48 protein-coding genes (2 of these 48 cut by a window edge) are annotated in these 57,671 nt (G+C 34.5%); 8 read left to right on the plus strand and 40 right to left on the minus strand.

Annotated features, from left to right (window positions below; translation table 11 throughout):
* The 4 genes in view from BW731_RS04930 to BW731_RS04945 are tightly spaced (at most 21 nt apart) and all read right to left on the minus strand, a layout consistent with a single transcriptional unit that may run on beyond the window.
* Positions 1-290, minus strand: the beginning of a protein-coding gene (locus BW731_RS04930; protein ID WP_079346256.1) for a hexose kinase. Its footprint begins 646 nt before the window's first position; 290 of the gene's 936 nt are visible here — the first part of the coding sequence; its start codon is at positions 288-290; the stop codon falls past the left edge of the window.
* A gap of 11 nt (positions 291-301) precedes the next feature.
* A complete protein-coding gene (gene lacD / locus BW731_RS04935; protein WP_079346258.1) occupies positions 302-1,294 on the minus strand; it encodes a tagatose-bisphosphate aldolase in 993 nt (330 codons plus the stop codon).
* 21 nt (positions 1,295-1,315) lie between these two features.
* The gene (locus tag BW731_RS04940; RefSeq protein ID WP_079346260.1) at positions 1,316-2,476 is read right to left on the minus strand and encodes an SIS domain-containing protein; all 1,161 of its coding nucleotides are present in this window, start codon (positions 2,474-2,476) and stop codon (positions 1,316-1,318) included.
* Between the two features lie 19 nt (positions 2,477-2,495).
* On the minus strand, positions 2,496-3,218 hold the full coding sequence (locus BW731_RS04945; RefSeq protein WP_079346262.1) for a GntR family transcriptional regulator: 723 nt from the start codon (positions 3,216-3,218) through the stop codon (positions 2,496-2,498).
* A gap of 172 nt (positions 3,219-3,390) precedes the next feature.
* Here BW731_RS04945 and BW731_RS04950 point away from each other — a divergent pair, with 172 nt between their 5' ends.
* Both BW731_RS04950 and BW731_RS04955 read left to right on the plus strand, forming a co-directional pair.
* On the plus strand, positions 3,391-4,545 hold the full coding sequence (locus tag BW731_RS04950) for a glycoside hydrolase family 88 protein (RefSeq protein ID WP_079346264.1): 1,155 nt from the start codon (positions 3,391-3,393) through the stop codon (positions 4,543-4,545).
* A 13-nt stretch (positions 4,546-4,558) separates the two neighbouring features.
* A complete protein-coding gene (locus BW731_RS04955; protein WP_079346266.1) occupies positions 4,559-6,337 on the plus strand; it encodes a glycoside hydrolase family 35 protein in 1,779 nt (592 codons plus the stop codon).
* 19 nt (positions 6,338-6,356) lie between these two features.
* Here BW731_RS04955 and BW731_RS04960 read toward each other — a convergent pair whose 3' ends face one another.
* Complete coding sequence (locus BW731_RS04960) at positions 6,357-7,064, minus strand: GntR family transcriptional regulator (RefSeq protein WP_079346268.1); 708 nt, start codon at positions 7,062-7,064, stop codon at positions 6,357-6,359.
* Between the two features lie 182 nt (positions 7,065-7,246).
* Between BW731_RS04960 and BW731_RS04965 the strand changes: the two genes are divergently transcribed.
* The 3 genes from BW731_RS04965 to BW731_RS04975 are packed head-to-tail and all read left to right on the plus strand — an operon-like array spanning position 7,247 to position 9,796.
* Entirely contained in the window at positions 7,247-8,167 is a 921-nt protein-coding gene (locus BW731_RS04965) for a PTS mannose/fructose/sorbose transporter subunit IIAB (RefSeq protein WP_079346270.1), read from the plus strand.
* Positions 8,168-8,196: 29 nt separating this feature from the next.
* The gene (locus tag BW731_RS04970; protein ID WP_079346272.1) at positions 8,197-9,000 is read left to right on the plus strand and encodes a PTS mannose/fructose/sorbose/N-acetylgalactosamine transporter subunit IIC; all 804 of its coding nucleotides are present in this window, start codon (positions 8,197-8,199) and stop codon (positions 8,998-9,000) included.
* Positions 8,987-9,796 carry a PTS system mannose/fructose/sorbose family transporter subunit IID gene (locus BW731_RS04975; protein WP_079346274.1) on the plus strand — a complete coding sequence of 270 codons (810 nt, stop codon included), beginning with the start codon at positions 8,987-8,989 and terminating at the stop codon, positions 9,794-9,796. The genes BW731_RS04970 and BW731_RS04975 overlap by 14 nt, the downstream gene beginning before the upstream one ends.
* Positions 9,797-10,124: 328 nt before the next feature.
* Here BW731_RS04975 and BW731_RS04980 read toward each other — a convergent pair whose 3' ends face one another.
* From BW731_RS04980 to BW731_RS05140, 33 genes are all read right to left on the minus strand, one after another.
* Positions 10,125-12,050: a heparinase II/III domain-containing protein gene (locus tag BW731_RS04980; protein WP_079346276.1), complete on the minus strand. Its 1,926-nt coding sequence runs from the start codon at positions 12,048-12,050 to the stop codon at positions 10,125-10,127.
* A gap of 72 nt (positions 12,051-12,122) precedes the next feature.
* Positions 12,123-12,398: a preprotein translocase subunit YajC gene (yajC, locus tag BW731_RS04985; RefSeq protein WP_071456087.1), complete on the minus strand. Its 276-nt coding sequence runs from the start codon at positions 12,396-12,398 to the stop codon at positions 12,123-12,125.
* A 3-nt stretch (positions 12,399-12,401) separates the two neighbouring features.
* Positions 12,402-12,854, minus strand: a complete 453-nt coding sequence (locus BW731_RS04990) for a PTS sugar transporter subunit IIA (protein ID WP_079346278.1) — start codon at positions 12,852-12,854, stop codon at positions 12,402-12,404.
* A gap of 15 nt (positions 12,855-12,869) precedes the next feature.
* Positions 12,870-13,685 (minus strand): PTS system mannose/fructose/sorbose family transporter subunit IID, encoded by an 816-nt coding sequence (locus BW731_RS04995; RefSeq protein WP_079346280.1) that lies wholly within the window; start codon positions 13,683-13,685, stop codon positions 12,870-12,872.
* Positions 13,675-14,454: a PTS mannose/fructose/sorbose/N-acetylgalactosamine transporter subunit IIC gene (locus BW731_RS05000; RefSeq protein WP_079346282.1), complete on the minus strand. Its 780-nt coding sequence runs from the start codon at positions 14,452-14,454 to the stop codon at positions 13,675-13,677. Before BW731_RS05000 ends, BW731_RS04995 begins: the two co-directional genes overlap by 11 nt.
* Before the next feature lie 18 nt (positions 14,455-14,472).
* Complete coding sequence (locus BW731_RS05005) at positions 14,473-14,973, minus strand: PTS sugar transporter subunit IIB (RefSeq protein ID WP_079346284.1); 501 nt, start codon at positions 14,971-14,973, stop codon at positions 14,473-14,475.
* 12 nt (positions 14,974-14,985) lie between these two features.
* On the minus strand, positions 14,986-16,164 hold the full coding sequence (locus tag BW731_RS05010) for a glycoside hydrolase family 88 protein (RefSeq protein ID WP_079346286.1): 1,179 nt from the start codon (positions 16,162-16,164) through the stop codon (positions 14,986-14,988).
* A gap of 131 nt (positions 16,165-16,295) precedes the next feature.
* On the minus strand, positions 16,296-19,052 hold the full coding sequence (locus BW731_RS05015; RefSeq protein WP_079346288.1) for a sigma 54-interacting transcriptional regulator: 2,757 nt from the start codon (positions 19,050-19,052) through the stop codon (positions 16,296-16,298).
* Between the two features lie 108 nt (positions 19,053-19,160).
* Entirely contained in the window at positions 19,161-19,967 is an 807-nt protein-coding gene (locus BW731_RS05020) for a hypothetical protein (RefSeq protein WP_079346290.1), read from the minus strand.
* Between the two features lie 16 nt (positions 19,968-19,983).
* A complete protein-coding gene (locus BW731_RS05025) occupies positions 19,984-20,997 on the minus strand; it encodes a sugar kinase (protein ID WP_079346292.1) in 1,014 nt (337 codons plus the stop codon).
* Between the two features lies 1 nt (position 20,998).
* On the minus strand, positions 20,999-21,646 hold the full coding sequence (locus BW731_RS05030; RefSeq protein WP_079346294.1) for a bifunctional 4-hydroxy-2-oxoglutarate aldolase/2-dehydro-3-deoxy-phosphogluconate aldolase: 648 nt from the start codon (positions 21,644-21,646) through the stop codon (positions 20,999-21,001).
* Positions 21,646-22,833 carry an MFS transporter gene (locus BW731_RS05035; RefSeq protein WP_079346296.1) on the minus strand — a complete coding sequence of 396 codons (1,188 nt, stop codon included), beginning with the start codon at positions 22,831-22,833 and terminating at the stop codon, positions 21,646-21,648. Before BW731_RS05035 ends, BW731_RS05030 begins: the two co-directional genes overlap by 1 nt.
* Positions 22,834-22,902: 69 nt before the next feature.
* Complete coding sequence (locus tag BW731_RS05040) at positions 22,903-23,694, minus strand: gluconate 5-dehydrogenase (protein WP_079346298.1); 792 nt, start codon at positions 23,692-23,694, stop codon at positions 22,903-22,905.
* A 14-nt stretch (positions 23,695-23,708) separates the two neighbouring features.
* Positions 23,709-24,539 carry a 5-dehydro-4-deoxy-D-glucuronate isomerase gene (gene kduI / locus BW731_RS05045; protein WP_079348566.1) on the minus strand — a complete coding sequence of 277 codons (831 nt, stop codon included), beginning with the start codon at positions 24,537-24,539 and terminating at the stop codon, positions 23,709-23,711.
* Positions 24,540-24,700: 161 nt separating this feature from the next.
* Positions 24,701-24,922: a hypothetical protein gene (locus tag BW731_RS05050; protein WP_079346300.1), complete on the minus strand. Its 222-nt coding sequence runs from the start codon at positions 24,920-24,922 to the stop codon at positions 24,701-24,703.
* An 11-nt stretch (positions 24,923-24,933) separates the two neighbouring features.
* Positions 24,934-25,278, minus strand: a complete 345-nt coding sequence (locus tag BW731_RS05055; RefSeq protein ID WP_079346301.1) for an LPXTG cell wall anchor domain-containing protein — start codon at positions 25,276-25,278, stop codon at positions 24,934-24,936.
* A gap of 12 nt (positions 25,279-25,290) precedes the next feature.
* Positions 25,291-26,382, minus strand: a complete 1,092-nt coding sequence (locus BW731_RS05060) for a DUF916 and DUF3324 domain-containing protein (RefSeq protein WP_079346303.1) — start codon at positions 26,380-26,382, stop codon at positions 25,291-25,293.
* A gap of 82 nt (positions 26,383-26,464) precedes the next feature.
* Positions 26,465-31,018, minus strand: coding sequence for a BspA family leucine-rich repeat surface protein (locus tag BW731_RS05065; RefSeq protein ID WP_079346305.1), 4,554 nt, complete (start codon positions 31,016-31,018; stop codon positions 26,465-26,467).
* Between the two features lie 145 nt (positions 31,019-31,163).
* Entirely contained in the window at positions 31,164-31,853 is a 690-nt protein-coding gene (locus tag BW731_RS05070) for a WxL domain-containing protein (protein WP_079346307.1), read from the minus strand.
* Positions 31,854-32,181: 328 nt separating this feature from the next.
* The gene (locus BW731_RS05075) at positions 32,182-32,952 is read right to left on the minus strand and encodes an IclR family transcriptional regulator (RefSeq protein ID WP_079346308.1); all 771 of its coding nucleotides are present in this window, start codon (positions 32,950-32,952) and stop codon (positions 32,182-32,184) included.
* A gap of 96 nt (positions 32,953-33,048) precedes the next feature.
* Positions 33,049-33,921, minus strand: a complete 873-nt coding sequence (pepI, locus tag BW731_RS05080; RefSeq protein WP_079346310.1) for a proline iminopeptidase — start codon at positions 33,919-33,921, stop codon at positions 33,049-33,051.
* Positions 33,922-34,014: 93 nt separating this feature from the next.
* Positions 34,015-35,127, minus strand: a complete 1,113-nt coding sequence (locus BW731_RS05085) for a VanZ family protein (protein ID WP_079346312.1) — start codon at positions 35,125-35,127, stop codon at positions 34,015-34,017.
* Between the two features lie 94 nt (positions 35,128-35,221).
* Positions 35,222-35,548 (minus strand): PTS lactose/cellobiose transporter subunit IIA, encoded by a 327-nt coding sequence (locus tag BW731_RS05090; protein WP_198931929.1) that lies wholly within the window; start codon positions 35,546-35,548, stop codon positions 35,222-35,224.
* A 151-nt stretch (positions 35,549-35,699) separates the two neighbouring features.
* On the minus strand, positions 35,700-37,397 hold the full coding sequence (locus tag BW731_RS05095) for an APC family permease (protein ID WP_079346314.1): 1,698 nt from the start codon (positions 37,395-37,397) through the stop codon (positions 35,700-35,702).
* Positions 37,398-37,502: 105 nt separating this feature from the next.
* On the minus strand, positions 37,503-38,843 hold the full coding sequence (locus BW731_RS05100; protein WP_079346316.1) for a C1 family peptidase: 1,341 nt from the start codon (positions 38,841-38,843) through the stop codon (positions 37,503-37,505).
* 177 nt (positions 38,844-39,020) lie between these two features.
* Positions 39,021-40,544: an amino acid permease gene (locus BW731_RS05105; protein WP_079346318.1), complete on the minus strand. Its 1,524-nt coding sequence runs from the start codon at positions 40,542-40,544 to the stop codon at positions 39,021-39,023.
* 22 nt (positions 40,545-40,566) lie between these two features.
* Positions 40,567-41,967, minus strand: a complete 1,401-nt coding sequence (locus BW731_RS05110; RefSeq protein WP_079346320.1) for a C69 family dipeptidase — start codon at positions 41,965-41,967, stop codon at positions 40,567-40,569.
* Positions 41,968-42,047: 80 nt separating this feature from the next.
* Complete coding sequence (locus BW731_RS05115) at positions 42,048-43,451, minus strand: C69 family dipeptidase (RefSeq protein WP_079346322.1); 1,404 nt, start codon at positions 43,449-43,451, stop codon at positions 42,048-42,050.
* 29 nt (positions 43,452-43,480) lie between these two features.
* Positions 43,481-44,812 carry a C1 family peptidase gene (locus BW731_RS05120; RefSeq protein ID WP_079346324.1) on the minus strand — a complete coding sequence of 444 codons (1,332 nt, stop codon included), beginning with the start codon at positions 44,810-44,812 and terminating at the stop codon, positions 43,481-43,483.
* Between the two features lie 25 nt (positions 44,813-44,837).
* Positions 44,838-46,256, minus strand: coding sequence for an APC family permease (locus tag BW731_RS05125; RefSeq protein WP_079346326.1), 1,419 nt, complete (start codon positions 46,254-46,256; stop codon positions 44,838-44,840).
* Between the two features lie 468 nt (positions 46,257-46,724).
* Positions 46,725-48,350 (minus strand): amino acid ABC transporter ATP-binding/permease protein, encoded by a 1,626-nt coding sequence (locus BW731_RS05130; RefSeq protein WP_158080164.1) that lies wholly within the window; start codon positions 48,348-48,350, stop codon positions 46,725-46,727.
* On the minus strand, positions 48,343-50,094 hold the full coding sequence (locus BW731_RS05135; RefSeq protein ID WP_079346330.1) for an ABC transporter ATP-binding protein/permease: 1,752 nt from the start codon (positions 50,092-50,094) through the stop codon (positions 48,343-48,345). Before BW731_RS05135 ends, BW731_RS05130 begins: the two co-directional genes overlap by 8 nt.
* Entirely contained in the window at positions 50,091-50,489 is a 399-nt protein-coding gene (locus BW731_RS05140; RefSeq protein ID WP_079346332.1) for a YbaN family protein, read from the minus strand. Before BW731_RS05140 ends, BW731_RS05135 begins: the two co-directional genes overlap by 4 nt.
* A gap of 175 nt (positions 50,490-50,664) precedes the next feature.
* Between BW731_RS05140 and BW731_RS05145 the strand changes: the two genes are divergently transcribed.
* The 3 genes from BW731_RS05145 (at position 50,665) to BW731_RS05155 (ending at position 55,003) form a co-directional block, all read left to right on the plus strand.
* Complete coding sequence (locus tag BW731_RS05145) at positions 50,665-52,236, plus strand: Nramp family divalent metal transporter (protein WP_079346334.1); 1,572 nt, start codon at positions 50,665-50,667, stop codon at positions 52,234-52,236.
* 138 nt (positions 52,237-52,374) lie between these two features.
* Positions 52,375-53,568, plus strand: coding sequence for an MFS transporter (locus BW731_RS05150; protein WP_079346336.1), 1,194 nt, complete (start codon positions 52,375-52,377; stop codon positions 53,566-53,568).
* A 1-nt stretch (position 53,569) separates the two neighbouring features.
* Positions 53,570-55,003, plus strand: coding sequence for a M20 family metallopeptidase (locus tag BW731_RS05155; protein ID WP_079346338.1), 1,434 nt, complete (start codon positions 53,570-53,572; stop codon positions 55,001-55,003).
* Positions 55,004-55,043: 40 nt separating this feature from the next.
* On the opposite strand, the gene BW731_RS05160 is transcribed toward BW731_RS05155, so the two are convergent.
* The gene (locus BW731_RS05160) at positions 55,044-55,907 is read right to left on the minus strand and encodes an SDR family oxidoreductase (RefSeq protein ID WP_079346340.1); all 864 of its coding nucleotides are present in this window, start codon (positions 55,905-55,907) and stop codon (positions 55,044-55,046) included.
* Between the two features lie 155 nt (positions 55,908-56,062).
* Positions 56,063-57,671, minus strand: the 3' portion of a protein-coding gene (locus tag BW731_RS05165; RefSeq protein WP_079346342.1) for a sigma 54-interacting transcriptional regulator. Its footprint extends 899 nt past the window's final position; 1,609 of the gene's 2,508 nt are visible here — the last part of the coding sequence; its start codon lies beyond the right edge, outside the window — the gene reads right to left on this strand; it ends in the stop codon at positions 56,063-56,065.

Below are 57,671 nucleotides of genomic sequence, written 5' to 3' on the forward strand. Positions count from 1 at the left end.
TTATCATGCAATATCGCAATACAATTTCGTGTGTCACCTTGTATATTGGAAAAGTCATGCTTAATCCCTTCACTCGATAGATTTTCTCGAATAAACTCACCCAACACACCACCTAACAGTCCAGTACTAATAACTTCTTCTTCCATTTGATGAATCACTCGCGTCACATTTAATCCTTTACCACCCGCTGTTTTTCTCACCTTATCGCAACGATTGACATCGTCAAGTATCAATGTACTTAGTGGATACGAAATGTCGACTGATGGGTTCATCGTAACTGATACAATCATTTTTTCACCCACTATGATAATTTATTATGCCAAGATGAAGCTGTCGCATTTAGAGCATCATTTAGCTCATCCATATTTTGTTTACCTTGTGTGTTTAACCACTCAATAGCGGATTCTCTTCCTTCTTTGACAAATACTTCGACACTATCTTTCCATGTTGCACGGCCACACAGTACCCCATTAAATGTTGACTCTGCCTCTTTTGCAAAATACAACGTGTCTTGGAATAATTTCGCACTCACGCCTGCACTTAAAAAGATAAACGGCAAGTGTGTGCTGTCACTTTGTTCTTTGAAATAGTTTAGTGCTTCTTCTTTTGTGTAAACCACATCAGTTGCCTCTTTAGCGAATCCTTCCACATAATTCATGTTCACTGGCACTTCTACTTTTAATACATCCACTTGATAACGATCTTTTGAGAATTCTTTCATCATCTCATTGACTTTATGCGGTTTAACTTTTGCGTAATCTTTTCCTTTTGCGTCATCTATTAGAGCATCATAAGTTAATAATTCAAGATAAAACGGCATATCTTCAGCCACGCATTCTGACCCGATACGTTCAACAAATGCTTGCTTACGCTCATTAATCTCATCTGACTCATCGACATCATAGTAAAGTAAGAATTTTACTGCATCCGCTCCTGCTTCTTTTAATCTAAGTGCTGACCATTCAGGTAATAAATCAGGGAAACGTCCTGGTTCAGTCGCATCATATCCTGTTTTTTCGTAAGCTAATAACAATCCTGCATCGTCTTCTTTTACTTTAGAAGCAGGCAAACCATATTCTGGATCTAATAAAATAGAAGAAGAATAAGGCGTTAAATATTCAGAAATAAGTTCTTTAAATTCGACAATCGCCTTTTCAACATCTCCATTAAATCCTTGTTCTGACAGCATACGTTTCAATGCACCACGTTGGTCAATGGCAAGAGCCGCGATGATGCCGTCTTTTGTCGATAAATGAGTCATACGTACTAATTTTTTTTCACTGATTTTTTTCATGATGATAATCCCTCTTTCGTATTAGTTAAATGGATGAATCGTAACACCTTGAACAACGCGATTAACTGTCCCTGTAGGTGATGGTGTATCTGGTTTATTCTTAACCTTAACTGATGTTAATAAGGCAATGATTTGTGCAATCATCACTAAAGGCAACGCTAAAAATCCGTCCGCCAATTGATAATCATTTGTGAGCGAGATATTTTTTCCGCTATATTGTGTGTTATTTTGTGATAAAGCAATGGTTTCCACTGCTATAGCGTTTCCATTAATTTCTTCCAAAATATCCACATCATACTGACTAGTGTATGTGTCATTGCTAATGAACCCAAATACTAATGTTTTATCATCCACAAATGATTTAGGGCCATGTCTAAACCCTAATGAAGAATCAAAGACTGTCGCGATTTTTCCTGCTGTTAATTCTAGTAATTTCAACTGAGCTTCTCTTGTTAATCCTGATAGACTCTCAGATCCTAAATAAACAACTCGATTGAAATCTTGTGCTACAACATTAGACAGCGTATCTTCCATTGTAACTACTTGTTTTCCCATATTTACCATCGTTGATACAATCGTTTCGTGATCAGTGTGAACCAAATCAAAGATTAATAAAGCAGCCAAGGTCATACAAGAAAAACTTCCTGTCATAGCAAACCCTTGGTCATTCGAACGAGTTGGCATTAACATAACAAAAGAATGTTTATCATCTTTAGCATTCACTGCAAGTTTTCCCTCAGGAGCACAACTAATAATCAAATGCTTCACATTTTTTACAACTTGATTGGCTAAATCTATCGTCGCGACACTTTCAGGACTATTTCCACTTCTTGCAAAAGACACAAGTAACGTTGGAGAATCTTCTTTAAAATAATTTAAAGGTGCTGACACGATATCAGTTGTTGGGATGGCTTCAAAAATAAAATCAGATGTATTTCCATAACGTGTTAAATGTGGTTTAACGACATCTCCCACGTATGCAGACGTTCCTGCTCCTGTAAAAATCACACGAATTTTTTCAGTTGTTTCTTTTTTAAACCCTTCTAAAAAAGCCATTAAATTTTCTTTATGGGAATTAAAAATTTCAAGTGTTTCATTCCATAATTCTGGCTGTTGCTTAATTTCATTTGTAGTAATCACTGCACCTATCTCTTCTAACTGTTGGTTGGTCCAATCTAACATGTAAAGCACTCCTTCTCATTTAATTTTTATGGTGTAATACTTTGTATCTAAATTGATCGGCTCTTGCCACACTTAATGTGTATTCAATGATTTCATTTTCTTGATTCACTGTTTTTCTGACTAAGTTTAAGGCCGCTGAACCTATTGGGACTTCAATGTATTCGGCATCTTTATCACTCACAAAGCTGGCATAAAATTCTTCTTCTGCATATTTTATTCGTTGATTATATGTGTCATAAAACACATCATACATTGGCTTGTCTTCCAACATCTCACTTGTTAACCCTTCAAAACGTTTGTATGGTAAATACGTTCTTTCTAACATCATTGGCTCCCCATCGGCTAATCTTAATCGTTTCATTTTAATTAACTGACTTCCCTTATGTACTCCCAGTTGTTCACTTAAATAATTATTACTTTCAACAACTAAAAATTCTAAAATTTTGGTTGAGGGTTCTTTTCCTAAAGACTTCATTTGTTCTGTAAAACTGTAGGCTCCTGTTAGGTTTAAAATGCTATTTGATACACCAGAAACAAACGTTCCTTTACCATGTTTTTTATAGATAAACCCTAAATTTTCCAATTCTTGTAAAGCTAATCTAACGGTTGTTCGACTAACACCGTGAATCTCTGCTAACTCTCTTTCTGATGGTAATAAATCATGCGCTTGATGTTCTTTTTCAATAGATTCTTTTAATTCATCGACTAGTTGACCATATAATGGTTGCTTCTTATTTTCCATGTTCCCCTCCTAATACCACTTTTAATACCAACTGGTAGTAACCACTTATATTATCAATTATTTGTTATTAAATGTCAAGGGTAGATAACTTAGTTCAGAAAACGCTTTATTTTCATTATTATTTATTGTACAATGGCAGTGACTTAACATGTTAACATATAGGGGTGATTTAATGGATAACAAACAAGCGTTGATGTCACTAGGTAAAAATGTGACAAACGAATGGCTTACAGAACAAATTAACTGGTGTGTAAAAAAAATTGGGCAAAATATGGTACGATATGGCGAGAAATTCCCATCAGCCTGTGCAACAAATGGCGTTTATCGAATTAAAGAAAATGACGATTGGACGAATGGTTTTTGGACAGGCATGTTGTGGATGACTTACGAATGGACACATGATGACAAATACAAAAACTTGGCACAAAAAAATATCGATAATTTTCAAAAAAGACTAGATGGCCATTTTATTTTGGACCACCATGACATTGGATTTTTATACAGTTTATCGACTGGTGCTGGATACAAAATAACTCAGAATGAACATTACAAAAAACAGTTACTTCAAGCTGCTGATGTGTTATCTGCTCGCTATCACGAAAAAGGTGGCTTTATACAAGCTTGGGGTAAATATGGAGACCCTGGTGAATATCGACTCATTATCGACTCACTACTAAACCTACCTCTCCTCATTGAAGCTTATCGTTTATCAGGGAACACCACGTATAAACAAATTGCTGAAGCTCATTATAAGACACTGTTGAACACTGTGGTACGACCAAGTTATTCTACTTATCATACATTTTATTTTGATACAGAAACAGGCTTGCCAACATACGGTGCCACTAGACAAGGAAATGCAGATGACTCTATCTGGGCTCGTGGACAAAGTTGGGCAATTTTAGGGATTCCTTTATTCGAAAGACTAAACCCTTCTCAAGAATTCCCTTCGATTTATCAACCTATTGTGGATGTGTTTATTGATGGGTTACCAAAAGATTTGGTACCTTATTGGGACTATGATTTTACAGACGACAAACCTTCTGACAAAGATAGCTCTTCTCTTGCGATTACTGCAACCGGACTACTTGAAGCCGACAAACAAAACGCCTACCCTCATGCTAAAGAATTAGCTAAAGGAATGGTTTACAAATTAGGAGAAGACTATACATCAAAAAACGAGCCTGATAATGAAGGACTATTACTCCATGGTGTTTATTCTCATAAAGAAGGAAAAGGTGTCGATGAACCAAACTTGTGGGGAGATTATTTTTACTTAGAAGCACTCATGAGCTTAGCAAACCCTAACTGGGAGAAATACTGGTAAAGGAGGAAATATAATGCAAACTTTTGAAATCAAAGAAGATTTTTTATTAGATGGAAAGCCTATAAAGATTATTAGTGGGGCTATTCATTATTTTCGTATGACACAAAATCAATGGGAAGATAGCTTATACAACCTAAAAGCCCTTGGTGCAAATACTGTTGAAACTTATATTCCTTGGAACATTCACGAACCTATAGAAGGAACATTTGACTTTAGCGGTATGAAAGATGTCGTCGCATTTGTTGAATTGGCTCAAGAAATGGGGCTATATGTGATATTACGTCCGTCTGTCTATATTTGTGCTGAATGGGAATTTGGTGGATTACCAGCTTGGCTATTAAAAGATGGGTTAATTCGATTACGTTCGACTGACAAAATTTTCATGGAAAAAGTAGAAAATTATTATCATGAATTATTACCAAAACTTCGACCACTACAAGTTACTCAAGGTGGCCCTGTCATTATGATGCAAATTGAAAACGAATATGGATCTTACGGCATGGAAAAAGAATACTTATTAGCTACAAAAAAAATAGTGGAAAGTTATGGAATTGATGTGCCTTTATTTACTTCTGATGGATCATGGAAAGAGGTTTTAGATGCTGGTTCATTAATTGATGAAGATGTCTTTGTCGCAGGAAATTTTGGTAGTCAATCATTAAAGAATGCTGCTATTTTAAAAGATTTTATAACTGAGCACAATAAAAAATGGCCCATTATTTCTATGGAGTATTGGGATGGTTGGTTCAATCGTTGGGGAAATGACATTATTAAACGTGACCCACAAGACTTAGCTGATGAGGTTGAAGACATGCTGAGCGTGGGGTCTATTAATCTTTATATGTTTCATGGTGGCACTAACTTTGGCTTTTACAATGGTTGTTCTGCTCGCGGAAATACTGATTTACCACAAGTGACTAGCTATGATTATGATGCACTACTTAACGAAAGTGGTCAACCAACTGAAAAGTATTACCTTGTACAAAAAGCAATCAAAAAAGTCTGTCCTGACGTTTGGCAAGCTGAACCTCGTGTAAAAGAGTTAGATAATGTAGGTTCTTTCCCTATTGATAAAAGCGTATCACTTTTCCATACAAAAGACGACATCGTCAAATCAACTTACTCTTCATATCCTTTAACGATGGAACAAGCTAGCTCAGGGTACGGGTACTTGCTTTATGATTTCGAGTTAAAGAATTATCATCATGAAAATAAATTTAAAGTTATCGAAGCTAGTGATCGTCTTAAAATATATGCTGACGAATCACTCATAGCCACTCAATATCAGGAAACAAACGGAGAAGAACTCATGCTACAAGGCAATCCTGATTCAGATACCATTCATATGGATGTGTTAGTTGAAAATCTAGGTCGTGTTAATTATGGTTACAAGCTAAATAACACAACACAAATGAAAGGAATTCGTGGTGGTGTGATGTATGATATCCACTTCCATCAAGGATTTAAGCACTACCCGTTGACTTTATCTAAAGAACAACTAGCTGCGATTGATTTTGACAAAGAATCAAACCCTTCTCATCCTTCATTTTATCAATCAACCTTTAATTTAGAAAATGTAAAGGATACTTATATCGATTGTTCCGCGTATGGAAAAGGAGTTGTTGTTGTGAATGGCATCAATTTAGGTCGTTACTGGGATAAAGGACCTCATCTTTCACTGTATTGTCCGAAAGAATTTCTTAATGTTGGAGAAAATGAAATTATTATTTTCGAAACAGAAGGTAAACACATCACTAATGTGACATTTTCAGATACACCAGTGTATGTATAAAAAATAGAAGTCAAAGCAGTTATTCTGCCTCGACTTCTATTTTTGTTTTAAACGACTTCCAATGTTTGTAACTAACGATATACTCTGCCACACTATTATCTGGTAAAAATGTTTGTTTTTCTTGAAGAACAGCCGGTTCTCTAAAGCTTAGTTCTAATGCATTAGTAATAAACGCATCTTCAGGAAATACAATCTCATTTGTTTCAACCGATGATTGTGTAAATAAGTCTATCCCAAAATCTTTTCGCACTCGATCATAAATACTTTGATACTCGGATAAATTTGTACTGATAGGCTCTTTCATTAATTTTTTTGGTAAATGTGTGATATTTAAAATAAATGGAATTCCTTCAGATGAACGCACTCGTACAATTTTATAGTAACTATCATTTTTAGATAGTTTGAGTTTTTGCAATACATCTGGTTGATTCTCTTTTGTTACAGATAAAACATCTATTTTTTCAGTATCTAATGAATGGTTTTCAATATCAGAAAAACGAACTGTTTTAGATATCTTAGCTTTCGACACAAATGTCCCCTTACCTTGTATCCGGTATAAATACCCCATAGATGTCAGCTCATTCAATGCTTTGACTGCTGTAATCGAACTAACTGAGTAACGTTTTTTAATATCCGCCTCGGAATAAAACTTATCCCCTGGCACAAACACATGATTTCTTATTTCTTCTAATAAATCATTTTTAATTTGTTGATACTTTGGAATCATCATTTCAACCCCTTTCTATAAACGATTCCATAACATGTTAAGTTATTAATAATAATATACATCATTTTTTCTATAAAATAAAGAAAGAAAGTGTTTACATATTGTTTAACTAATGATATATTTATTTTGTAAAAACCTAACATGTTAAGTTGTTAACTTGAAGTTAAATAGGAGGGATTCAATTGAAAGATATCATTTTAGTCAGTCATGGTGATATGGCCAAAGGAGTCAAACATAGTTTAGAAATGATTACGGGAAAACAAAAATCGGTCCATGTTGTCTCATTAAAAGATGATGGTGATGACAAACAATTTGAAAGCGATTTATTAAAAATCATGTCCAAAATAAATGGTAAAAAACTAATTATCGCAGATTTACTTGGTGGAACACCTTGTAATGTTGCTCTGACTCAATATTCGGAAGATGAAGATGTTGATATCATCGCAGGTATGTCGCTTCCTTTAGTTGTAGAAGCCACACTCAATACGCAAGCGACAACGAAGAATTTAATTGGAAGTGCTAAACAAATTGTCGTAAATGTTAAAAACCAACTTGAACAAAGCACTCATATCGGTGAGGGAAATGACATTGATTTAGACAAATATGCTGAGTTCAAAGGAAAGGAAAATATTGTCAACATTCGTATTGATGAGCGATTGATTCACGGACAAGTTGCAGGAATTTGGTCAACTAGCTTAAATACACAACGAATCATTGTTATTAACGATGAGGCGGCAACAGACCCGTTACAAAAATCATCTCTTCGTATGGCCGCTCCAACATCTATGCGTTTATCTGTTTTAACCATTAAGAATGCCGTAAAAAATATCAATTCTGGAAAATATGGTAAACAACGTTTGTTCATATTGTTCAAAAACCCTACTGACGTCTTAAGATTTATTGAAGAAGGCGGCAACATTAATCGCATTAATGTTGGTAATATGAGTCATAAAAACGGGGCACGTGAAGTCACTAAAAGTATTAAAGTCACTATAGATGAAGAAGTAGTATTTCACAAAATTGCTGAACACGGAGTTGACATCACTGCTCAATTAGTACCAAATGATCCAATCATTAATTTTATGGAAAAATTAGATCGTTAAAAAAATAATGCTTTACAAGGAGGATAATTATGCACAGTTTAGGAACATTTCAAATTATATTAATTACGATTTATGCATTTATTGCTATTAATGACTCTCTTATTTCAAACACATTAACTCAACCTGCAATTGCTGGTATGATTTCTGGTCTTATTATGGGAGATTTAACAACTGGTTTAATGGTTGGCGGGACACTTCAATTGATGCGTTTAGGGATTGCCGCTTTTGGCGGGGCATCTGTTCCCGATTATTTCACTGGTGCTGTACTGGGTACTGCATTTGCGATTATTTCAGGTAAAGGTGCCGAATATGGCATCGGACTTGCAGTTCCCGTGTCACTGTTGATGTTACAACTAGATGTTATCGCTCGTTTTTGTAACGTGTTCTTACTACATAAAATTGATAACGCGATTGATAACTTACAAGTGAAAAAAATCTCTCGTTTAGTTCTTTCCGGATCATTCTTATGGGGATTCTCACGTGCGATCCCAATTTTACTAATGCTTTTAATCGGTGATAATGCCGTTATTGCTATCACAAATGCGATTCCTGAATGGTTAATGAATGGACTTAAAACTGCCGGTGGCGTATTACCTGTAGTCGGGGTTGCGATTCTTTTACGATACTTACCAACAAAACAATACATTCCTTTCTTATTATTAGGTTTCTTCTTTGTAGCATACTTGCAAGTACCTATGTTAGGAGTAACTATCATCGGACTTGTTGCAGCTATTTTAGTTTTCAAACGTGATTCAACTAAAGGGTCTGTTGGAGAAGCCGCTGTGGCAAACAACTCTACTAGTTTAGAAGGAGGATTTGATGGAGATGAGTAATAGCAAACAATTAACTAAAAAAGATTTAACAACAATGAGCTGGCGCTATATTTTAGGAAGTCAGTTAAACTGGAACTACGAACGTATGATGAGTTCTGGATATTTATACGGAATCATGCCAGCACTTCAAAAATTCTATGGTGATGATGAAGAACAATTTAAAGATATGATGAAAACTCACAACCAATTCTTCAATACTAATGCAATTTTCGGTAACTTAATCATGGGGATTGATGTTGCGATTGAAGAACAAGATGGCTATGCTGCTAAAGATACTATCGTTGGTCTTAAAACGGCCTTAATGGGCTCATTAGCCGGTGTTGGGGATTCACTCTTCCACGTAATCTGGGGAACAGTATTTGGTTCTATCGCTGGAACGCTTGCACAAAATGGATCAGTCGTTGGCTGTCTTATCTGGATAGTTGCAAATATTGCTTTATTATTTGGTCGTGCTGCACTACTTCCAATGGGATACAAACAAGGGGTTAAATTAGTTACAACATTAAAAGACAAATTAGCTGCTTTTACAAATGCTGCGACTATCCTAGGGGTAACAGTTATTGGTGCCTTGATTCCTTCAGTTATCAAAGCTAGTGTGCCTATGGTTTATAAGAAAAATGGTGTTGAATTAGTTATCCAAGATACACTTGATTCTATCTTACCTGCCTTAGTTCCAGTTTTACTAGTTATGTTAACTTACTGGATGCTTGGTCAAAAGAAACTAAATTCTACACGCGTTATCTGGATTATCTTAATCCTTTCAATTGCGCTTAGTGCATTTGGTATTTTAGCTTAATTATTAAAATCTAACCATCAAGCTATTTTTAAAATAGCTTGATGGTTTTTTGTCTTCTTTAACAATATCTTCTACACATAAACTGAAAATTATTCTGCTATAATATAACCATGAAAAGGAGTGTTTTAATGACGTACTTTAAACATCTATTTACCACAAGAAAAACAAATGATTCCTTTCTCCGTCCTTTAGGAGCTGGATTGACTATGTTTATCACACTGTGTTAATACTCATGTATTTATTTGATTACGGGCTATCTATTTCAAAAAAACAATACTAAAAACCACCACTTTACGGCTTAAAGCATAGTAAAGTGGTGACTTGATTTTTAAAACAATCTCATATAATTCTCTTCATTGTTTCTATCTATTTTCACAACACCAAATTGTCCATATACTGGATACCCATCGATTTTATATAATTTGTGTCCTGAATACGTGTCTTCAACCATCGAATAAATCAACCACTCTTGTCCATCTATTGTGATTGCCATTCCGTAACATTTTTCCTCTGAGAATAACTTATTATCAGTTTTTTGTACTAGATTTTCCTTAACTACAGCATTACTGTATTTAGTCAGAACAGTATATTGGGTTGGTTGACTACTTGTTGCCACAATTTTTTCATTAACAACTAAATCGTTATATGTTGGGGCAAAAAGACTTTCTTCTACATGTATTGATTCTTCACTGAAGTGGGCATAGTATCGCTTATTTTTTATATCCAAGCTAACTTGATCCTGTTCTTTTCGTGCTTTTATCTTTGGATTTAAATTAAAATAGCGCGTCATATTAGAAAATGCATTATCTCCTATATCAACAACCTGATCTAAAATGATAAAACTATCTAATTCTTTTATGTATAATACTGTCCGCACGACTTTAAACTCTCCATTAACTTGAGTGTCAATATACGCACTTCTTACGGCCCAAAAACCATCATCTTCATAGACACGGTTAGATAAACTTGTTGGAACACCTTCAAATCCCCATGAATCCACGACCTCCCCAAATGGATGACTATTTATCGCAACGGTATTGTGTTGCGGTGCTTCTTTTAATAAATATCTAAGCGGTGACTCAACGTAAGTTAAACGTCCGCTATCTACCAAGATATTATCACCACCAAGTGTGACATCAATGTGACCTAAACTAAGATGCCCATGTCCGCTACCTAATGGGCCATTGTATAAATGGGCGTACGATGACGTAAAATCCCAATCATCATGGTAATAATAATTTCCTGTAAAATGATCCGTTATTGTCTTAGGAAATTCACTATCTACACACTGAGTTTTATTTTTTTCCCATGTTGAATAATCTATCTCACGGTGACTAAAGTAAAGAAGTAAATAATCAACCGTTACATGATTGTAAAAAAGCGGCGGCAAAGATTGTTGGTAGAGTAGCGATAGAGTTTGTATCACATCATCTATTCTCATCTCATCTGTGTCCCCTTGTAAAATAGTCGTGCCTTCTGGTGTCACAAAATGTGGCATAAAATAATACATAGACAATATCTTTTCTTCTAATAATGTTTGTATGGGATGATCTTTTATTACGTCACTTTGGTGGATACATACAATACTTCGCAGCACTTCCATAAAATATAGTGGCGACTGTTCCCAGTGATTACCAGATGGTTGGATTTGTAGGTGTAATTGATGTGTTAAACGACTTAGCATGCGTTGGTATGCACTTGACTCACACATGTCACTCGCACGATGAGAGACGATAAAAAATCCAGTTACAATCAATATCCCCCAATTACTCAAATCATATTTCTCGATATAACCATCATCCAAATAGTTTAATTGTTGATAGATACTCTGTTTTATTTTTTCATTATCAGACACACTCAGTATCGATTCTTGTTCCAAATAGTGAATCATAATCTCCCAATACATCAAACGAATTCCTGTATCTATAGTTCGCCAATTTTCGGTCGTTTGATTTTTAGTAATCCAGTCTAACACTAAGTCTTTTCCTTTTTGTAGATAACAAATATCGCCAGAAATATCAAAACTCATACACAAATCGAGTAAATATTCTTGACGATTAAGCATATAATTCCACTCTTCATCTTCAAATGGAACACAGTACCAATCTATTGTTGACCCAAAGTCTACGATTTCCTGACATGGTTCCATATCATATGGGTGAATAAATTGAAATTTGTTTTCTAATAATAACTGACTATTCGCATGCATCAACATGATATTTGGCTCTTGTTTATCAAAAAATGTCCTCTTCATTCTCTCGTCTCCTCTAACAAAAAGAAGCCACGTTCATCTATATAATAGAGTTATCGTGACTTCTTTGCTTGATTATTTTTCTTCGTTGTATCGACCAATGAGTGAGTGTTTATCTACTCGAATAATGGTATCTTTAGCTATTTTTAGATGAACAATATGTTCGTCAATTCGACTAATTTTTCCAATAATCCCACTATTCATCATGACTTGGTCACCAACTGATAATTCATTTAAAAAAGATTGCATATCAACTAATTGCTTTTGTTGATATTTTTTCTTTGCAAGGGGTAAAACAACGACATAAAGTATGACAAGCAGTATGAGTAAGATAATCCCGACTGTTTTCATGTTTTAGATACCTTCTTCTTCAGTAACCGATACATCTTCCACTTTTTCTTCAGAAACATCAGGCATTACCATCAACATTTCTTTGCTTTCAGCCATACTATTTGACAACTCAACAGAAACATTATCTGTCGTTAAAATACCCATGCTGTTTTTCATGTATAAATCTAAAATGAGATTTAATGACACACTAGATAAGATAAATTGATTTTTTTTGCCTAGTTCTAATAACAAACGTGTCGCGATTTGATGAGGTGCGCCCCCTGTCATATCAGCAAAAATCAAGACATTGTCATTTTCTGTTAAAAAGGCTGTTAATTGTTGTTCGTACTCTCCATGAGTTAAATTGTGATCTAAATCAAAATAGTGTAACTGTTCATTACTTCCTGATAATAATTTTAAGGCTGAACAAACACCTGACGGGAAATTCCCATGACCGACTATGCATACTTTAAACATTTTTATTCCACCCTACTATTTTAAGATTCCTAGCATTGATAAAGCGATACCTAACACAATAAGCAATGCAATCAAACGGTATGTTGACCATTTGTATTTTCTGATTAATACATATACTCCTGCTGTAACTAAAACTGGTAAAAGATTTGGTGCGATTTTATCAAACACTGTTTGAAGTGCCACAACTTGATCTTTTCCTTCAACTTTTGTCACATATTCAAGTGCCAAATTGGCTTTAACAAATGATACGGATAATCCTGAGATAACCGTTACACCAATTGTTGTCGCAATTTTTGCGATACTTGCCATTTTTTCACTCAATGTATCAATAACATTTGTTCCTAGTTTATAACCTAAGTAACCCATCAACATACGTAAACCAAATGTGATACCAAACATACATACGATAAAGAAGATAGGACCAGCTATTAAGCCATCTAATGCCATACCTGCTGCAATTGTTGAGAATAATGGTGCTAACCCAAATTGAGATAATGAATCCCCAATCCCTGATAAAGGTCCCATCAACGCAAATTTAATGGCACGTGTGTCTTCTTCATTTTGACCACTATCATACATGGCTAATTGCATGCTTGTAATAAATGGAACTAACTGAGGGTTTGTGTTATAAAACTCTAAGTTAGAAATGGTAACGTCTTTTAATTTTTCTTCGTCATCTTTGTAAATTTTTCTAAGAGAAGGAAAAAGAATATTCGCATATCCTGTTCCTTGATAATTTCCATAGTTAAATCCATTTTGTAACACGTATGAACGTAAACTTGCTTTAAAATAATCTTTTTTTGTTAATACTGGTTGTTGGTTAGATGCCATCTTCGATTACCTCCTCTTGTTCGTCTGCTTGCCCATTGCCTTTGTTATAGAAGTTGTTTAATGCTAAGATTGCGCCGGCAAAGGCTAACCCAATAACTGGCATTGCTAAGTAAGAAATACACACATAACCTAATAAAATAGCTGGAATGAATTCTTTTTTCACCATAACGTTTAAAATCATCGCAAAACCAATAGCTGGTAACAAGCCACCTGCAACAGATAATCCTGAAATAAGTGCTTGAGGAATAATATTAACAAAAGCACGTAATACTTCAATACTCATTGTCGCAACTAAACCAATGATAAAACCAAATACTCCAAAACCGATAAATGTTAAGTTTGATGTTAATTTAAATGATTTGTAGTTTCCTTCTTGGATAGATTTTGTTGCCCAAGAAAGTGATCCGGCATTTAATGAATAGATAAATGTAATCACAAATTGAATCATCACAGCAAATGGGAATGATAAAGACAATGCTGTTGGCACGTCCATTCCTGTATCTTTTAAAGCAATTGCCATAATAGTCCCAACAACACCTGGTCCGATTGGGTTAGGTGGAACAGTTCCTCCAGCCCCAACACCAAATCCCATAAAGGCTAATTCAGCTGTCGCTCCCATTAATAACCCCGTTTGAACATCTCCTAAAATAAGTCCGACACCAAATGATAAAAAGATTGCACGGTTAGTGTAAATACCAATTAACTGACCGATTAAACAAAATGAAACAAATAACCCTACTAATAATGCCTGTACGAATGTTGCATCCATTTATTTTACCTCCAACGATTAATTTTCTTCGACGTATTTGTTTAAATCTAACCCACCACCAGCGTCGCCGCCCATTGGTGTTGTTTGTGTATTGAAATGTACCCCGTGTTCATTGTGTAATGTTTTCAAGGCAGCTAAATCCTCTTCACCAAGTGAAATGTAATTAGTTAATTGTTTTTTACCTTCTGCAAAGTGAATGTTCCCAACGTTTAATTCTTTGATTGGCACGCCTCCTTCAACTAAACGTAAAACATCTTTAGGATTTTTAGCTACTAGGAAAATCGATTGTTTAGGTGATGCTTTATGAATCTTGTCGCATGTTTCTTCAATACTGAAAAAACGCATTCCGATTGATTTAGAAATCAATGATTTCATCAATGTTTGTTGGATACTACTTGTAGATACCTCGTCATTAGCCACGATGACTAAATTTGCCCCTAATGAATTAATCCATAATTGTCCTTGTCCATGAATCAAGCGTTCGTCGATTCGCACCATTTTAATGTTTGGTTCTGTCATTGTTTTTTCCTCCTACCAGTATAATGTCCAATCTTTATAAAAACGAAGTAAAGCTTCCATGTAGAAATAGTCTCCCCAGATATTTGCTTCATCCACACCTTTTCCTGAATGCCATGAGTAAACTCCATGAGTTAATAAGCCGTTTTCTTTTTCTAAGTCTGTGTACGTATAGTTTTTAATCAAGCTACCAAGCATTGCATGAGAAGCGTAACGATACGTCATTGCCAATTCATCTGATTCCGGCAAGTATTTCAACATTTCATTCATGCCACATACCGCAATCGCTCCAGATGAAGAATCTCTTGATTGACCACTACCATCAGTAAAGATTAAATCCCAATATGGAACTAAATCCTCTGGTAAACGATTTAATAAATAGTTTGTAACAGCTTTGAAGTCCTCTACAATGTAATCATTGTGTGTTTGATAATATTGAAGTGCCATACCATAAACAATCCATGCTTGTCCTCGTGCCCAACTTGAATCGTCTGAATACCCTTGACGAGTCACGCCTTTTAATGGTTCACCTGTTTTAGGGTCAAAATAGAATGTATGGAAACTTGAAGCATTTTCTCGAATCGCTGTTTTTAATGTTGTTTGATAGTGCTTGTCCGCAATATCTGAATACGTCATATCTCCCGTTTCTTCTGATGCCCAGTAAAGAAGTGGGATGTTTAACATGCAATCAACAATTAAACGATAATTATCTTCTGCACCTAACTCGCCCCATGCTTGAATGAATTCACCTTTTTCTTGGTATCTAGAAATCAGTTGGTCTGCTGCTAAAATGCTAGCTTTTTTAGCTTCTTCATTTCCTGTTAATTTGTATGCGCTCACACAAGACGGGATGTAAAGAAACCCTAAATCATGATGGTCAACTTCTATTTTTTCTTCAATACGATGTAAAAAATCTGTGACATGTTTGTCAGCTAATTGACGATATTTTTCGTCACCAGTGTATTCATAAGCTAGCCATAACATCCCCGTCCAAAAACCATTTGTCCACTCGATATTTTTCATTTTCTCATAAAAACCATTTTTAGTAGCAGGACTTGGATAGGTTTCACCAAATTTTTTAATGTTCTCATCTACTAAAGCCACTGCATGATCTAATGCACCTGTGATGTCTTTTTTAGATAATAATCCTGATCCATAATAACGTTGTGCATTTAATAAATCTTCTTTTATCATCGCCACTTCTCTCCTTTATTAGTCTCACTTTATATATAGCAAGTAGCGTGCCAACTTTTTAAAACGCTTTATTGATAACGTTTTAAAAACGAGACATTGGATGTGTAACCAAAAAAATTGGATTTACTTTATTAAAAAGTAAATCCAATTAGATTTGCTTGAAACAATTGATGCAAGTATGATATTTCCCCTAAATCAACCGAGACATGATAGACTGACTCGAACTTTTCTAGTCCTTGTTTAATAACATTTATAAAATAGGAGTGATTTTTACTAAACTCTTCTTCATCCATTAAAGTGTTTTGAACATACTCTCTAGTAATCACACGCTCAATCATACAACTGATATGAATATATAACGCTGTCTTCAAATTATTCGGAATTTTTATATCAAAAGCTTGTTCCCAATAATCAATCATCTCTGAAATTAACTCAATGGTTTTTTCTGGATTTAAAATACTTAACATTGTAACCAAATTCTCTAATGACAAGGTCTTCATGACACCATTATTCAAATGTTGAATGTCTAATGGGTCTAAATAACGCTCAAATATCGTTGCCAAATGCTTGTATCCATCCTCAGATACCACATCATCAATCCCAATATATTTCACACCGTCAACTTGCGGATCGGCTGTGCCTAAAATGCCAATAATATCATAGCGATTAAACATCGTAGTATTGGTTTTCATTTTTTTCAGATGTGCATAATCGGATAAAACAAGTTGAATTGGCGTATTTTTAGGTAAATTTTCAGAAATGACTTCTTGTAATTTCTTGGCTGTCCCCATACCTGATTGGCACGAAATAATTAACGCTGGGACTTTTTTCTTATCCGGTTGGAACATCGAATAGGTTGAAAAATGCTGACGAGAAGATTCTTTTCCAATCATTTCAATATGTTCATTATTCACAATTCTAAAACCAACATCTAGTGCTAGTTGAGTTGAGACATTGTTGATAATCACAATTGATCCGTCCACACGATGCTCGAGCGCTTCTTTTAAGTCTTGTGTATGACCAATATCAATCAATATAATCGTGCCATTGGCTGTTTCATGCAAGGAAAGGTAACGTTGCAGCTTCACGATAATCTCATTAAAACTCACATCTAATGACATATCAATTCCTTGATACACCTTTTGACCAATCATAGCGTTCGTTGTTTCTGCTAGACTAGATGCCGTGCTTTTTCCATGGCAAATAATGACACCATTGATTTGTTCTTTGTGTTTCAATCGACGATAATAAGTAAAAATCATATTTAAAATCAAATAGTCCCACTCATTTAATTCAATATGGCCGATATTTGACATCTCTTTAAACAAATAAACAAATAAATCAACGGTATTCGTAACATACTCTAGCTTTTCTTTAAACAATTGATTGTACTGTTTTGCTCCATCGACTGCATACTCACTGTCTGATTCCCTAGCTAACAACAGCTCGATAAATAATAATAAAATGTCACGTGTTTCTGGCAATACTTCGATTTGATGCGTTTCATACATCACACGACAAACCTCATCAATCATGGAAACTAACTTGATTTTTAATGGCTTGTCTATCAACGCTCGGTTATTAATTGATTTAAACTGTTCCTCTATTTTTTCAAACGACACATTAATCCAGTAATGCGAGTTAAGTTCTTCTCTCAAATATTGCTTACCAATGCTATCAAGCTCTCTATATAACACATCAAAAAACGTCGCAATCGATCGATAACTTGGGTCAATGACCATCCCAGTTGGTGTGATTTTTATTTTATCTTTTGGCGTTAAATCAATTGCTCGAAACGCTTCTTTTTTCATATTATCAGGCAAATCACTAATCGAAACCGTTAATTCTTCCCCTAAACCCTGACGAACAAAGGCATTACCACAAATGTAACGGATTAAATTTTGTAATTCTCCTACGTTTCCAACAAATTTATAAGCTAATAAAAAATGAAATAGTGCATCTTCAATTAAAATATCTTTTTTCAGTAACAAAGCTTCTTGTCTAAAAAAATGATACAAGAATTCACGTTTTTCTCTAATACCACGACTTTCTAGTGATGGTACTTTCGCGACTATTGGGATACGTCTTGTGAATGTATCCAGCAAGTAATCATCCAATGTCTCAGTTGTCGCAAACATTAATCTCACATCTGCATGTGACCATGTTTCGTTTTCTCCTACTGGCTTGTATTTTCCCTCATCAATAAAATAAAATAATTTCTCTTGATTTTCTGGTGTTAAACGATGGACTTCATCTATAAACAACACACCTTTATCAGCTAATGCTAAAAGTCCCTTACTATCCTCATCGGCTCCTGTGAAACTTCCCTTTTTGTGTCCAAATAATTTAGAAGATAATAATTCTGGATTATCTGCATATTCTGCACAGTTAAACGTAATTAAAGGTGCTGTTTCATCTAATAAATCCATTTGTTTTGCATAATCATAAAAGCGCTTAACTAAATATGTTTTCCCAGAACCTGTTGGCCCAGTTAAAAGAAACGGCATTCCTTTTGGTGGATAACTTAAAGCAATTTTCCCTTGCTTAATCACATGATTCAAACTACTTTGACTGCCAATCAACTGATCAAATACATCGGTTTTATCTGACAATAATTCCTCAAAAGAGTCATAAACAGATTTGGATAATTCTTGATTTAAAAAATCTGAGACCAATTGTTTTGGCAAATAATAGACTGGTTTAGAATTAATTTTGATTAATTCACCTTCTTTAAACAAATTGTTTAAATGATGATTAACAATATTTGTTTTCTTTCCTGTCACCTCAGATATATGATGAGTTGTTGCAAAGTCACATGATTCTTCATTTAATGTATCAACTAATTCAAATCCTTGTTCTAAAAGCAGTAAATAATTTACTTTATTCATCCCTATCACCCTATACTCTGACTTTCTAGTAAAAAATCCACAAGATAATTATCTTGCGGATATGATCTTTGGTAAAAAAATTATAGTTCATCCCAATCTATTTGTAAATTACAAATCAAACTCTTGACTATATTCTTTTCCAAATACTTCAATTTGTGTTAACGCTGGAAACGGTGAGTCATCCTCATGTTTGATGAGATTTTTTAATGTCACACTCGTCACAACAGTTGATGGAATATCAAAAAACTGACGATCAAGAGCATTCGTTGTGTCAAGTACATATTCATCTCCTGTCGATAACTCTAAAGTCACACGTGTCCAGTAACTATCATGTGGATAATCTCCACGTAACACAAGCGCTACTTTATCAATTAATACTTCGCGTGCGAAATCAATCGTAATTTGTGCATCCGCTCGTTGATTAATTCCCCATGACTGATATGGATATGACCCATGATTTTCATTTGCGACAATTCCATCAATGGCATTTCTAGCAAAGAATGTTGAGTCATTACGTGTTTCCACATTTGCATAAGCATGAGGATAACCTTTCGAATCATCTTTTTGATCGTGCGAATTTTTAGCTAAATTTCTGTAGGCGTTGATTTCATCTATTGTCGGTAACCAGGCTTTAACAAAATGTCTAGTTCCTTTAAACACGTTTGGCGAATAAGCTAAACCTAACTTTTCATCTAAAATCACTTGATAGCGCCACGTGGTACCCTCTACATAAATCAAACTAGGCTCAATTGCTGCATCCATCTGTACCCACACTAGTTGATTTGGCTCACTTAAAGTTAACTCAAAATAATCTCCTAATTGATAGGGATAATTCTTAAAAACTAAGTAAGTCTCGCCTTTTCTAGAACGTTCTTGTTTTGTGGTTTCTTTATTTTTTAACGATAAGGTTAACATGTTCTCATCCTTTCAATTAACGATTTATTTTACTTGAATCACTATTGATAAACTGCTCAACTTCATCTTTTGAAATATATAACGAATCTCCTGAATAGGTATGTTTTAATACAGACATACCAGTAGCAAACTCTATACTGTGCTGTGGATCATCTTGTGTGAGTAACCTATGTAACATACCAGAAGAAAATGCATCTCCCCCACCAATTCGGTCAACAATATACGGTATATGGAAATTTCTTGATTGATACAGATGACCATCGAACCACAAATTACCTTGAAGGTAGTTTTCATCAGTTGATATCACGTCACGTGTTGTCGAATAAATCACTGAAATATTTGGATACATCTCTTGTATTTTTTGACTATAATAAGTCAATTCATCGACAAGTGACGCTGCGTCTTCAAGTGGTGTGATACCGAGTAAATTGATGGCATCTAGTTTACCCGCAGAAAAAATATCAACAAACGGTAAGACTTTTTTATAAACATTTGATGCTTTTTCTAACGACCATAATTTTGCACGATAATTACTGTCAAAAGAAACTGTTACACCGCGTTCTTTTGCTCGTTTCATCAAATTACATGTTATAGTCACTAAATCCTCACTTAATGCAGGTGTGATTCCAGACACATGGAACAAGTCTACTCCGTCAAACATCGTATCATCTGCCCACATCGTCTCTCTTAGTTCTGCTAAACTTGAGTGCTTTCTGTCATATACCACACTAGTTGCTCTAGGACCTGCTCCTACTTCAACAAAATAAGCACCTAATCTGTCTCCAAAATAATAAACATCTGAGGTAGCCACACCATATTTATGAAAATGTTGTAATGCTCCTTGACCTAATGGGTTTTTGGGAACTACCGACAAAAGTGACACATCATGAGATAACCCACTTAGACCAATACTCACATTGGCTTCACTGCCACCATAATGGAAAAAAAGTCGTGAGCTATCTTCTAAGTGTTGACCTTTTTCAGTTGAATAACGAATTAATATTTCACCTAATGTGACAACTTTTCCCATGCTAGTTCCCTCTTATTTCATTTAGTTTTTTCACGTAAGTCTGAGCATTCTCAGTCACCACGTCATAATTATCTCCAGTTAATCCTTTAGTTAGATTGCTACCAATTCCAACAGCAAGCACACCATTATCAAACCATTCTTGCATGTTATCTAAACTCACACCACCAGTTGGCATTAAATTCACATGAGGAAGTGGTCCTTTCACGTCTTTAATAAAGCGTGGTCCCACAATATCTCCAGGAAACACTTTAATAATATCAACTCCATAAGCTAATGCTGTATTAATTTCAGTAATAGACATACATCCAGGTAAATAAGGTATCTGATACAAATTACATATTTGAGCTACATCGGCATCAAATGATGGACTCACGATAAAATCGGCACCTGATAAAATAGCTAATCTAGCTGTCGTCACATCTAAAACGGTACCAGCACCAATTACAACCGAATCATTTTCTTTGTATTCTTGTGCTAAGTCTTCAATCACACCACTCGCATTTGGTGTCGTATACGCCACTTCAATAGCTTTAATATCACCTGCAACTGTTGCTTTTGAAATATTAACACCATCTTCTTTTGAGTTTCCACGAATCACGGCTACTAACCCACATTGTTGTAATTTTGATAATACTTGTACTTTTTTCATCAAATTTCCTCTTTTCTTTGATTAACAAATTGGTACCAAAAGACACCTAATAACATCATAAAAATGGCTAATATAATAGCTGCCATGCCCCAGAATATGGTAAATGTTTGAGCAAGATACCCTGTAACGATTGGCATGGTGATGCCACCTAATCCACCAATCACTAATATCCAACCTAATGACATTGGATGTTTTTTAATGGATGAGCCTGCTATTGTCATAGCTGTTGGATAAATCCCACCCATTGAAATACCTAAACCTAATACTGATACTAAAATCATGGGGACACTGTTACTTGCAAGTAATAGCCCATAAAAAATGGCACTGCCAATACTAATAAGAGTAATCAATGTTCCCCGTGACAGGCGACTACCTAAGAAAACACAACCTAATCGACCAATTAAAATTCCTACCCATAATAACGATGAAATCATTTGAGATTGTTGGATAGTTAATAAATCAGACTGAATAAAATATGTCACCAACCAGCCTGTGATAGCAGATTCTGCACACAGATAGAAAAAGATAATGATAATCGTATTCCAAAACAGTGAATCTTTAAAAAACGAATAATCTTTTTCTTTAGTTGTTTGATCTTTTGCTAAGATGTCTCCTTCAATTGGCATATTAAAAAACATCATTTGAGAGACTACAATCAATCCTATAATTCCTACTAATAACCAACGCCATCCATTTAACCCAAATAACTGACCAAATAGAATCACTAAAAATGGCGATAACAACGCCCCAATTGCAAATAAACTATGTAAAAAATTTAATGCTGAAGGGTTACTATCTGTAATATCATTGACCGTCTTATTGTTGAAATTTGAAATACTTCCTCGACTAATTCCGGTAAAGAAAAAAGCAAATAAAAGTACCAATGGTGTTCCTACACCAATTATTAATAAAAAACCAATAATTACAAAACTACTTAAAAACAAAATCGATTTTTTCCGGCCATAATACAGCGGTAATATTCCAGCCACAAAACCAGCAATCAGATTCCCAGCTTGATGACTCGATAACAACATCCCACTGACTGTTTCGTTTAATGAATAAGCGTCACTCAATAACGGTAAAATCGACCCAAATACCATTGAGTACAACCCATTAACAAAAAATATAAAGAAACAACACCATAAAATATACTTATCAACTGCATTTAACTGTTTATAAAACGTCATTTTTTCTACTCTCTACCATCTTTCTATTTAAAATAAAAAAGTAGCACGAGAATCGTGCTACTCGCGTGATTAAGGCTGTTTTCCTATATACGCTAAAATTCCACCGTCCACATATAAAATGTGTCCGTTAACAAAATCAGATGCTTCAGATGCTAAGAAGACTGCTGATCCTTGTAAATCTTCAACCGTTCCCCAACGTGCAGCTGGTGTTTTGGCAATAATAAAGTCATTAAATGGATGACCTTCTTCACGTAATGGAGCTGTTTGAGGTGTGGCAATATAACCAGGCCCAATTCCATTACATTGGATGTTATGTTCACCAAATTCTGAACAAATGTTTTTCGTTAACATTTTTAATCCGCCTTTAGCAGCCGCATAAGCACTGACTGTTTCACGTCCTAATTCACTCATCATTGAGCAGATATTAATAATTTTGCCATGACCTTTTTTAATCATGCCCGGTAACACAGCTTTCGACATAATAAATGGACCATTTAAGTCAATATCAATGACTTGTCTAAAGTCTTCTACTGACATGTCTAACATTGGAATACGTTTGATGATTCCAGCATTGTTTACTAAAATATCAATCGTTCCAACTTCTTCTTCTATTTGTTTAACTGCTGCTTTCACTGCTGTTTCATCTGTTACATCAAATACATACCCTTTTGCGTCAATTCCTGCTGCTTTATAGTTTTCAGCACCTTGAGCCACTGATTCTTCATTGATACTGTTATATACAATCGTTGTGCCTGCTTCATGTAAGGCTTGAGCGATACCAAAACCAATACCGTAAATCCCACCTGTTACTAAAGCAACTTTTCCATCTAGTCTAAATGAATCCATTGAAAATTTTGTCATTTTCTACACCCCTATTATTTTAAGTCATCCATAGCGACCATATCCATGTCACCATATGTGATGTTTTCGCCACACATTGCCCAGATAAATGTATAATCTGCTGTTCCTACACCTGTATGGATTGACCAACTTGGTGAAATGGTTGCTTGTTCGTTACCCATTACTAAATGTTTTGTTTCATCTGGTTTACCCATAAAATGGAAAACTTTTGTATCTGGATCCATATCAAAGTATAGATAAGTTTCCATACGACGTTCATGTGTATGACATGGCATAGTGTTCCATGCTGATCCTTCAGCTAAAATCGTGTACCCCATTTGTAATTGACAACTTTCACAAACGTTTGGATGAATATATTGATAGATTTTACGTTTGTTTAATGTTGTTGATTCACCAGTTTCCATCGGTGTGATATTATCAATACTAATTTTCACATTTGGGTAAATTTTATGCGCTGGTACTGATACACAATAGAATTTCGCTGGATTACTTGCATCATCTGATTTGAATTGTACTTGTTTTGTTTCTTTACCTATATAGTAACCATCTTGTTTCTTCATAGGTTCTTCTGTGCCATTGATAATGATTGAACCAGGTCCACCAATATTAATCACGCCTAATTCACGACGCTCTAGAAAATAATCAACACCTAATTCTGTTGATAGTTTAATTTCTAATGTTTCATCAGTTGGTGTTACACCACCAAAAATCATGCGATCATTATGTGTGTAAGTGAGTAATACTTCTCCTGGGACAAATAACTTTTCAACTAAAAACTCTTCTCTTAGTTGTTCTGTTGAAAAATGACGAATCATTTCTGGACTGCTTCCGTATCTTGTTTCCATCTTCATGCTAAATTACCCCTTTTCTTATTTGGAAATAATATTTCTTATTAAGAAATTTATAAATTAATTATAGCGACTAAACAAAAAAATTGCAACCATTTTCATTAAAATAAAAAAAGTACACAATCAAGAAAAATCTTGATTGTGTACTACAGTGATGCTTATAAGAAAAATAGTATTTGCGATTGAAAGTTAACCCATAATATTACTGCTAATCCAATTTCTAAAATAAAGAAAAATAAGAATAGACCATCCATCACTAAAGTACTTCGTTGCCAATAACGTCTTTCTTTCTTTAAATCTTTAGTTAGAAAATATAAACCTAATCCTAAGTTAACGACTCCAACTATCGCTAGTACGTATACCCAGATTCTCGCGTCCATATATGTCCCCCTTATGCCAAATAGACATCTTTCTCATTGTTTTTTCTTTTACTAATAACAAAAATAAACCAGATCATGATTAGTAAGAAAATACCATTAAACATTAACCAATAATTGATTAACTCTCCTGTTTGAGGTAAACGTCCAGCTGTATGAGACGTCTTTGGCGGTTCTCCAGATTGATCACCACCAGTCGGAGGAACCACAGTAGGTTTATCAGGTTTCAATTCTGTATCTTTGGTAAAGCCTATACTTACAGGCGTTTCTTCAGAATTATCTGCTAACACAGACACACTACAAGTAATGAATGATAGTACCAAGGTAAATACTGTCAATATAAGATATCTTTTCTTCATCTGCCTTTTCACCTACTCACTTGTTTTACGTTTTTTTTTCTTTTTAGTCACAGTTTTTGGTTTTGCTTTATTATGCCAACGTGATTCTGTTACTCTTGCTAGTAACAATATAACATTTAAAATAAATGTTATTATGATCAAAATAATCATTTTTTTAGAAATTGTAAACTTATTTACAGAATCTTTATTGACTTTGTCTGCTGATGCTGAGTCAATCGTAAAATCTTCATCCCATTTCCAGTTTCTCTCACCTGACTGCGCAGTAATATGCATGGTATATTTACCAGGTTTGATTGGATCCATCCCCCAAGGAATACCAAAATCAAAGTTTGAATTAGGTGCAAGTGATCGATCGGTCATTTTTAATTCTTTGATAACTGTTTTAGACCCTTTTTCAGTCATCTTTGCTTGAATTGTTAATCGAGGTAAGATTTTAGGTTCAGGATTTTGAAATTTAATATTGATTACCTTTGATCCGTTATCTAAGCCAGGTTTAATACTTTTTAATTTTAAATCTGCATCTTCATTATATGCAGTACGATCTTCTGATAATAGTAGCCCAACCTTATAACCATAACGATTAGAAATACCAGCTTTTTTCTTAGTGTCTTTATCGTCCGACTTCATAAATGTTATCGCACCCAACTTAATACCCGAAAAAGCTTCTTTTGGTGGGTGAATCTTAATTTTCACTATTTTTTCTTCGAAATTTTTAACAGTGATATGTTGTTCATCTTTAGGAATAGTTACCATTGTAGTTAAAGGAACTTTTAGTGATTCGTCCAGTACTGGTTTTTCCTGACCGTAATCAATGATTCCTGCAGAACTGGTCACTGCATTGGTTAACCCTAAATCAACAGTAACTGGATTTTCTGATAGACTTTTAACTTTCACACTTATTTCTTGCTCTTTGTCTGGTTCTACCACTAAATGATAATATGAGGCATCTTTATCTAATTGATTATCTGGTATAATCGGCTCAACTGTGAAGCCAATTTCGGATTGATTGTCTTGAGCATATACGTTTAATATGCCAAAATTTATTCCTAGTACCACTATCCCAATTATTACTATCAACTGGCTTTTCCATCGTTTTATCTCCATGTGCGTCCTCCTGAAACATCATTCTTTTCCTTTAAAATACGAAGACTCAATCACTCCTATAAACAGAAGTGATTGAGAATCATTAATCTTTCGGCGTCAAATCTAGTGACCAAGTAATGGTTCCTTCATACTGTTCATTTGGTTTACCTGTGTTTTCAGGAACAATCAATTTCATATCATTAATCCATGTATTGTAGGATGTCGGACTTTGATTATCGTCTGTAACACTATACAATATTTGACTTGAATTGTCTGTTGGTAACACCACTTTTTTATTCACATAATCAATTCCATTGATTGGCAAATTAGCATCGGTTGTAGACGTGATATCAAATTGATAACGTGCTCGACCTAAATTATCTAACTTGTCGCTTTCTAGCTGACTTGCTTGTACACTTAAACTCCAAGAACTTTTTTGCTCACGGTCATCTCTTATTTCAACGTTCTTTATATCAGATGTTGTTGGTTTTATTATTTGAGTAATGTCTTTAACCGCATTTTTACTACCAAAATCATACAAATCTGGCACTTTTACTAAATGAAGTGCACTTTGACGTCCCCAAATATATGTTCCAGCTTTTCCAGCTGTATTTTTTAAGAAGTCAGATGTTTGACCTAAATTCACATTTTTATTCTCAATATTTACCCAGTTACCATTGTAACCATCAGTTGTTGGAACATCATTTAGTTTAGTTGTGTTATTAGGATCAGAGAATGTTGTTGGTAAGGTGATTTCATGTAATGTATCGCCTAAAAACATGTTACTCTTACTTGAGACACTTGAAAAATCAAAATTAGATAAACTTAAAGACGAAATCTTTGTCATTCCACTAAACATTTTTGTCATATCCTTAACGTTTGACGTATCAAAATTAGATACATCTAATTTTGATACAGTTGACATACCATCAAACATAGCATACATGCTAGTTACTTTTGATGTATTAAATGAGGAGATATCTAATTCCTCAAGAGACTCATCTGTTTGAAACATATTTTTCATCAATTGAACATTTCGCGTATCAAAAGATTTAATGTTCAATTCTTTCAAATTTACCATTGATGAAAACATTTCACTCATATTAGTAACCTGAGATGTATCAAAAGATGATAAGTCTAAAGTAGTTAAAAGTTCAACATTTCTAAACATCCTATACATATTAGTGACATTTTTTGTGTCAAATTTGTCTCCAAAAGTTAACATTGTTAGATTATCATCTTGATAAAACATACTATTCATGTCCCTCACATTAGATGTATCAAATGATGAGACATTTAGACTCGTAAGGTTTGACATACCTTGAAACATGTAACTCATATTTGTTGTATTTAAAGTTTTAAAAGATGAAACATCCAACGACTTTAGATTAGAGACTCCAGCGAACATATAGCTCATATCTGTTGCATTTGTTGTATCAATATTATTTATCCCAGAGAAATTAGTTAACTGTGTTAATTTGTTGCTATTTTTATCAGAAAATAAATAACTTGAATCAGCTAATGTTTTAACAGATTTTGTAAATTCGATTGTTTTCACAGCTGAGGCACTAATTGCTTTGCCATCTGTTCTATTCCAAGGAGACTTAGTATAATCTGCCAATGTTCCACCATCTACAAACGTTAATGTTCCCGTACTTTCATCAAACTCATATGGCACATCTCCCCAAGTAAGATATTTCCCCCATGTATAAGTACCTGCATCGGTTATTCCGTTATAATTTTGTAAAAACTTATCAGTTTGACCAACTAATTTACCATTACTATTTTGCCATTGACCATTATAACCATCTTTTTTTGGTACTGGATTTAACTTAGTATTGTTTGAAGTATCAGAAAACGTACTTGGTAACGTAATTTCTTTCAGGGTATCGTTTGAAAACATTGAATTCTTTTTACCTTCAGCTATTTTAGAAAAATCAAATCCACTAAGATCTAATTTTGTTAAAGCACTCATGTTAGCAAACATTGAGACTGCGTAAGTGACATTACTAAATTTAGGTAACTGAATTTCTTCTAAAGCATTACAATTAGAAAACATAAAAGCTGTATTTGTCACTTTAGATGTATCAAAAGAAGCGATCGTTAATTTATTTAACTTCGCCATGTCAATAAACATAGCATACATCTTTGTCACAGATGATGTGTTAAATCCTGATAAATCTAAATTGGTTATACCAGACATTCCTGAAAACATATAGCTCATATCTGTCGCATTTGTTGTATCAATATTATTTATCCCAGAAAAATTAGTTAACTGAGATAATTTGTTGCTATTTTTATCAGAAAATAAATAACTTGAATTAGCTGGTGTTTTAACAGGTTTTGTAAACTCTATTGTTTTCACAGCTGAGGCACTAATTGCTTTGCCATCTGTTCTATTCCAAGGGGACACAGTATAATCTCCCAACGTGCCACCATCTATAAAAGTTAGTTTTCCTGTACTCTCATCAAACGTATAAGGCACTTCACCCCACTTTAAGACATCTTCTGCTTTTTCTCCCCATACATACGTACCAGCTTTTCCTGCCTCATTAACTAAGAAATCTTTAGTTTGTCCTAACTTTTTCGATTTATTATTAATATTAACCCAATTACCATTATACGTATCATCTGTAGGCACATTATTTAATTTTGTTGTGTTTTCAGTATCAGAAAAGGTACTTGGTAACGTAATCTCTTTCAGAGTATCGTCTAAAAACATAGAGCCTTTGTTTGTTACTTTTGTGAAATCAAAGTTCCCTAAATTTAGTTTATTAATTCCTGTCATAGAAGCAAAAGTAAAACTCGTGTTTGTTACTTTTGACGTATTCATATTTGAAACATCTAGAGATTTTAACGATTTCATGCCATAGAACATACTACTTATGTCAGTAACATTTTTGGTGTCAAAATTGTTAATGCTTAAAGTAGGTAAAGCACTTAACCCTGAAAACATTCCTTCCATAGTTTGAACATTAGACGTGTTAAAATTTGTAATGTCTAAACTTGTTAAATTAGACATACCTTCAAACATTCGATTCATTTTTTCAACTTTAGTTGTTTTAAATGTAGCTGTATTTAAATTTAATGTTTTTAAACTTCTTGTATTACTAAACATTTGCATCATAGTCGTTACATTACTTGTATCAAAATTAGAATAATTAAGATTTAGTTCCGTTAAACTTCGATTATGGTAAAACATACCATGCATAGTAGTAACTTTTCGCGTATCCATATTAGATAAATCTAACGTTTTCACATTGTATAAGCCAGAAAAAAATGAATCCATGCTAGTAACATTAGAGGTGTTTAAATAATTTAAATGTTCTATAGATTCTAAATTTTCTAAATAACTTTTATCACTAGATGACCTTGAAAATAAGTCTTTAGAGTTAACTGGAGCATTTACTGATTTAGTAAACACTATTTTTTTAATATCTAACGCACTTACATATCCTTTATCAGTTGTACTACGATTCCACGGAGATTCCTTAGCTTCACTGAATGTACCTGTATCGACAAAAGTTAAAACACCAGTATTTTTATCAAATTGGTAAGGAACTGTCCCCCATTTTACCACTTCAGGTACTGGATCCGGTTTATAAGTCGTATAAGTACCAGGATGTCCACTAGATACATAATCAAGAAAAGTGGGCTTGACTTTAATTGATGATCCAACATCCTTACCAGATTCGTCGTACCAATGGGAATTTTGTAAAAATCCTGGGTCAACTGTATCTGTAACATGAACATCAAATGTTGAACCTATAGTAATCTTATTAAAGTTAGCATTTTTAAACATAGAATCTTTATCCGGCCTGTTGGCTCTTAAAACAAAACTTGAAATATTTAGTTCTCTTATTTCGCTTTTTGAATTTACAAATAAGGCTTCAAACATCCATTGCATATCTGTTACCTTTGATACATTCCATGATGATAAATCAAGGGAACTTAGACTAGTCATATATGAAAACATACCATACATATTAGTTACAGAACTAACGTCTACTTTTTCAATCCCTTCAATTGATTCACAATAATACAAATAATTATTAGAATCTGCGTCTCCTGAAAATAGATATTGTGAGTTTGTAGGCGCCTTAACTGTTTGTGTAAAAACTATCTTCTTTATGGCTTCTGAATTAACTTTCCCCCCCGTTTTCCATGGAGATTGTTTATAACTACCTAGAGTTCCTCCACTAGTAAACGTTAATATACCATCAGACGAATTGAAATTCCATGTCACACTACCCCATGTTCCACTTTGCGTAGCACGTGCCGCACGTGGTTGAATAGCACTTCGAGCACTAACTTTCTGGATATTTTTATTTGAGGCAGCACTCTCTGTCATTTCTTTTTCTGTTGGCTGTGTTGACTCCTCTGACAGAGTCGTACTAGTTGTATCAGTTGTTTCTTCAGTTGATGATATATCATCTGTGTTTTTTTGTGTGTCATACGTTTCTTGTATATTTTTTAACGTCTGCTTAATAGCATCACTCTGTGCGATACTTTCACTTGCATAAGTCTGAGATGTTTGAGAAATATTTTTCAAAATTTCTTCAGATTCTGTTGTTGGCGTTACGGCATGAACCATCAATGGACTCACCAAAGCAGACAATAAATTCGCCGTTAATAATATCGACCATTTTTTCTTCATCCTATCCACTCCTAAGCATTTCAAATTTATATAAACAGCTCAAGGATTACGTCCATTCTATTTACATACAAAAGCAAACAAACTAAGTTGTTTGCTTTTGTATGTAAACTGAGCAATAAACTATTGCTCAGTTCTCATAGATAGATTAACCTTGAGTTACGTTATCTAATGTCCATGTTACTGTACCAGTATATAAAGCATTAGGTGTTCCAACGTTTGCAGGAACATATAATGATACATCAGTAATTTGAGCACCAACTTCTTTGCTTCCTAAAGTTGAAGCGTCAGTTGTATTTAAAACTTGTTGAGTTTGTCCAGCGCCTAATTTAGATACTGAAGATACACCAAATGCGTCATTTGAGAATGCTTTTCCATTCGCAGTTGTATCAGCAAATGACATGCCATTAGATGTAAACGAGATATTTGCTCCTGTTAATTTGTCAGTTGATTTATCTTGGTCCATGTTGACAATGTCAGAAGCTGTTGCGTTTACTTCCCATTTTCCTTTTTGTTCAGCTCTCAAATCATTTACTGCTAAATATTGAGGAGCTTGCGAATTAGCATTGTGTGTTTTGATAATTTGTGGTTGATCGATAACACGGTTTGATTGGCCAAAGTCAAATGCTGTAGGAATTCTTGATAAACCAATTGTTCCTGGTTCAACTGGATCTACTGTTGAGTCATTTTCAAAACCAATACGTACATCTGTCTCACCTTTTTTACCATCCATACTAATACTACTTGCTGAAACACTTAATCCTGTACCTAAAGCAATTAAACATACAGCTGAACTTGCAATAATTTTTTTCATATCCTTCTTTTCTCCTTCTGGCATACATTTTTCTCCCTTTCGTATAGGAAGATTAACTTAATTATAGTCAATTGACTATAATCTATCAATATATAAATCTCGATAAATGTTTAAAACGTTCCTTTTACGAACGGTTTTGTATACATTTTCTTAATATTAGTTTTTAAATTCACAAAAAAATGTCCATAGAATTCAACATTCTACGAACATTTTATCTGATATGTAATTTTTTTAAAAAAGTATATGTTTTATTCGTTTTTTATACAACACTAGCAAAGAGTTTGCATCTATTATTTAGAAATAAACTCTATTTTAGACATATAAAAACCATAATTAAGCAATTTGTTTACATTTAATTCAAACTTTTTTCAATAGTCTTTTTCGCCTCTAACATTTTATCAATCACAGATTTTTTCAATTCTTCATTCACTCTAAATTTTGGCATACTAACACTAAACGCTCCTTCAATCCGTCCTTGTTTAGTCATTATAGGCATAGCAATACAATAACAATCTTCTTCCATTTCCTCATCATCATAGGCAATATTTGTTTCCTTTATTTTCTGTAATTCTTTCGTCATTAAGAATTGATTGGTAATAGTATTTTCTGTATAAGCCTTTAATGGAACCTTTTCAAAATAATTGGCCAATTCTTCATCATTATAAGCCGATAAGAACACTTTCCCCATTCCCGTCGAATAAAGAGGCTTACTTGCTCCTACCTTAGATGACATATAAATCGACTTTTCCTTAGGTTCTAGTTTATCTATGTAGATTAATTCATTATTATTAGACATTCCTAAATGAATCGTTTCATCTACTTCCAGCTGAAGTTTTTCCAAGCTTGGTTCAGCTATGTTTTTTAACATTGAATTACTCGAATAAACTTGACTATACTTGACTAAACTAGGCCCTAAATAATATGTTTTACTTTTTTCATTTCGTGTGACATATCCAATAAGTATTAATGTATCCAATATTTTTAACGCCGTAGATGTTGTCAGGCCTGATAATTCTGCAACCTCTTTTAATGTAATATCTCCTGCTGTTTCTGCTAGGCAATCTAATATTTTAGCTGCTTTAATCAATACTGTGCCATATGGTTTCAACTGATTGTCTTTCACTCTTTCACCTCATCATTTCCTAATAAGAAAAAGGATATTCTTATTAGGAAATTCTACCATAGATTAATAAAAATAGGTAGCATCCTCTTAACCTACTTAGTTTTCAAACCAACTAGTTAATATGTTAATGTATTTATCTCGTTCTTCTACAAACGGCATATGTCGACTGTGTTTAAATAACTCCCAGGTTGCGTTTGGAATTTCATCATACATTGTCTTGGCAATCACAGGGGTACACAAGTCATCCGCCCCACTAATAATTAAGGCAGGCACCTTAATTTGATGCAACTGAGCGGTATAATCAAATGTTTTTAATGCTCCCATAGGAAAGAATTCATTTGGTCCCCACGCATACAGATATGCTTGCTCTCCTCTAGTTTTTTGACGTCTAAGAGGTTCCGGAGATGTTTTAGTTGGCATATCACCTGCATGTCGTTGCATAAATATGTCATTGGCTTTTAAATACTCTGGTTTTGAGAAATCATTGTTTTCTTCAGCATATGCTATAGCGTCTTGCGCTTTTTCATCCATTAATTTGATTAAACGATGTTGCTCTTGTTTCCATAATGCCGCAGACGATAAGGTACTCGATAAAATAATACTTTCTACACCACTAGGTTGTTTGTCACACATATATTTAATAAGCAACATCCCTCCCCATGATTGCCCAAGGATATGAACTCTTTCTAGACCTAAATATTCTCTTAGTGCAATCAACTCATCTAGCCATGTTTTAGCTGTCCACAACTCTGGTTTATCAGGAATAGATGACAAACCACAACCCAATTGGTCGTACATGACTATTTGTCGCCCGTCTTCTGCCAGTTCGTCCAATAATTCAAAATAATTATGTGTCGACCCTGGTCCCCCATGTAACAACAATAAAGGGGTTTTTTCAGATGCTTCTCCGACAATTCGATAATATGTTTGATACTCTAAAAACGGCATGTATCCTTCTGTGACCTTCATTTTCTCTCCTACTTTCTCACGATTATTTATAAAATATCATATCATCTACACACAATAAAACCTACCTCTTCATTTTAAAAGGTAGGTTCCTGATTATTTTCTTATGAAAGATATTCTAGATAAGTGATTAAAAAATACCACGTCTTTTTTCTTAATCCAGTCTCTTATAATAATAAATAAAAAACTGGCCCACACAAAAAATGTGATCAGTGAATACAATAGTTGGAATAGAATCATATAAACATTATCAGAATAAAAATCATAAATACTTTGACCCAAACGACTGACAAGTGACGGAGTAAAAATAAGAATAAAGCGATAGATAAGTGACGCGACTGGTTTCTTTTCTGGTAAGTGTAATGTGAGTTTGATTATTTTCCCACCTACAGTTGTCCCTTTCATCATGAAGGGCAGAACCACCATGAAAAGAAAACTCGTCACTAATTTTGCTGAATACATGTAACTTCCTCGAAAAATAAACGTTGATAACAGCGATCCTATAATTTGAGAAACAGCCAATGTTAGTAGGACTTCAACTAGTTGAGAACCATATGATGCAATATGATCGGATGTGTAACTGTCATCTTGTTTATGTAGTTGGTCTCGACTCGGAATAAAGAATAATAATATTGGTGCAACAAAAAAGCCAATCATTCCTCCTAAAGTATTCATCATCAAATCATCCACATCAAATAAACGATATGGGTACTCATAGTATCCAAATAAAGCCGTTAACTGTGATACTTCAAAAAATAATGTCGTACTAAATATAATCGGTAATGCGACGTACCATTTTTTCGCTTTCTTAAAAAAGAAACGTAAATACACCCCTAAAGGCAATAGTAACATGATATTAAAAATAACTTGTAAAAACGTAAAAGACTTCACTAACTTGATATATGTCCTAGGATTGCCTGCTTCAAATCCAGGTATGGTTGTAAAATCCTTTAAAAAATTAAAAGGTTTTAACTGAGTATACACATGATGCTTAAATTCTATATCGTGTCGATTTTTAGGTAGTGGCAAGCTCACTAGAAAAAAAGCAGTCAAACAATAATAGATAAAACTAAAAAATACTAGGTTACGCCAAAAGTTAAAATAACCATATTTTCGGTATTGATAAATCGTCCAAGGCATCGTCCCAAGAAATGATATCACCGCAAACCAAATAAATGCCGTTGATAATGGCACAGCGTATGATGGCATAAAACTCCTTCTTTCTAACTTAATTTTTCTTTTATCTTCTATACTATCATTAATAATGTAAAAAAACCGAAGAAAATTATTTCTTCGGTATAAATTAATGATTATTTTTATCAATTACTTTATATAAATCTACCATTTCTTTAGCTAAGTCAGTAAAGGCTATACTCGTCATCAAATGGTCTTGACTATGCACGGTCAGAAGTGTTATTTCTGTTGGCACTCCTTGAGCTTCTTTGGTTAGCATCTCTGTTTGAGATTGATGTGCCTTTATCAAAGATTCTTTCGCCTCATTTAGACTTACTTCTGCTGCTGCAAAATCGTTTGTCTTTGCTGCCTGAATTGCTTCCATCGCATGGCTTTTAGCATCTCCACTATGCATAATGAGTCCCATAATCATTTGCATGTTCTTCTCATCCATCACACATCACCCATCCTTATGTCTATAGTCATCCATCGTTTAAAAAAGGTATAAATAACGCTGACCTAATTTTAGTCCACTTTCTTAAGGTTTGTCAATAAAATAAAAGATTAATAAATGGTTTTTCTTAACCTTTTGAGCAGTCATTAGATTGTTATTTTTTAGTTGTATCAGGACTTTCTTTGGGTGTAGCTGTGGTTTGAGTAACCACTTTACTTCCTAGTTTTTTATTAAATTCATCCATGGTTTCATTTGGATCAAACGTTTGTTTAATCGGCATACCCATTGGATCTTGATAATGAGATAACAATTCACTTGGAATATTAGACAATGCTTTTTTAGGTTTATCAAATCCTTCAATTTCCCATGTAAATGGTGCAAATTGATTGTCTTTATCTACCCAGTCATGACGTTTAGAGGCTTGGTAAATACCAAACGCAAGTAGTAATACGATCGCAAGTAACACTAAAATAGTCACAACATACACTGTACCAGAGCCAACTTCTTTTTTAACTTGAGCTGGTGGGTAAAGTGATAACGCAATACCAAAGACACATGCTGCTAAACCAATAATAGACACTAACCAAGCTCCTACTTTTCCACCAGGAACAGTAAATGTTCTTGGACGGTTTGGTTGAGTGTAACGCAAACGCAAGAATGAGACAAACATCAACACATAATATAACATGTAAAGAATGGTGACAGTTTGAGTAATCATAACAAAGAATCCTTCAACGTTTGGCAAAAGTTTAACGACAAATGCAATAGCCGTTACACAGATAGCTTGTAAATAAAGCATTTTTGATGGCATACCATGTTTGTTGTTACTTTGTAATTGTTTTGGTAAAAAGCCACTGCGTCCAGCTTGACCTAACATAAATGATGGACCTGCTAAGTTGGTAATCCACATAGCAAGTGTCGCAAAGAATCCAACATAGACAAAGATCATATACATCCAAGGAGCACCAATCGTCGCACCTAATTCATGATATAAAGAATATAATGCATAGATAATATTAATATTTTTTTCTGGAATCACAATCGCAATAATCAGTGTTCCAACAACAAACACTAAAAAGGCAATTAACCCTGCTACAAGCATGGCAATTGGAAATTGTTTTTTAGGATTTTTTAGTTGTTTAATATGAGCGGCATTTAAATCAATCCCTGCATATGAGAAAAATACCCCTGCTGCAAGTGCTAAGGTACTCATACCATGCCATTTAGGAACAAGTCCACTTGGTTCTAGTTTAATAGCTGGTGTATGGCCTTGCACTAGCCAAACAATCACTAGAATCATAATCGTTGCTAAGGGAATAATCGTCCCAATTGTTACACCGTATTTAGAAATGCTAGAAAACGTCTTAGCTCCACGAGTAGCTAACCAGGTTACTAGCCAAAATACAGCTAAAAACAAACACATAATAATTAATTCATGAGACGGATTTTTGGCAAATTTTACAGCCCAATCATAATTAGGCGTAAAAAATCCAATCGTTGCTGCAAAGTTAGGCATACCTGCTCCGAGGTTAAACGTCGTTTGGAACCATAGAATCAGCAAACACGTAAACGCCCAGCCTTTCCCCATACCTTCACCAACCCAACGGAAAATCCCGCCACGCTCAGACCAACCGCCCGCAAGTTCGGCTGCTACAAGAGCTGTTGGAACAAAGAATACAAGTGCACCAATTGCAAATAACGTCACCGACGACAATCCATAAAACGCTTGTTGGGCATCATTTCCTAGCCCAGCAACAATAGCAACATTCATCATAATCAACGCATACGTTGAAATATATCCTTGACCTTGTTTATTGGTACTTTTGGTCGTACTATCTGGTTTACTACTCATATGGATCTCCTACCTTTCTTTTACTAAATGACAGATACCGTTTTATAATAAATGTTTCTCCCAGATAAATATTATCTAGGAGAAACATTCTTATAACGATAAAATTTAAATCATTGGTGTAATTGGGTTCATTGGATTCCAGAATGGCAATACTGTCGCGTCTTTTTCTAAATTAGCGCGTTGCGTATCAGTTAAAAATTCTTTTCTAACCACTACTTCAAATAGATAGTCTGTCATCCATTTATCATCCATGACACAGAAACCTTTATCTCCAATAGTGTCTCCCCAACTATTTTCTACTTTCCATTTAGTTGGTTTGTCATCGACAATATTTACCCCCGCAATGACCATCGCGTGAGTTGGTAAGCTTTCACGATAGTTGAATCTCTCACCTTTTGTCATGTTAAAATCTAAGTCAAATAATTCTTTAAATTTATATAGACTGTCTGACATAATGCCTTTTTGACGGTCAAAATGTTTTAATACGTCACATGCAAACCAAACTGGTTCACCTGATTTTAATTGTTTAATGGTTAATTTTTTCAATTCATCCATTTCAACATTTAAATAACGATTCGGTTTACCATCTACCATGTTGCCAGATAATTCTACTTCAAATGTTTGATCAAACGGCATAGATTCTGTTGGGACATTGATAATAATCGCATAATCATTTAAATCAATATCAACGTATTTTTGATACATTTCTACTGGTGTTAAATTTTGATAAGAGGTATATTTTTTATCTTTGTCTCTAAATGTAAAATTGATTGTTTCAGGTGGTGTCCCTAAAGCGATAGAAAGAATGCGGTACACTTCTACTAATTGTTCATCAATAAATGCTTTTATTTCATCATTTGTTTTATTTGAATTCATCATGCGACGTAATACAATCGCATCCGCACGTAGTTTACGATTTAATAAAGTATTTAATTCTGTTGAATCCATACTACAGCTTGACTCGTCCATTTCATATTTTGGTACAACGCCATATTTTTCAACTAACGATATAATTAAATTCCAATCGCCACCATCTTGTTGTGGTGAGTTTAATAAGAATTGCACATCTCTGCTTGATAATTCTTCGCCTGATGTGTCTAAAATATTTTGATAAAAATAGTTTGCTTTTTCTAATTTGTCATAGAAAAAGAGATAATTTTGTGATAATTCAAAGTTTTCAATGTTGTATTGTTTTTCTATTTGGAATCGGATAACATTCAAACATGAAAACATCCAACAGCGTCCACTATGACGTTGATTCGTTACTTGGTGAGTGTCTACATCAATTGAAAAGTTAAAATTATTATCATCAATTGATCGGATATTTTCTGCTGCTTTAAATAATCCGTTAGTTGTCGCAGCTGTTTGGGCAACTTGATTTCCTCGATTTGAGTTGAAATCTTTCTTCATTTCGTTGATTCGTTCACTAGTAAGTGGTCTAGACATATAAAACACTCCATTCCTAAATTTATAGTTTTGTTGGTACACTTATATATAACTCCTTTTGTATGTATATCTCGCGTTATTTTTGTGAATCTCTCACAACTTTTTTATGGTGAGTTAAATAAATTGTTGTATAAAATAAGAACTGTTTACCTAAAAAGATAAACAGTTCTTTCATCATTATTTATTTGTTGTTTGTGTGCTATCTTTGGCCATTTCTTTTTGTACGTCAGTTAACCAGCTAGCTTTTTTCTTGTTATAGATGATTAATGGGATACTAAATAGAATACCGACAAAGATTAAAACAAAGATTAAATTTTCAATCGTATTACTCATAAAGGTTAAAGTTAAAGCAAACACGATAGTTACCATCAGTAAGCCTGCAAAGAAGAATCCAAGACCATTTCCTTTTTTACCTACACGGAAAGGGTGTTCTGTATCAGGTGATTTTCTTCTCATCGCAATAAATCCTAAAGCCATTAATGTATAAGCTAGACAATAGATCATTGTGCCACTATTTGTGATAATAACGAATACTTTGTTAATTCCAGGGATAACAACATATGCTCCTGATAAAATAGTAATCGCAATAGCTTGCACAAATAGTAAGGTATTTGATGAGTTGAATTTATTTGTTTTCCAGAATTTGAATTTTTCTGGGAAGTCCCCTTCTCTTGCACTTGCAGTAATTGTTTTTTGTGCACTAATGAACCATGTAGACATGTTAGTCAACACACTCACAATAGAAAGTAAGCAGAAGATTTGGACAACAAAATATGGTAATCCTAAACGATCAGCAAACAATTGTAATGGTTGAGCACCATTGTTTAATTGGATTTTACCTGCTGGGATAACATTTGCTACTAAAAATGAGTTTACCAATGAGAACAATGCTAATAAGATAAGGGATGTAATAACACCTTTAGCATATTGTTGAGATGGTTTTTTCAGACGAGTAATAAACACAGAAGACATCTCTATTCCTAAGAAAATAAAGATAATCCCACTAAAGTACATTCCAGAACCACTTGTGAACGATTTAGGAACTAATTTTGACCATGAAAAGGTTCCTAATATACTATCTGGGTTTAAACCAATTTTTACAAAGGTAAACACACCAAGTATAAATAGCATCACAACAGGAATATACAAACCTAACCAAATACCGAATTTACCATTTACTTTTGCCATGTCAAATTTTAAATTCAACAGTGTCATACACCAAACTAATCCTAAAATAACCGCCAATGTAAACATTGAATTCTCGATTAAACTTTCTTTCTTCAGTAATAACGCAACCATTGGTGCAAACCCAGTTCCTACTACAACCATAGAAGGAAACATCGCTGCCCAAATGAGCCAAGATGTTACAAATCCCCACTTAGGTCCTAGGGTATTTTTAACCCATAACTCTGGACCACCTTGACCAGGAAATGTTGTCCCAAACTCTCCAGATATTAAAGCAATTGGTAAAGCAAACCCAATCACAGCAATACCCATGAATAAAAACATGTTCCAGCCTGTTGCAGTTAAAGTTGAGTAATAAGGCCCTGCTACTAGAGAAAATGTTAACCCAATAAATGTTGCTAATGTTATTTTTGATAAAGCACCTTTTTTACTTGCAGTGTTAGTAGCTTGAGTTTCACTTGCTACTGGTTTAACACTTGCTGATACAGGTGTTTTAATACCACTTTTGTTGTCCATGATAAATTCTCCTCACTTATCTTTATACGTCTTTGGTTATATCAAAGGTGAGTTTTGATAGTCCTAACCCTTTCTTAACCAATTCGCCGATATGAGTCATAGTTAAATGATTCATCTCTTCTACATTTTGTTTGTTTTGTTTTGTTAAAAAGTCAGTAACATCTCCTGACTGCATCGCTTTATACGCGCGATCTGTTTCTAATACCATGTGGTTTGCTAACTGTCTAGCAGCACTTAGGTAATCAAAGTTAACTGTTTTTAGTACGTCATAATCTCGTTCTACTAACACAGCGAGTGTCCGATGCATCCAGTAAGCTTGGTTGATATCATAAGTCATACTTGTATTGTTGTAGGATGGTGCAGTGTCGTTACTATTTGCGTAGAAAGGCACATACGGATTGAAGGCTGTTGGTCCACTGTTAATCCAAGTAATAGCTGCAATCTCTTCTGGCACATCATTTCTAATTTCTAAAATGTGTGATTGAGAGGTACGATTCATTGAAATCGGTCTAAATAACTTTCTAGACGCATCATCTGTTGAATTAAATGGATCATAAATAGTTTCATCATAGTGAGAACTTAATACAGCACCCACATCTTCATAGCTCAATTTACGATTTGGTTTAAAGACAAATGGCATGTCACTACTTCTTGGGTCTTCTACTTTATGACCCAAATAATTTTGGCCGTACCATACACGTGGTGTGTTGTATTCTCTATCTTCTTTTGAGCTTGTACCAAAAATATGGCGGAAGTTAAATCCTTCATAGTCGGGATTTAAATGATAGGTGTCAACAAATTCTCTTAATCCTTCTGAATACATAAAGTTTTCTGGGTCATTGAAATCAACTTCTTCAATAATCGATTGGTTAGCAATCACTGCACAGCAATCATCTGGCACGCGTTGAGCGATCCAATGATGACCACATGGAATTTCCATATACCAAATCTCATCTTTGTCACTAAAGATGACACCATTTCCTTCATGAGAACCATACTCTTCAATAAGTTTTCCTAGATAAGTCACACCTTCTCTAGCAGAAGAAATATAAGGTAATACCACACTAACTAATGAGTCTTCACCAAGACCATCTGTTAAAGGATCAATGGCTAAAACTTGTGTGTTACTAAAGATACTTTCAGTCGCACTCATTGCTACATTTTTTGAGTTGATACCAGATTCACCAAAGATGCCATATTTTTTATATTGAATGTAAGGTACCATTTGATATCTGAGTGATTTCTTTGGATAGTTTTCCTTAAAATGAGTTAAATAAGATTTATACACACCTTCAGTCACATCATTTTCAGGAACCACAATAAATTTTACTGGTTCAATGACAATCTCAGCGTCACAATTTCTTGCGATTAATGTTGCGCCATTCTTGGTTGCTTTCTTTCCTACTACGACAGTTGTACACATATTATTCCCTCTTCCTTCATTTCCGTATTTTTAAAGTTAGAAAGGATAATCCTAAAAGATTATCCTTCTCTAGCGACTTACTAAACGTCTTTAGTAATATCAAATGTCAGTTTAGATAATCCCAAACCTTTTTGGACCAAATCACCTATATGTTTCATCGCTAATTCGTTCATTTGGTCAATATTTTTATTATTTTGTTCAGTTAAGAACTCTTCGATATTTTTAATATTGCCTTCTTTAACAGCTTTATCTGTTTCTAAGACAAGATGTTTTGCTAATGTTTTAGCAGCTGTTAAATAGTCAAAGTTTACAGAAGATAATTTGTTGTAATCACGTTCCACTAATACTGCTAACGTACGATACATCCAATAGGCTTGGTTAATATCATAGCTATCTGTTGTATCACGGTAGCTTTTTGGTGTATCTAAACTATTAGCGAAGAATGGCACATACGGGTTAAAGGCAGTTGGTGCGCTATTTAACCAAATGATTCCAGCAATTTCTTCAGGTACGTTGTTTCTGATTTCTAAAATATGAGATTCAGCCGTACGGTTCATAGAGATTGGTCTAAATATATTGCGATCTACATCGCTCTCAGGATTAAATGGATCATAGATTGTTTCATCAAAGTGTGAACTTAGTACAGCAGCCACATCATTGACTGTCAGTAAGCGATTTGGTTTAAAGACAAACGGCATATCACTACTTCTAGGATCTTCTACTTTATGACCTAAGTAGTTTTGACCATACCACACGCGAGCAGTATTGTATTGTCTGTCTTCTTTTGTACTGGTTCCAAAAATATGGCGGAAATTAAACCCTTCATAATCTGGATTAAGTTGATACTCATCAACAAATTCGCGAATCCCTTCAGAATACATAAAGTTTTCTGGGTCGTTGAAATTAATTTCTTCAATGATTGATTGGTTGGCAATCACTGCACAGCAATCATCTGGCACACGTTGAGCGACCCAATGATGACCACATGGAATTTCCATATACCATACTTCATCTTTGTCACTAAAAATGACACCATTTCCTTCATGAGAACCATGTTCTTTAATCAGTTGACCTAAATAAGTTACACCATCTCTTGCTGATTCGATATATGGTAAGACCATATTAAGTAATGAATCTTCACCTAAACCAGCTGGAGTTAATGGGTCAATTGATAGAACATCTGTATTTGAGAAAATACTTTCTGTTGAGCTCATGGCCACATTTTTTGAGTTAATTCCAGCTTCACCAAAAATACCAAGTTTACTTTCATCCAAAAATGGCACCATTGTATATTTCAATGATTTGTTTGGGTATTTTTCAGTAAATTTCGTCATATTACTTTTATAAGTGCCACTCACATGAGCATCTTCAGCAACAGTAATAAAACGAACGGGTTGGATAGGTTCTTCAGAGTCACAGTTTCTAGCAATTAGAGTAGACCCTGTTCTAGAGGCTTTTTTTCCGACAACAACGGTTGTACACATACTATTTCCTTCTTTCTATTGATACACGCTTAAGCGATTGGGTTCATAGGGTTCCAAAATGGTAATTCGACAGGTTCTGTTACTAAGGCTTGTTTTAAGTCTTCTGTTAGATAGTCTTTTTTCACAACGACTTCAAAGACAAATTCATCCATCCATTTGTCATCCATCACACAGTAACCTTGGTCACCGATTTTTTCTCCCCAACTATTTTCTACTTTCCATTTAGTTGGCATATCATCCACAAGATTTACGCCACCAATTACCATAGCATGTGTTGGTAAGCTTTCTTTGTAGTTGAAACGATCGCCTTTTGTCATTGAAAAGTCCATGTTGAATAACTCTTCAAATTTATATAAATCATGAGACATGATCCCTTTTTGACGGTCAAAATGTTTTAACACATCACAACCAAACCAAACTGGTTCACCAGCTTTTAATTGTTTAATTGTGGCTTGTTTTAACTCATCCATTTTAATGTTTAAATAACGGTTTGGTGTTCCACCTACCATGTTTCCTGATAAAGCCACTTCGTAAACTTTACCAAAAGGCATGTTTTCAGCTGGAACGTTGATTAATCCAACATAGTCCGTTACATCAATATCAATGTAGTCAGTGTAAAGTTGTTGTGGTGTTAACCCTTGATAAGAAGTGTATTTTTTGTCTTTATCTCTAAATGTAAAGTCAATTGTTTTTGGTGGTGTCCCTAAAGCAATTGATAATAATCTGTAAACTTCAGATAGACTTTTTTCGATGTAATCTTTAATAGTAGATTCTGTCGCATTGTCTTTAACAAGTTGTCTTAACTCAACAGCATCACGTCTTAATTTACGATTTAACATCGTATTTAATTCAGCTGATGTGATACTACAGCTTGAGTCGTTCATTTCATAAATTGGTACGACCCCATATTTTTCTACTAATGAGATGATTAAGTTCCAATCGCCACCATCTTGTTGTGGTGAGTTGATTAAAAATTGAACGTCGCGACTAGAAATAGGTTCTGTGGCTGTTTGAAGGATATTTTGATAGAAGTAATTTGCTTTTTCTAATTTGTCATAGAAAAACAAATAGTTTTGTGATAATTCAAAGTTTTCAATATTGTATTGTTTTTCTAATTGGAAACGAATGACGTTTAAACAAGCAAACATCCAGCAACGACCACTTTGATTTTGGTTTGTTACTTTATGTGAATCAATATCAATCGAAAAGTTAAAGTTCGCATCATCAATTGCACGAATATTTTCAGACGCTTTAAAAATACCGTTTGTTGTGGCAGCTGTTTGGGCGATTTCATTTGCTCTGTCATTGTTAAATTGTTCTTGCATGTTGTTAATTTGATCAAAAGTTAATTCGTTTGTCATAATAGAACACTCCATTCATTTATTTTTATTTTGTTGAAACATGTGTTGATGCACTTTGAGTTGTGGTTGCGACTTTGTCAGCCAATTTTGTGGTTGCTTGAGCGACTTTACCTTTTGGTGCTTGTGGTGCTGATGGTGAGTCTGGTTTGTTTTTGATACTTGTGTAGTACATGATCAATCCAACAACAAACACACCGACGATTAGTAATAAAACATCTAATCTAAAGTTAGTTAAAAGATACATTGAAATAATCAACGCAATAATTGGAATGGTATCTCCTCCCTTTAAAGAGAACCCATTATTTGGAAATTGTTTTGTATGTTTAAATTTAATCACGGCTAAAATTGATGGAACATATTGGATAAATGATGCTAATACAATGGCCGCTACTAAGAAAATGTAACTAAATGACACTAAGAAAATACTGATAATCATCGTAATAATGACCGCAATATAAGGTGCATCATTTTTATTTCGTTTACCAACAGCTGATGGTAAAAGATTATGTTCTGTTGATAAAGATGCAGCTAAAACTGGTGTATTAAATGATACGGCAAATGCCACACCAAAAATTGAAATAATCATACCAATGACAATAAGCACATATGCCCAATGACCAATAGAAGAATTCAGTGCTTGCGCGATAGGAATATCAAATTTTGCAATACTTGGTCCTAAGATACCAATCGCTGTTGCTTGTACTAACACATAAATAATAGTCACACTAGACATAACGGCGATTAATGCTTTTGGAATATTTTTTTCTGGGTTGTTCATTTGTCCAGCTGCTACTGGGATAAATGAGAATCCAGTAAACATGTAAAATACCACACTAAATGCTTGACCAAAGTGACCAAAGAAGCTACCTGTTGTTTTCACATTTTCAGGGACAATTGGTGTAAAGTGTGCTGTTTTGATAAAGAACACACCGACAACAAGGAAGAATAATAGCGTAGCAATTTTAATAATTGAAGACACACTGTTGATTTTTTTAACAATACTTGTACCAAATAGATTGATAATACTTAATAGAACTATCACACCAATTGGAAAAGCATATTTCGCAATTGGGTTATCTAACGCCGGATACATGCTTTTTAATGTTCGATGTAAGGCAACAGATTCTGCTGTAAATGTCAGGCATCCTAAAAACCACGAAAATAATCCAATTTGAAACCCAGTAAATTTACCAAATGCATTATACGAATACAACCAAGCTGCTCCTGATCCTGAAAATCGACTTGATAAATCCGCATAACATAATGCAACCATACTTACTGTTAATGCTGCAGTAAGTAGAACCAGAATACTCATTACCCCAATATTTTTATAAATCTGTTGCGGTAATAAGAACGCTCCTGACCCGACAATTGCATTGATACCCAAAAAATAAATTGACGTAAACGTCAACTTTTTATTAGGTGTTGCTGTTTTCGCACTCATGACATATCATCTCTCCTCTTCATCCATTTTTCATGAATTCGTTTTTAATATCGTTTGTGAGTAAATCATAACTCTTTTTTTTTACAAAAACAATCTTTGGTACTAATGTAGAAAAAATGTCATATTAATGCTTAATTTCAATAACATTTAAACTAATTATGTTTTATTTGCGCTTTAATTTTGTCTTAAATATGAGCATATTTTTATCGAGTTGTGGAAATTATGTCTATTTATCGAATAAATTGAGATGATAATCCGCCTGATATGGACTTTTCCCCTAATTCGGTCACATTCATTTTTTTAGTCAAAAAAATAACTAACTTATTTCAATCTTTTTGTATAAAAAGTCATTTTATACGTTATTAAACCGAAAGTTAGATAATTAATTCACTATGACTTTATAAATCAGCCTTTTCCTAATGATAATCAAAAAAAATAACGACTTACCTTCACGATAAGTCGTTATTTCTATAGATTGATAATCTCGTCAGCTTGTGTTAATGAGGTATCTCGGTGAGAAACCATCACAATCAAGCGCTGATGTCGTTCTTTTTCGATTGCTCTAAGTATAATTTGCTCGTTTAAATAATCCAAGTGGCTAGTCGGTTCATCCAAAATCATCACAGGAGAGTCATGTAAAAACAATCTAGCTAAGCCGATTCGTTGTTTTTCTCCATCAGACATATCTCGTTTTCCTTGTTTGATTTCTGTCTCATAACCATTTGGTAGTGACATAATCCACTCATGAACAGACGCTTTTTTTGCTGCCTCTTCAATCATCTCATCACTTGCATCGGACAATCCCAACCCAATATTTTCTCGAATCGTTCCGGTAAATAAATCAGTGGTTTGTGACATATACCCTTCGATGCTATATACATCTCTTGTGTTAATCTCTTTTATATTTCGCTCATTAATCGCAACATCACCTTTTAATGTATCAAAAAATCGCATCAATAAATATAACAACGTACTCTTTCCACGTCCACTTTCTCCTTGAACTCCAATGAAGCCCGTTTTAGGAAACTCTAGTGTGACATCTTCTAAAATCAATTTGTCTGATACATAACCAAACGACACGTCATTAACCGATAACTGAGCAAAGTCATCTTTATATAAAGAGTCTGCCTGTGTTATCTCTAAAACAGCTGGCTCTTCTGCCATGACTTGTTTTAATCGTTTTGCAGAAGAAAAAGTCGAAAGTAACTCATTTCCCAACATACTAAGTGGGATAAATGGACCAAACGAACTGACAAATACAACACTGGCAATAATTAATTTATCTGGTTGAACGGATAGGACAATGCCAAATAAGACAAACCAAATCATCCCTAAAGCCATAATTAATTCCATGTACCATTGAATGTTACGCAGTTGACCTGTTTTTTTCAGTGATACTCGGTTGAGTGTTTCGCCACGTTGACGTAATCGTTGTAGCATTTGTTCTTTCAGGCCATATTGTTTGATATCTTTTTTTCCTTCACTCATTTCGATCACAGATTGATTTAACTGAGATAAGCTAGCCTTATAATCATCTCCAATTTGTTTCGCTTGTCGGTACTGAATACTTGGAAGATACACGCCCATCAATAAGTACACTCCTAACGCGATCAGCCCAAGAACAAGATGAATTCTACTAAAATAGATAACCAATCCAAGTCCCATAATACTAGCAATCAATACTGGTGACACTGTATGAGCAAAAAAGATTTCAAGCATCTCAACATCACTAGTAATCAACGCAATATAATCACCTTTTGCTCTATTTAACAATTTCGCTGGCGCTAACGTTCGTAATTTCTTAAATAGTACGTGTCTGACGTCTGCTAAAGTATGGAACGCAATAAAATGATTCATGTACTGCTCGCCATATCTTGCCACACCACGTAACACAACAGCCACAACTAAACTAAAAATCAGCCATGAAAAATTACTAATATGCGAGCTATTTACTACTGTTGTCACACTCACATAAGGGATATAAATGACACAACAGTAACTTACCACACCTAACAGCACTGCCGTCATCACGCGAAGTGGGATTTTTTTTATAAAGGATAACAACCATTTGATGGTATCAAGTGTTTCACGCATTATAATCCAATCCCCCTTCCAATAACTCTTGTTCTGATAATAAAAAGTGTTGATACACACTAGATTGTTTAGACAATACATCATGCGTTCCAACTTCTACTAATTCACCATTATCAAAGACTAAAATACTATCCATCTCTTTTACCGTGTACAAACGATGTGAAATAAATAGCACTATTTTGTCTTTTGCCAATCGTGTCACAGCGTCTAATATCGCTTTTTCACTATCACTATCTACACTTGATGTGACTTCATCAAATACATAAATCGTCTTATCTGCTAATAAAGATCTAGCAATTAACAAACGCTGACGCTGACCTCCTGACAAGTTTTTACCATTTGATTGAATGACATAATCTAATTTTTCCGGTTGGGCTCTTACAAATTCAAATAATGTCACACTATCTAATACACGCCACAACTCATCTTCTTGGGCATCTTTTCGTCCCATTAACAAATTCTCTTTAATACTACCTTCAAATAAGTAACTTTTTTGATTCACAACAACAATATCATCTTGTAAATCAGATAAACTAATCGTATTTCCTTGACTATCATACCCGGTAATCGCCCCTAAAGGAGTCGTATAATCACCTGTCAACAACTTACTAAACGTACTTTTACCTGAGCCAGACTGGCCAATAATGCCATATAGATAGCCTTTTTCAAATACTGCACTCACTTTTTTTAGTGCATAATGCTCATCATCGTCATAACTAAACGAGACCTGTTCAACTTCAATACGAGTTGGTACGGCTGTATGTTTCTCGTCACGAGACTTAGAGAGTGGACTATTAGGTGTATCCAAGAAATCAAATAACCGCTTTGATGCACTGATACCATTCATTGCCACATGGAAAAACGACCCTAATTGACGTAATGGGATAAAAAACTCAGCGGCTAATAGAATAAAAATTAGCATTTGGGGTAGTGAAACCACCCCTTTGACATAACCTGACAATGCTAAAACAATCCCAATCGCTGCCCCACCATATGCGATAATATCCATCACAATAAGTGAATTCAGTTGCATCTTCAATAAATTCATCGTAGCTTGACGAAACGATTCAGCTCGCTGATCCATTTGACGTTGCTTCATTCTATCTTGAGAAAAAACTTTTAACGTCGTTAATCCCATCAAGTTTTCATAAAACTGTTCGCCTAAAATCAAATAACCGTCCCAATACTCGCCTAAAATCTTTTTGGCAATTTTCATAATAGCCATAATAGATAATGGAATGAAAGGAATACACAGTAACAAAACAATAGCCGGCTTACTATACATAAATGCCAGTACAACAAACACCGTTAGACTAGATAACAGACAATAAAAAAATTGCGGAATAAACCGAGAAAAATAATTTTCTAACTGCTCGACGCCTTCCACAGATAATTGTGTTAATTCAGTATCATTTAATGTTTGTTGACTCGCATCAACTTCTAAACTTTTGGTTAATACAGCTGTTCTCACATCTAGTCTTAAACGACTCGATGCAAAATGTGTGCAGTGGGATTGCCAATTATTAGCGATTGATTTAACAATCAAACTAACCACAACCACCCCGACAAAACTAAATAACATCAATGGGGAGACTTCTTTTTTTGTATAATATTGAGCAAGCGTGACGCATAAAATGCTGACTGTTGCAATATTCGCTAACAGTGTCCCCCATTTTGATAGGACAATCCCAACGATATATTTTTTATCATCTTTCAATAAATTCATTAATTGCTTATTAATCATAGATCGATTCCTTCTGCCTTTGATAGTTTTGCTTTTCTCTTATCTGAAAAATACACTCTAAAGAATATGACATGGCCTACAAAGACCACAATCAACGCCATCCTCATAATCGTATTTGGCACCATCACAAAAGGAATAGCCAATAAACAAAACACGGTCACTAATATTTTTAGTTGTTGTTTTTTTGTCATCTTTTTTTCTACAATATATTCCTCTACATATTGCTTGTACCATTTAGTCGCAACAAAATAATCATGTACTTTTTTTGAACTATTTAGCCAAAAAAAAGAGGCGGCTAAATAAAATGGTACAGTGGGTAATAATGGAATGATGATACCGATAGTTCCCAAAATAAACATTATACAGCCCAAGATAAAAAAGATTATACGCTTCATCCAATCTCCCCCTTACTTTTTATAAATAGTTATGTTCATTCTAAATGAAAAAGGTTCTCACTGTCAATCGAATCCCAATTTCTCACATTCTACTTTATTTATTCAATAAACTTTACTTTCACATTTGTAGGTTTAAGTGTATGATATGTACAGAAAAAAATAAAGGAGGGGTAAAATGAGTGAACCTCATAATAATCATGAACCTCACAAACTAATCGCCCATACAAATGGACGCTCTTTAGAAGAAATAAATGGATCAGTTGAGGTGCCTGTAGGAAAAGGATTTTGGCGAACATTACTCGCCTATTCAGGACCTGGGGCGTTAGTTGCTGTTGGGTATATGGACCCAGGCAATTGGTCAACATCCATTACAGGTGGACAAAATTTTCAGTATCTATTGATGTCTGTCATTTTGATGTCTAGTTTAGTTGCTATGCTCTTGCAATACATGGCTGCTAAGTTAGGGATTGTCACCCAAATGGATTTAGCCCAAGCGATTCGTGCTAGAACGAGTAAAAAACTGGGGATTGTCTTATGGATTTTAACTGAGTTAGCTATTATGGCCACTGATATTGCTGAAGTTATTGGAGCCGCAATTGCCTTGTATTTACTGTTTGGTATTCCACTGCTCTATGCCGTACTTATTACTGTATTTGATGTTTTGCTACTATTACTTTTAACAAAAATCGGTTTTAGAAAAATTGAAGCGTTAGTTGTCTGCCTAATTTTTGTCATTCTTTTTGTCTTTATTTATCAAATTGCCTTATCAAATCCATCATGGGGAGCTGTTTTTGAAGGCTTAATTCCTACTAAGGATACGTTTGCTGACTCACCAAGAATCGGGGGACAAACACCTTTAACTGGTGCACTAGGAATTATTGGGGCAACGGTTATGCCACATAATTTATACTTGCATTCAGCGGTGTCTCAAACAAGAAAAATTGACCATTCTGATGAAAACCATGTTGCTGAAGCGGTTCGTTTTTCAACTTGGGATTCAAATATTCAATTGACTATGGCATTTTTCGTCAATGCCTTACTGTTAATTATGGGCGTGGCCGTTTTTAAATCCGGCACTGTCAAAGACCCGTCATTCTTTGGATTATATGAAGCTTTGTCAGACCCTAATACTTTAAGTAATGGACTTCTTGTCTCTGTTGCCAAATCAGGTGTCTTATCCACTCTTTTTGCTGTGGCACTTTTAGCATCAGGACAAAACTCTACCATTACAGGAACGTTGACTGGACAAGTCATCATGGAAGGGTTTATTCATATGAAGCTTCCAACATGGTTAAGACGTCTAGTGACACGTTTAATTTCAGTCATTCCTGTTGTTATCTGTGTCATGATGACAAGTAAAAAAGGAACATTAGAAGAACACGAAGCGCTTAACAATTTAATGAATAACTCTCAAGTATTCTTAGCTTTTGCCTTACCTTTTTCAATGATTCCACTCCTTATGATGACAAACAGCGAAGCTGAAATGGGGCATCGCTTTAAAAACAATGGGCTTGTTAAATTCTTTGGCTGGGTTTCAGTTATTGCCTTAACTTACCTCAACTTAACTGGACTCCCAAGTCAGATGGAAGCTTTTTTTGGTGACAATCCCAATCAAACAGAACTAACAACAGCGCACAACATTGCCTATGTGATCATTATTGGTGTACTACTTCTTTTAGCTTGGACCATATGGGATTTGTATAAAGGAAACAAACGAATCATGGAAGCATCGCAAAATACACCATAATCATTTACCAATAGGATTGAAGTTATTTAAGTCAATCCTATTTTTTTATTGTTTTTTTCATTTAATGTATGTATTATTAAGTAAACATTAAATTTTTTTAATTTTCACTTAACTTACCTCACATAAGGAGTTGGAAGTATGGAACATAATACAAATACTACAAAAAAAAATACAATCGGTATCGTCTTATCACTAATGATTGGTTATTCTATCCTTTATATGGATAAAAGTATGATTTCAACCGCCATTATCCCGATTTCTTCCGAATTTAACTTAGATGCTGCTCAGACTGGTCTTATCATGTCTTTTTTCTTTTTAGGTTATTCTCTCATGCAAATTCCTGGTGGCTGGTTAGCTGATAAAATTGGAGCAAAAAAAGTCTTAATGCTATCCATGATACTCGTTGCTATTTTTTCTGCCGTATTTGGCTTAGTGGGTGTCCTGTCCGCTTTTGTTTTAGTAAGATTTTTTGCTGGTATTGGACATGCCGGGTACCCATCTAGCGTGACAAAAGCTGTCGCAACAAATTTTGAGCCAGAAAAACGTACCTTAATTCAATCCATCATTTTATCGACATCTGGGATTGGTGGCATATTAGCCTTTACTTTAGGTGCGAACCTTATCAATATAAACTGGCGATACGCCTATTTCGTCTTAGCTGGACTATTTATGTTATCGCTCATCTTAATTTTTTTGTTCATTCCTAACACTGTTCCTATAAAACAAACAAATAAAAAACGCATCCCATTCTCTCATGTATTCTTAAATCGTAACGTTATTTTTCTTGCAATGGCTATGTTACTACAGAATTTCTTACTATATGGAAATATGTCCTGGTTACCATCTGTTTTAAACCAAAAGTTTGAATTGGATTTAAAAAGTATCGGATATCTATTAGCTGTGAATGCTCTATTTCAAACTATCGCAACAATGTATTCAGGTGTGTTACTATCCAAACTGTTTTTAGGAAAAGAAAAACTCTTCATTTTTTTAACAACATCACTCACTGCCGTGTTAGTGATTGCTTTTATCTTTTCCAATAGCTTAGTGTTATCTATGATTTTCTTAGTATTGGTTAGTATTTTATCTGTCAGTGCTTTTACAGCTATGTTTACTCTACCACATAAGCTAATTAATCCAGAAATTATCGGGGCATCTATTGGATTTATCAATACAGGTGGCACACTCGGTGGTTTCCTTGCACCTATGATTTTAGGACAACTCATTAAGGTTGGTGGTGGATCATTTACTCTGTCATTTGTGTTTATGGCAGTCGCTAGCATCCTTGCTGGTTTAACTGTCTTATTTGGTATTAGAAAGGAAGAAAAATAATATGGAAAAAGCAAAACAACGTATCAATGAATTAATCGAGAATAAAAGAGCAACTTTTATTGAAGCAGCAGATAAAATTTGGGAAACACCTGAGACACGATTTGCTGTAGAAAAATCCGTTCAACCTTTTTATGATATTTTAGAAAAAGAAGGATTCTCTATTGAAAAAGGGCTGGCAGACATGGACCATAGCTTTGTTGCTACATATGGTTCTGGAAAACCAGTTATTGGTATCTTGGCCGAATATGATGCATTGAGCAATTTAAGTCAAGTTGCCGATTTAGGTGAACAAAAAGCCCAAGTCCCAGGTGGCAATGGACATGCGTGCGGTCATAACTTACTGGGAACTGGCGCATTAGCTGGTGCTGTTGGGATTAAAGACTATATGGAAGAAAACAACCTAAGTGGTACCATCAAACTATTTGGTTGTCCTGCTGAAGAAAGTGGCTACGGAAAAGCCTATATGGCAAGAAGTGGGGTATTTGATGATGTAGATACTGCATTGTCATGGCATCCTTGGGACATTAATGGGATTTGGTCAATTAGTAGCTTAGCAGTGTATCAAATCTACTATCGTTTCAAAGGTATCGCTGCTCATGCCGCTGCTGCCCCTGAGTATGGCCGTAGTGCGTTAGATGCCGCCGAATTGATGAATGTCGGCGTACAATTTTTACGTGAGCATATCATTGATGAAGGCCGTGTTCACTATGCCTTTCGAGATGTAGGAGGAGATTCTGCTAATGTCGTTCAACCATCTGCGGAATTACACTATTTTATTCGTGCACCAAAGATTGAACAGGCCAATGAGATATTCAAACGTGTCACACGAATCGCTGAAGGTGCTGCATGGATGACTGAGACAGAATTAGAAATCGGGTTTGATTCCGCATGTTATGACTACATTCCTAATCAAGCTATCTCTACCGTCATGCAAAAAAATCTCGAAGAATATGGAAATGCGAATCTAACAAAAGAAGACCAAGAATATGCTCAACGTTACTACGATACTTTACCTGATGCAACAAAAGAACACTTGATTAATCGAGCGAAACAAGTCGATCCAACTTTATCAGACGACGATGCAAAACGATTGGGTAGTTTACCTGTTTCAGAACAAGTTATGCCTTTAATCTTCTCTGACGAAACACAAGGTTCAACAGACGTTGGAGATGTTAGTTGGATCTGTCCAACAGCACAAGTATTTATTGGGTGCGAACCTCAAGGAACACCAGCACACAGTTGGCAATGGGCAGCTAATGGAAAATCTAGCGTCGCTCATAAAGGATTAATCGCTGCAGGTAAAGTCATCGCAACAACAGCTTACGACCTATTAACAAACCCTGAATTAATCGAAAAAGCTAAAGCAGAACACCGAGACGTTTTAAATGGTAAAACTTATGTGTCTGCGATTCCTGAAGATGTGTTACCAAAATAAAAAAAATCCAGACAAGTTTTTTACGCTTGTCTGGATTTTTTTAACCATTTAATACTGCTCCACCATTAACGTGTAAGCATTGGCCACTGATATAACTACTATCTTGATTAGAAGCTAAAAAGACAAAACATGGTGCAACTTCATAAGCTTCACCACAACGTTTCATTGGTGTATCTAATCCAAATTTATCATGTGTCATCCCTTTCATAGTCGCAGGAATCAACGGCGTCCAGATTGGGCCTGGTGCTACACTATTAACACGAATTTTTTTAGCGATAAATTCATCACGAACAGATAAAGAACGAGTATAGCCTATCACCGCACTTTTCGTAGTAGAATATGTTAATAAATAAGGATGTCCACGGTAAGCATTTACCGATGCATTGTTGATGATAGAGGCTCCCTCATTAAAATGTGGAAATAAGTATTTTGTAAAATACATGAAGCTATAAATATTAGTCGCAAATTCACGTTGAACTTCTTCTTCTGTGATATCGACAATGCTATCACGCTCGTGTTGTTCTGCCACATTGTTTACTAATATATCAATTGTTTCAAATTGTTCAATAAAAAAGTCAACGGCTTCTTTTACCACATGTTCATACCCAACATCACCTTTAAATAAATAAACAGTGGATCCCAGTTCTTCTGCACGTTTTTTTACTTGAAACGCATCTGCATCATTTTCATAATACACAATACCAAGATCTGCCCCTTCATGAGCATATGCTATCGCAATTGCTGCTCCGATCCCACTATCGCCTCCTGTGATAATGGCACGTTTACCTTTAAGCTTGTTAGCTGATAAATAATTAGGATCTTCAATTAGTACCTCTGTTGATAGGTAATCACTACCGTCTTGTTGATGATAATCTTCTTTTGGTTTGTTTAATTTATGTTCCAATGGTATCTCTCCTTTTTATAAACTTTCGTTAGTAAAAAATATACTCATCGTATAAATATAACTACAAATAAAACATTATCACAAAAAAAGTTATTTTACTAAAAGATAAAGACCATAAAATCATATTTTATATAAATACTCTATTTATTTAATAATTAACTCGCAATAATTTCATGTAAGACATATAATTCCCAATCAGAAATACTAATACGATAAAAATCCTCAATAGATGACAATAAATCTTTAATATTTGAGTAGAAATAATTATCATTGACCTTTAATAACGACAAATCCGTTGGCACAGGATAATCAACTGACCCTAAAATCGTACGTTCAATCATCAATGCTAAATGCATCGTTAGATTAAATTTTACTTTTACATTAAACTTTATGCCAAATCGACGTTCACATTTTTCAATAATCATTTCAACTTGTTTGATAATGATTTCCGGATTTAAGAAATTTAATTTTTCAGATAGACCTTCTTTTGAGAAGAAATAAATACATTTATTAGTCAAATCAGTCATGTATTTTTCGTGAATGGTATTACGAAACGTATATTTCATCGCTTGATGTTCGGTATCCTCATCTAAAATATCTAATAAATTAACAGAAGACACTGCTGTTTTATTGTCTAGATAAGACGTCGTCATAATGAGTTCTGTTGTATCAAGATAGCCCTTATCTGAGTTTTCACGGTCTAAAATATCGAGCAATTCATTAAAATGCATCACAATGATTTTTATTTCTGGATTAATAAACGGTTCAAATAATTTCTTCAATTTTTTGGCAATATCATAACCCAAAATACTTGAAATAATGACATTGCGATCATTTGAAAAGCCTTCAAAATACTGAATATCTGTGATAAATTTTTGTTTAATATTTTTGGTGATGTCATAAAATGTGTGATGATTCAGTAGTTGCTGGCCAATTTCCAGTGCAAATGAGGTCGTAAGATTATTAACAACCAATAATTCTCCCATAATCTCTGGTTTTAAACTCTTATAAAAATGAACCAATGATCCCATATCTACCAACATAATGACCCCTTCAGAAGTATCTCGCTCAGAAAGCCACGATTTCACTTCTAATACAATGTCTTTAATAGAGGCATCAAGTGGCATGTTAATCGCATCAAACACATAATTGCCACATAATTGATTGGACACCGCTTGAATACTACTTGCAGTTGTATCGCCATGAGCAACAAGTAAGGCATGATAAGCAATTTCTTCTTTTATAGCTCCTATTAAAAATAGACTCAACAAAAAACGTGCTTCTTCTTTGTATTCAACTGGTAATGTAGACGTAATTTTTTTAGCAAAAAGTGCCGTACGTGGATAGTCCATACTAATCATTTGTTTTATTGGTTGATGATCAAACTTGATACAATCTTTTAGTAATAGGTATGTAGTTAGTTTTTCAAGATAAGGTGTCACACTATCTACTTTACCCATTATTTGTTTAGTATTAGCAAGTATTTTTTCTCTAATTTGTTTTAAAACATAGGTTTCTCCACCAAAATCATCTTTGGATAGCGGAAAACCCAGTAGCGTTTCTCGTAACTCCAATACATCACTCGTAGAATGAAGTAGCACATTTAGTTTTTCTAGCATCTCTTTTGACACATCCACTAGTTGATTAAGTGGTTCATCATAAATCACTTTCACCACATCATCGTGATTATCACCTATATAAAGTACGTCTTTATCCTCTTGATAATGAAGTGCATCAGCACAATATAACTTGACCTTGTTGGCT

The organism is Vagococcus martis (assembly GCF_002026305.1).
GTDB lineage: Bacteria > Bacillota > Bacilli > Lactobacillales > Vagococcaceae > Vagococcus > Vagococcus martis.

Coding starts and splice junctions, on each gene's coding strand:
- lacD (WP_079346258.1), bottom strand. CDS start 1,294: ATGAAAAAAATCAGTGAAAAAAAATTAGTACGTATGACTCATTTATCG.
- BW731_RS04940 (WP_079346260.1), bottom strand. CDS start 2,476: ATGTTAGATTGGACCAACCAACAGTTAGAAGAGATAGGTGCAGTGATT.
- BW731_RS04945 (WP_079346262.1), bottom strand. CDS start 3,218: ATGGAAAATAAGAAGCAACCATTATATGGTCAACTAGTCGATGAATTA.
- BW731_RS04950 (WP_079346264.1), top strand. CDS start 3,391: ATGGATAACAAACAAGCGTTGATGTCACTAGGTAAAAATGTGACAAAC.
- BW731_RS04955 (WP_079346266.1), top strand. CDS start 4,559: ATGCAAACTTTTGAAATCAAAGAAGATTTTTTATTAGATGGAAAGCCT.
- BW731_RS04960 (WP_079346268.1), bottom strand. CDS start 7,064: ATGATTCCAAAGTATCAACAAATTAAAAATGATTTATTAGAAGAAATA.
- BW731_RS04970 (WP_079346272.1), top strand. CDS start 8,197: ATGCACAGTTTAGGAACATTTCAAATTATATTAATTACGATTTATGCA.
- BW731_RS04975 (WP_079346274.1), top strand. CDS start 8,987: ATGGAGATGAGTAATAGCAAACAATTAACTAAAAAAGATTTAACAACA.
- BW731_RS04980 (WP_079346276.1), bottom strand. CDS start 12,050: ATGAAGAGGACATTTTTTGATAAACAAGAGCCAAATATCATGTTGATG.
- yajC (WP_071456087.1), bottom strand. CDS start 12,398: ATGAAAACAGTCGGGATTATCTTACTCATACTGCTTGTCATACTTTAT.
- BW731_RS04990 (WP_079346278.1), bottom strand. CDS start 12,854: ATGTTTAAAGTATGCATAGTCGGTCATGGGAATTTCCCGTCAGGTGTT.
- BW731_RS04995 (WP_079346280.1), bottom strand. CDS start 13,685: ATGGCATCTAACCAACAACCAGTATTAACAAAAAAAGATTATTTTAAA.
- BW731_RS05000 (WP_079346282.1), bottom strand. CDS start 14,454: ATGGATGCAACATTCGTACAGGCATTATTAGTAGGGTTATTTGTTTCA.
- BW731_RS05005 (WP_079346284.1), bottom strand. CDS start 14,973: ATGACAGAACCAAACATTAAAATGGTGCGAATCGACGAACGCTTGATT.
- BW731_RS05010 (WP_079346286.1), bottom strand. CDS start 16,164: ATGATAAAAGAAGATTTATTAAATGCACAACGTTATTATGGATCAGGA.
- BW731_RS05015 (WP_079346288.1), bottom strand. CDS start 19,052: ATGAATAAAGTAAATTATTTACTGCTTTTAGAACAAGGATTTGAATTA.
- BW731_RS05020 (WP_079346290.1), bottom strand. CDS start 19,967: ATGTTAACCTTATCGTTAAAAAATAAAGAAACCACAAAACAAGAACGT.
- BW731_RS05025 (WP_079346292.1), bottom strand. CDS start 20,997: ATGGGAAAAGTTGTCACATTAGGTGAAATATTAATTCGTTATTCAACT.
- BW731_RS05030 (WP_079346294.1), bottom strand. CDS start 21,646: ATGAAAAAAGTACAAGTATTATCAAAATTACAACAATGTGGGTTAGTA.
- BW731_RS05035 (WP_079346296.1), bottom strand. CDS start 22,833: ATGACGTTTTATAAACAGTTAAATGCAGTTGATAAGTATATTTTATGG.
- BW731_RS05040 (WP_079346298.1), bottom strand. CDS start 23,694: ATGACAAAATTTTCAATGGATTCATTTAGACTAGATGGAAAAGTTGCT.
- kduI (WP_079348566.1), bottom strand. CDS start 24,539: ATGGAAACAAGATACGGAAGCAGTCCAGAAATGATTCGTCATTTTTCA.
- BW731_RS05050 (WP_079346300.1), bottom strand. CDS start 24,922: ATGGACGCGAGAATCTGGGTATACGTACTAGCGATAGTTGGAGTCGTT.
- BW731_RS05055 (WP_079346301.1), bottom strand. CDS start 25,278: ATGAAGAAAAGATATCTTATATTGACAGTATTTACCTTGGTACTATCA.
- BW731_RS05060 (WP_079346303.1), bottom strand. CDS start 26,382: ATGGAGATAAAACGATGGAAAAGCCAGTTGATAGTAATAATTGGGATA.
- BW731_RS05065 (WP_079346305.1), bottom strand. CDS start 31,018: ATGAAGAAAAAATGGTCGATATTATTAACGGCGAATTTATTGTCTGCT.
- BW731_RS05070 (WP_079346307.1), bottom strand. CDS start 31,853: ATGCCAGAAGGAGAAAAGAAGGATATGAAAAAAATTATTGCAAGTTCA.
- pepI (WP_079346310.1), bottom strand. CDS start 33,921: ATGAAGGTCACAGAAGGATACATGCCGTTTTTAGAGTATCAAACATAT.
- BW731_RS05085 (WP_079346312.1), bottom strand. CDS start 35,127: ATGCCATCATACGCTGTGCCATTATCAACGGCATTTATTTGGTTTGCG.
- BW731_RS05095 (WP_079346314.1), bottom strand. CDS start 37,397: ATGAGTAGTAAACCAGATAGTACGACCAAAAGTACCAATAAACAAGGT.
- BW731_RS05100 (WP_079346316.1), bottom strand. CDS start 38,843: ATGTCTAGACCACTTACTAGTGAACGAATCAACGAAATGAAGAAAGAT.
- BW731_RS05105 (WP_079346318.1), bottom strand. CDS start 40,544: ATGGACAACAAAAGTGGTATTAAAACACCTGTATCAGCAAGTGTTAAA.
- BW731_RS05110 (WP_079346320.1), bottom strand. CDS start 41,967: ATGTGTACAACTGTCGTAGTAGGAAAGAAAGCAACCAAGAATGGCGCA.
- BW731_RS05115 (WP_079346322.1), bottom strand. CDS start 43,451: ATGTGTACAACCGTTGTTGTCGGAAAAAAAGCCTCTAGAACAGGGTCT.
- BW731_RS05120 (WP_079346324.1), bottom strand. CDS start 44,812: ATGACAAACGAATTAACTTTTGATCAAATTAACAACATGCAAGAACAA.
- BW731_RS05125 (WP_079346326.1), bottom strand. CDS start 46,256: ATGAGTGCGAAAACAGCAACACCTAATAAAAAGTTGACGTTTACGTCA.
- BW731_RS05130 (WP_158080164.1), bottom strand. CDS start 48,350: ATGCGTGAAACACTTGATACCATCAAATGGTTGTTATCCTTTATAAAA.
- BW731_RS05135 (WP_079346330.1), bottom strand. CDS start 50,094: ATGATTAATAAGCAATTAATGAATTTATTGAAAGATGATAAAAAATAT.
- BW731_RS05140 (WP_079346332.1), bottom strand. CDS start 50,489: ATGAAGCGTATAATCTTTTTTATCTTGGGCTGTATAATGTTTATTTTG.
- BW731_RS05145 (WP_079346334.1), top strand. CDS start 50,665: ATGAGTGAACCTCATAATAATCATGAACCTCACAAACTAATCGCCCAT.
- BW731_RS05150 (WP_079346336.1), top strand. CDS start 52,375: ATGGAACATAATACAAATACTACAAAAAAAAATACAATCGGTATCGTC.
- BW731_RS05155 (WP_079346338.1), top strand. CDS start 53,570: ATGGAAAAAGCAAAACAACGTATCAATGAATTAATCGAGAATAAAAGA.